This window comes from Shewanella sp. 10N.261.52.F9, assembly GCF_041471165.1.
Lineage (GTDB): Bacteria > Pseudomonadota > Gammaproteobacteria > Enterobacterales > Shewanellaceae > Shewanella > Shewanella marinintestina.
Genome location: NZ_JBFRNX010000007.1, coordinates 84,245 through 132,008 on the forward strand (window position 1 = coordinate 84,245; position 47,764 = coordinate 132,008).

Below are 47,764 nucleotides of genomic sequence, written 5' to 3' on the forward strand. Positions count from 1 at the left end.
ATAGCCATTAAGTAACCTAGCTCTGTAGCCCAAGCTTTGGCTTGGTTCAGATCACCTTTCGCTGCCGGTAAAATATCGCCCATTGCTGGCAATACGGTAAAACCGTCGCGAAAACGCTGCACTCTGCCGCCTTCATGATCAACAGCAATTATAATATCGGGGCGAATCGCCCGTATCGATTTTATCAGCTCAACTAATTGTGTACGGTCAGCATAATTGCGACTAAATAATATTAATCCGCCTATCATAGGGTGAGTTAACTGCGACGATTCAGCAACATTTAGCGTCGTGGACTCAATATCTAACATCAAATAACTCATATAACCCTCTAAATTTTTAATCAATATGTAGATAATATCTACATCCGCTATAGCAAGACTCACACCTTGCTATAAGCAAAAATACTCTATAAATACATGTTAAATCGTCACTAATATAAAACTCGTCTAGTAAAAAAACATAATAACAGCGACTGGTTTACAATTAGTTTATCTAATGCCTGAAAATTGGATACAAAAAAACTAATGCTAGAGAAAAAGCTAAAGTATGGGATACTTTTTTACACCAATTAATTCAAGCGACTAAGATTAACAGCAGGCGTTGTTTTAACACGCTGGATAGACGAAATATACCAAGAATAGCGTCATTCCTCCATCCAGTAATTTCTTAGTGATTGGTTATAACTATAACGACTAGAGCAATAAAGGTTTAGCATGATTAGTGTATTCGACATGTTCAAAATCGGCATCGGGCCGTCAAGTTCGCACACTGTTGGCCCAATGAAAGCCGGCAATATCTTCATCAATCAATTACAAACGCTAGGCCATCTAGATAGCATTGATGAATTACGTTCTGAATTGTTTGGCTCTTTAGGCCAAACAGGCAAAGGTCACGGGACAGGTAAAGCGGTCATTTTAGGCCTGATGGGCGAAGCGCCTGATACGGTTGATACTGACACCATTGATGATATTTTACAGCAAGTGAGTGATTCAGAGCGTCTCAAACTTACCGATGGTCGTGAGGTACTCTTTAGCCGCGCTAACGGTATTACTTACCATAGACGAAAAAGCTTACCTGCTCATGCCAATGCCATGACGCTATATGCATACAGTGAGGGGAAATGCATATATGAGCGCACCTATTACTCCGTAGGTGGTGGCTTCATTCTTGATGAAGATGAAATTCAAGCGCAGGATGCATCGCCAGCAACCCCCATTAAAGCTGCTCCTTACGATTTTAACTCGGCGCAACAACTACTCGAACTTTGCACGACTAACGGCTTTAGCATTTCATCATTAATGATGGCTAATGAGCTAAGTATCGCAAATGCGGATGAGATCAACGAGCAGCTATGGCAGATCTGGCAAACCATGAAAAACTGTGTTGAACGTGGTTATCAGAAAGAAGGCATTTTACCAGGCGGCTTAAAACTAAGACGCCGCGCACCTTCACTGTATCGCCGCCTAAAAGCCGAAGGCAAAAACTGTGTTGACCCATTAACCGCCATGGACTGGGTCGACTTATTCGCTCTTTCCGTTAATGAGCAAAATGCCGCTGGCGATCGTGTTGTAACAGCCCCGACCAACGGCGCTGCGGGTATTATCCCTGCCGTATTGTGCTATTACGATATGTTCGTACAAGAAGTCGATATGGACGTTTGTTGTCGCTACTTATTGACCGCGGCAGCTATCGGTATTCTTTATAAAAAGAACGCGTCTATTTCAGGTGCTGAAGTCGGATGCCAAGGTGAAGTGGGTGTAGCTTGTTCTATGGCTGCAGCTGCACTCACCGAAATTATGGGTGGTACTGTCGAGCACGTAGAAAATGCAGCAGAGATTGGTATGGAGCATAATCTAGGATTAACCTGTGACCCTGTCGGCGGCCTTGTACAGGTACCTTGTATCGAACGTAATGCCATGGGTGCTGTAAAAGCGATTAATGCCTCACGCATGGCAATGCGCGGCGATGGTAACCACAAGGTTTCACTCGATAAAGTGATCAAGACAATGATGGATACAGGTAAAGATATGCGCAGCAAATATAAAGAAACCGCTAAAGGTGGCTTAGCTGTAAATATTGTCGAGTGTTAAACCAAAGTCTCATCTGTCATTAAAATGATTTAGTACACCATAAAAAAACCTCGCAATGGCGAGGTTTTTTATGGTTTAAAGTGCAAGGCTATCTAACTGGCAATTCAACATCTTTAAACATAGCTTCAATCTGTTGCGCATCTCTTAGAGCCACAGCCTGCTCAACCACAGTTCGTGTCAAATGTGGGGCGAAATGTTCGATAAAATCGTACATATAAGTACGTAAGAAGTTACCTTTTCTAAAACCAATTTTGGTGGTGCTATGGGCAAATAAGTGACTTGCATCAATTGCGACTAAATCCTTATCCATATGCTCATCAATCGCCATTGAAGCAATAACCCCGACTCCTAGGCCTAATCTCACATAGGTTTTAAGTACATCAGCACTCGTTGCGCTAAATACGACTCTTGGTTCTAATCCTGCACGATTAAAGGATTTTTCAATTTCTGATGCGCGGTCAAAACCAAAGACATATGTCACCAATGGGAAACGGGCTAAATCTTCAATGCTAATATTGCTTCTTGCAGCTAACGGATGGTCCCGAGTAACGACTATTGAACGATTCCAGTGATAACAAGGCAACATGATCAAATCGCTGTAAAGGTGCATAGCTTCAGTAGCAATAGCAAAATCGGCATCACCTCTAGCCGCAAGCTCGCTGATCTGTGATGGCGTACCTTGATGCATATGTAAATTAACTTTAGGGTAGCGATCGATAAAGCCTTGAATGATATGCGGCAACGCATAACGTGCCTGAGTGTCAGTAGTGGCAATATTTAGCTCACCTTGATCAGGCTTGGTGTACTCTTCAGCGACTTTTTTAATACTCTCAACTTTCCCAAGAATATCATTCGCTATGCTAATCACTTGTTGACCCGCTGGGGTCACATGAGTTAAATGCTTACCACTGCGACCAAAAATCTGGATCCCAAGTTCGTCTTCTAGCATACGCACTTGTTTACTTATACCAGGTTGAGATGTATACAGGTTTTCCGCAGTGGCGGAAACATTGAGGTTGTGATTGACGACCTCTGCTATGTATCTAAGTTGCTGCAACTTCATCTTTTATCCTTCCTATGGGCAGGCTTGTTACCTGTCTAATAAATAAGTAATGACGCATTTAAGTATAATTATTGGTTATAGTACATCTCAATATTTATATCAAATGGAATATAGCATAATAGTCATTCTCAACGAAACACTTATCGAGAAAGCATAGTGAAGATTACTACCCTAGAATGTTGATTTATAGTAGCATTAGCCGAATTGTGAAATTATTGGTTCTGCTATGATATTTGCTTCAGTCTTAGTTTTAATCGGCGTGCTCTTACTTCTAGTAATTGGCATTAGCATCATTCAGCAACAAAAAGCCCGTGCTGAAGCTGAAAGGCGGACAGAGCTTGCCCGTCACCGCGCTATTATCGATGAAACTGAAGAAGTGTTATCAAACACAGGACTTATTCCCTGCTCTTCGAATATCATTTTAGTGCTTTACAAGCGAGTAGAAGAAGCTCTTACTGGTGCACTGCCACTTGCAGGTAATCAAAGTAACGACTACCAACGTCGTTTAGGTGATCTTAGCGCCCAAATACAAGCCCTGCAATCAGGTACTAAGTCTGCACCAGCGATTGAGTCATTTCGTTTACCAGATAATGACCGACAAGTGCTAAATCTAGTCAAAACTCTTAAAAAAATGAAAGCCATTCTTCGTGCAGAGCACAATAAAGGCAAAGTAGAGCCCACTATATTTAGTGAAGAAGAGCTGCGTATTGATAGCTTACAGCTACGTATTAACGTCGATTCGATGCTAGCAAGAGGACGAGCAGCCTGTTTTATGAAGCAATACGGGTCTGCAAAGCAGATGGTCACTAAAGCGCTGGCAACCTTACACACGATAAAATCGCAAACACCAAACGACCCTTTCATTACTCGTAAGGTAGATGAAGCGAAAACAATGCTAGAAGAGATCACTGGGGCACAAAAAAATGCCCAGCCTTCCGTTACTAAAACCAAGACGGAAGACGACGATATCGATGTGCTATTTCAGCCTAAGAAGAAGTGGTAGTAAGTTATCAATAGTCTTACTTTGAACTTTTAGTACGTACAGCCATATTGTTTTACTCATTTAAGCTTCTATCGTTTATACCGACCACAAAAAAGCCCCGTTAATACGGGGCTTTTTAATGCGTAATAAAGCTAATTACTCAGCTTTTTTCGCTTTAGCTTTAGGCTTTGCCTTGGCTTTAGGCTTAGCTTTTGCCTTCGCCTCTGTCACCCATTTACCGTCGATAAACTTAGATGACCAACCAGTAGCTTTACCATCAACATCAGTAGCAACATACTGCTCTTTTGTCTTACGACTAAAACGCACTGACGCCAAGTTACCATCATCATCTGCAACGGGTGCATCTGCTAGGTACTGGTACTTTGGCCATAATTGCTCACGGTACTTAATTAGCTCCTCCACTAACGGACCACGCGTCTCACGTGATTTAGGGAAAGTGCTAGCCGCAAGGAAAATACCTGCAGCGCCATCACGCAATACAAAGTATGCATCAGATTTAGTACACTTAAGTTCAGGAAGATGAATTGGATCTTCTTTTGGTGGCGCTGCTTCACCGCTCTTAAGCAGTTTACGGGTATTCTTACACTCAGAATTAGTACAACCAAAGTACTTACCGAAGCGACCATTTTTAAGTTCCATATCGTTACCACAACGATCGCACTCAATAATTGGGCCTTCGTAGCCTTTGATCTTAAACTGACCCGCTTCGACTTCATAACCATTACAGGTAGGGTTATTACCACAAACATGTAATTTACGCTTTTCGTCGATTAAATAGCTGTCCATCGCGGTACCACAAACCCCACAGCGATGCTTAGCACGTAATGCTTCAGTTTCTGCGTCTTCACCACTTTCACTTATCGCTTCTTCACCTGGCGTTAAGTTTAGTGTGGTTTTACAGCGCTCTTTTGGTGGTAATGCATAGCCTGAACACCCTAAGAATACCCCTGTCGTCCCAGTACGGATCCCCATAGGACGACCACAAGTCGGGCACTTAATGTCATCGGTTATCACCATTTCGTTAGGGCGCATACCGCCTTCTTCTGGCGGTAACTCGGCAACTTCTAACTGCTTAGTGAAGTCTTTATAGAATCCATCGAGGACTTTTTTCCAGTCAAGCTTACCATGAGCAACATCATCTAATGTTTGTTCCATGCTTGCTGTAAAATCGTAGCTCATTAAATCTTCGAAACTACCAACTAAACTATCACTAACAATTTCGCCCATCTTTTCAGCAAAGAAACGACGGTTTTCAACTTTTACATAACCACGGTCTTGAATTGTTGAAATGATCGTTGCGTAAGTCGACGGGCGACCAATGCCACGCTTCTCTAGTTCTTTAACTAAAGAGGCTTCGCTATAACGCGGCGCTGGCTTAGTGAAGTGTTGCTTAGGTAGCAGCTCTTTTAGGGTAACTGAGTCACCTTGCGCTACGTATGGCAGAGTATTATCTTCTTCGTTTTTCTTTTTGATGGCAGTTTGAACGCGAGTCCAACCATCGAAACGAAGAGTACGACCCGTCGCTTTTAATTCATAATCACCCGCGTTTACAGTCAAACGCGTGGCATCATATTTAGCAGGTGTCATCTGACAAGACACAAACTGGCGCCAAATAAGCTCATACAAGCGCTGAGCGTCGCGCTCCATGTCTGAAAGCGAAGCCGCACTAACTTTTACATTAGAAGGACGAATCGCTTCGTGAGCCTCCTGAGCGCCTTCTTTGCTACCGTAGCGAATTGGCGATTCTGGCAGATATTTATCACCATACTCATTGCCAATCATTTCACGCACGCTATCAAGAGCTTCTTGACTCAAATTAGTCGAGTCAGTACGCATATAGGTAATATGACCCGCTTCGTATAAACGCTGCGCCATCATCATGGTTTTCTTCACACCGAAACCTAAGCGAGTACTTGCCGCTTGTTGCAGTGTTGAAGTGATATAAGGCGCAGATGGCTTACTTGAGGTTGCTCTGTCTTCACGAGCAGCAACAACAAAGCTAGACTGAGAGAGTTGGCTAACCGCAGTTTGCGCTTCAGTTTCGTTTACTGGGCTAAATGCTTTACCTTGAAACTTCACTACCTGCATTTTTAGCAAGTCGTCTGTTAAAGTATTTAGCTCAGCGTGCACGTCCCAAAACTCTTCAGGCACAAACGCTTTAATTTCGCTTTCACGTTCAACAACTAGACGCACAGCAACCGATTGCACACGGCCAGCAGATAACCCACGAGCGACTTTTTTCCACAATAGTGGTGATGCCATAAAGCCAACAACGCGGTCGAGAAAACGACGGGCTTGCTGAGCATTAACCATATTGGTATCAAGTACCGAAGGCTGACTAAAGGCATCTTGAATCGCAGTTTTAGTGATCTCGTTAAACACCACGCGCTGATAACGAGATTCATCACCACCAATTACTTGCTGTAAATGCCAAGCAATCGCCTCTCCCTCTCTATCCAAATCGGTTGCGAGATAGATATGGTCAGCATTTGCTGCCAGAGTTTGAAGTTCTTTAACGACTTTTTCTTTGCCCGGTAAAGTTTGATATTTAGCTTTCCAGCCTTTTTCTGGGTCAACCCCCATGCGCGCAACTAATGCTTGCTTCGCTTTTAAGCTCTTATATTCAGCCTTCTCCTCTGGAGACATCTTCTTCACTTCAGCAGCTGTTTTACTGACAACTTTAGCTTCTGAAGTCGACGATGTAGGCAAGTCACGGATGTGACCTACGCTCGACTTAACGATGAAATCTTTGCCTAGATATTTATTAATAGTCTTGGCTTTGGCCGGTGATTCGACGATTACTAGCGATTTACCCATAGATTAATTTGCGCCAACGAGTCTCAAAAATCGGAAATTTGGCTCCATATATAGAGGGTTGTGTACAGAGTTTCAAGCTAATCCCTCTTTTATTTGTACTGGAGTACCAATTTTTAACCGTTTTTTAAATAAATGTGAAAAAAAATAGTGCGTATTTAAAAACTAATATTTCATTATTAGTCAGCAAGCAAGTAATAGTTGTGCATTTCGATGCAAATTTAGTGTTTTTACCGATTTTAGTTCGCTTGTACAGCACTCACGCTTAAGTATACTGACCACAATAATTACAACTCAGAAAAGATATAACAACCTGAGATACCCTTAAGGATAAAGAAGAATGAAGCATTTTGAAGCGAACTTCGACGGACTCGTTGGGCCAACGCATAATTACGCTGGTTTATCATTTGGTAACGTCGCCTCATTAAATAACGCTGCCGCAACCTCAAGCCCTAAAGATGCTGCGAAACAAGGACTCAAAAAAGCCAAAGCGCTCGCTGATCTTGGTTTAGTGCAAGGTGTACTCGCACCACAAGAACGCCCAGACTTACATTCTCTACGCAGAATCGGTTTTAGTGGCACAGACGCTGAAGTTCTTAATAAAGCCGCCAAAGAAGCTCCAGCCCTATTACGCGCCTGCTGCAGTGCGTCAAGTATGTGGACAGCAAACGCCGCAACTGTGTCTCCTAGTGCTGATACCCACGATGGAAAACTACACTTTACCCCAGCAAACCTTGTCGACAAACTACATCGCAGTATTGAACCAATCACAACTAGCAATATACTCCAAGCTACATTTAACGATAGCCGCTATTTCAAACATCACCAACATTTACCTGAACATAGCAGTTTTGGTGACGAAGGGGCAGCAAACCATACTCGTCTTTGCAGTGAATATGGACACGCTGGTGTTGAACTATTCGTTTATGGGCAAGAAGCTACCAATCCAAGTGCACCACGCCCACAGAAATTTCCAGCACGCCAAACATTAGAAGCATCACAAGCCGTTGCTCGCTTGCATCAGCTTGACGATGACGGCACTGTTTATATACAGCAAAACCCCGATGTGATTGATCAAGGCGTTTTTCACAATGACGTGATTGCAGTAGGTAACCAAAACGTACTCTTCTACCACGAGCAAGCATTTTTAAATACCCAAGCAAAACTGACAGAGATCAAACGTAAATTTGGCGAATCAGCACTACATTTTGTTGAAGTCCCAACGTCAAAAGTCGCTATTCAAGATGCAGTTAAGAGTTACCTATTTAATACTCAAGTAGTGACCTTACCTTCTGGCGAAATGGCAATTATTGCGCCAACTAACTGTCAAGAGAATCCAGCCGTTTATGCTTACCTTAACGAGCTAGTCACGTTAGACACACCGATTAAGCAAGTACTTTACTTTGACGTGAAACAAAGCATGCAAAATGGTGGAGGGCCTGCTTGTCTTCGCTTACGTGTGGCAATGAATCAAGATGAAGTTGCAGCAGTAAACCAACACACTTTAATGAATGATGCATTATTTACTCGCTTAAACCTGTGGGTGGACAAGCACTACCGAGATCGTTTATTGGTGGAAGATTTAGCCGACCCTCAGTTAATAATTGAATCGCGTACAGCTCTTGATGAACTGACCCAGATCATGCATTTAGGTAGCGTGTATCAGTTCCAGAGATAACAGATAAAGTATTACAAATAGAGCTGCACTGTTATTCAATATAAAAAAGCCCCGCTATTGCGGGGCTTTTTCTTTTCATTAATTATTTAATGGATATTGGTAAAGAAAGTACCTGAGTTTTTACGCCACTTGGCGTTTCGACCGTAACAAGGAAGGTACCAGAGTTTGGTTCGTCCTCTCCTTTTAACGTTACACTAAACTCACGACCACCATTATAGTTGGTGCTAGGCCATACATATTCTGAACCACTTACTACAGAGCCGGCACTTGCAGTAAAGCTGACCTTTGAACCTGCTGGCATTTGCTGGTTATGAAGATCTGAAATAGTAAAATAGACCGTTCCAGTTGCCTTACCAATTATATCAATACTTTGGTCATACGAGCCATCAGTACCACTATAGCTATCAACTATTAACACACGCGAACGTTCGGTAGCTAAAGCTGTACTGCCTGACATAACGATCACTAAGCTTCCACGAACATATAATGACTTAGAGTCGGTAATGCCGTCAGCACATGCGTCATGAACAGGATCAGAACATAGCACGCCATTATATTTACCATCTTTAAGATCAAATACACCGTTAGAATTAAAATCAACTAATTCCTCTAACTCACCACCTAGTTGACCATTGGCTTGTTGCGGGTTAAAGCGACCATCTTCATTGTAGTCATTAAACACATCGTCTAAGTCAAATGACATACCACTTACATCGGTTTGCGTTTTAAATGCTTCAACTTCGCTCGCATCAAATCGACCATTGCCATTTAAGTCAGGAAATGACTCTTCTCCAATAGCCGTTGCAGTAATCGTTGCTCGTCCACCATACTTTTGACCGTAATGGTTGCCATAGATACTCAATGCAGAGTCAAAAGATAACTCAGCACTAGGATCATCAACCATTAAACCAGCACCATTTATTAATTGATAGCCCTCAGGTCTTGCTTGCTGACTTGTCCAAACGACGCTACACGCACCTTTACTTGTTTGACATGCGTCTTCAATTGCACCACCTTCGGTTGTAAATGATATTGTTGTACCGTCTGGAACAGGGTTGTTAAATGCATCGGCTAAACGCGCCGTAACTGTCACTTCAGTTCCATCCACATCCCAGCCTTCGGCATTTAATACCGTTGCAGACAAGGAAAAACTATCCTGATCTGGAATACCTGTTGATATAACTAACTCACTCGACTGACTTGAGATTACAGGGCTAGAGCCATCAACAGTAGCTGTTACACGCACAGATGTAGCCACCGTACCCGTTCTAACTACTGTTTGAGCAACACCTTGATTGTTCGTTGTTGCGGTAGCAGGATCCAAACTAATTCCGCCAACTTCAGTATTTAAAGCAAAAGATACCGACTGATTGCTTACAGGATTACTATTTGTGTCTAGAACTTTAAACTGAACCACTGAAGACTCAACACCACCGGTGCCAAGAATACTAATATTTTGAGGTGTAGCAGACAAGAATACGATACTACCAACATCTGCTGGTAATACATTAATTGTTGCTGTTGCAGCTAAGTTCAAACCACCAGCATTAGCTGTAACATTAATTGCATCGTCCCCTTTACAACCTTTAGCTAAATAGGTCGTTGTCGCAACGCCATTAACCGATGGCACCGGAGAACTGATCTCAGCTTCTGGACTTGTCTTAGTCGAGCAAGTTGAAGAAAAATTAACATCTACGGGCTGAGTAAAAGGATTTCCACTATCATCTTGAATTGCAACCGAGATAGTTGCAGTGCCTCCTGCAGTTAACTCATCGACACTGACACTCGCAACGCCCTCTTCAAAAGGTGTACCACTTCCCATTAGAACGTTTGTAGCACCAATCACAACAACGACTTTACCTTCTTCACCACTCGATAAAGATGCCGTCACTTCCCCTGCACCTAAAGAACTACCCGCATAAATATCGACAGTGGCTGTACCATTAGCATCGGTAACCGCCGATTTAATAGGAAGATCTCCTATCGTAGTATCAAATGTCACAATAGAAGGCTTATTAATACCACTAACGGTCGCAGTGACCTTACCTGGTTTAGTTGTTGTAATTGCATCGATGGATTCACCATTAGTGCCTGTTAACGCTACAACAATTGATGCTCCATTACTAACTTCGCCACCATCGCCTTCCATGACAAAAACTAGCGGCTCTACAGTAATATCACTGTACCCAGCAACATCTACTGTAAGAGATCCTGCACCAGGGATATTAGAAGTTGCGAGCAGAACTTTGGCAGTACCATTTCCATCGGTCTTATCAGTACCGATTCCCGGAACAAATGTACCTATAGCGCTATTATCCAGCTTAAAAGTCACAAGTTTTCCAGCTAAAGCACCATGAAGAGAGCTTGTTACCACAGCTGTCACTTCAGCAGGGGCTTCAGCTTTAATAGATTCTGTATTAGAAATAGAAAGAGCAACGGTAACGACTTCTGTCGGCTCTGGTGTACCGCCACCATCAGGATCGGTTGAAATACTCCCCCCACCACCACAACCAATGAGAAAAAACGACCATATAAAAGCAATAAAAATGCTATAAGCTGACTTCATTGTCAGACTCCCTGTTACTGAGTTTATTATTTTTGGCAATTACTTGATTACCTAGGGTATAACATTACACAATTTCAGCATAACCTTTCCACAACAAAAGGCTTTATTTTCCAACAAATCACGGAAACTTTAACTTTTAAAGCATTTCCTCAGTCTGACTTTCTTGCTAGGCTTTAATGCGCAAATTGAAAAGCATAAAAATTATACAGGAAGCACTATGTCTGCTACGAAAACCAAAAAACTCGGCCTCACGAGTAAGATTATAATCGGTATGTTTACCGGTATTATTCTAGGACTACTATTACGCAATCTGTTTCCAGAGAGTGATTTTGTCAAAGAGTACATCACTGAAGGTGTACTCAACGTTATCGGTACCATCTTTATTTCCAGCTTAAAAATGCTAGTTGTTCCACTGGTATTTGTTTCACTTGTTTGTGGCACCTGTTCGCTAAGCGAACCATCGAAGGTTGGTCGTTTAGGCGGTAAAACCATTGCGTTCTATCTATTTACCACGGCAATTGCACTTTCAATGGCGATTCTTGTCGCGGTTGCGGTTCACCCAGGTAACGCCAGCATGGTGGTCGAAGGCATGCAGTTTGATGCCAAACAAGCACCTAGCCTTTCAGATGTGTTAATCAACTTAGTACCGACTAACCCTCTGCATGCAATGAGTGAAGGTAACATGCTGCAAATCATCATTTTCGCGGTGATTTTTGGTTTTGCTATCTCACACATCGGCGAACGTGGTGCACGCGTAGCAGCGCTGTTTAATGACCTAAACGAAGTCATTATGCGTGTTGTAACGCTTATCATGCAGCTTGCACCTTATGGTGTATTTGCCTTGATGGCGAAACTTGCGCTAACTCTGGGCATGGAAACATTTGGTAGCGTGGTTAAGTACTTCTTCGTTGTACTCGGCGTATTACTTATTCATGCTTTTGTTGTTTACCCTACTTTACTTAAACTGTTCTCTGGGCTAAACCCATTCACCTTTATCCGTAAAATCCGCGATGTTCAATTGTTTGCTTTTAGCACTGCTAGTTCGAATGCAACGCTACCAGTAACCATTGAGACAGCTGAACACCGCATGGGCGTAGACAACAAGATTGCCTCATTTACCTTACCGCTTGGCGCCACCATTAACATGGACGGCACCGCGATTATGCAAGGTGTGGCAACGGTGTTTATTGCGCAAGTGTTTGGTATTGAACTAACAATTACTGATTATGCGATGGTGGTTATCACTGCAACTTTAGCGTCAATCGGAACAGCAGGTGTACCAGGCGTTGGTCTTATCATGCTTGCTATGGTACTTAACCAAGTGGGTCTGCCAGTTGAAGGTATCGCGCTGATTATTGGTGTCGATAGACTACTTGATATGGTGCGTACAGCAGTTAACGTAACCGGTGATACCGTTGCTACTGTTGTCATTGCAAAATCTGAAGGCGAGTTTGATGAAGCTCTCTTCAACGATACTCAAGCAGGTAAAGTCGCTCCAGGCTTTAATGCACAGGTGCATGCTGAAGAGCATAAGTTAAATCGATAAAAACAACGCGATTTAACTAAAAAGGCATCCAAGTGGATGCCTTTTTTATCGCTGATACTTACAGAAAGCTTTTTAATATTGCAGCATAATTTAAGAAACTATTAATTAGCTGAACTCAGCTGCTTTAATACTCTAGCAGGCACGCCGCCCACCATAGTATCGGGTGCAACATCTTTATTGACTACGGCACCAGCAGCAATAACCGAACGCGCACCAATAGTCACACCTTGATTAATCACCACGTTACCACCAATCCAAACATCATCTTCAATGGTGATCGGTAAGCAAAATGTTTCCCAGCGGCGTCGACTCATGTGATCAACGCTGTGAGAGGCGGTATAAAACTGGCAATTAGGACCTATCATCACATGGTTACCAATAGTAATCTGGGCACCATCGAGCATCACTGCGCCCATATTTATAAAACTGCCACTTCCTATGGTAATTTGTTTACCAAACTCGCAATTAAATGGCTCACGCACAATCGAACCTTCACCGATATTAAGTAACTGCTTCATCAAGCACTGAGTTTCACTAAAGCCTAAGCTATTATTAATTTGCTTTTGCAATAAATAGGCATTGTCTCGTACAGCTGAAATCTCAGCATCAGCGCCAGCAAACACTTCACCATTGAGCATTTTTTGGTATTCGGTCATCGCTTTATTTTTCTTATGTTATTTAGAGTAGATTCAAAAAAGGCATAACTCAGAATGCTAAGTTATGCCTTTCAAAATTATGTCACTGCAAGCCTTCAGCGGCTTCTCAGCTTATCTTTCCCAGTATGACTCTTCCAAGCTATCTTCACGCTCTGGTAAGCCACGTGAAAGTCTTGGGCTATGCTGTGCAAGTACTTCATAAGCAACGCGGTTAGCGTACTTACAAATTTGCGAGAATGATGAATAGCATAAACCATCGCGCTTATGCTTACTTGAACCAGGCACGTTAGTCTTGTGGAAGGTATTCGAGGCCAAATCATGTAATAGCGCAGCTAACGCACCGTCGCCCGCACCGTTTGTATTACGGATGATTTCAGGACCGCCCATATAAGGAGAAATATGCGCGTACACTTTAAGTGGCGACTCACAATCAATCTTTAATTTAGGACGAGAGAACTCATAACGGTTAAATTCAGGAATTGAGCCAGGCAATAAAGTATGGCTCGTTTCACGCTTTTCAGAGTCTTCAGTGTAACCTGCAGTATATAGCCCTAGAGGACCAGCTGTGGTCAACACCATGTCACACCACTCAAGTGCTGCTTCACTCGCTAGCAATGGATCGCTAAAGCCAGTTAATGCTTCACCTTCATCTTCATTCATCGCAAGAATGGTCACATGCTCTTTAATGAATTCTTGCCACCATTTTGGATCTTCTTCGATTAAAAAGCGTGTACCAAGTGTTAATACCACTGGCACTTCAGCTTCTTTAGCGTAGTTAATCGCTGTCATTGCCGCATCAGTGATCTGATCGCCACCGCTAGCACGCATCAAGTAAGCTGTTAAAATCAGCGCTGAGCCGCCCTGAACCACGTCTTTGTCAATATAGGTAGGCGTTAGTTGATCCATTGAGCCTTTACTGATCGCAAAAGTACGCTCGCCGCACTCAGAGATCAAGGTAAAACAACGACCAATAGGGCCTGCCACCGGTTGCAGGTAATTAAGATCCACTTTAGATGACGTGTTACATAAATAGCGGTAAGCATAGCTACCCACTTCAATATTTTTGCTCATTACGCCAAATAATACTGAGCGATCATCCGCTAAAATAGAGTAATTGTGCACTGTATTACCAATTGTGCCACCAGCAAATTCATCGCTGATCAGCTCATTAGTTTTTAGCTCAGTATAAAGTGCATGGGCCTTGTCATCGTCAATCAAGGTTGAGTTACCTTTTGGTAGCTCGTATCGAGTCAATAACTCATCTTCCACTTTCGCTTCAATATCCACTAAAGTCTGGTCAATACCAGAAATATAAGTAGAGATTGGTAAAGGCTGCTGGATCAATTGCGCTAGCAATGGATCGCGATTTTTAACAGGAAAATAATGTTTAGACTTACGCTGACCTGGAAACTTCATATAGAGCTCTCTTTCATTCGGCATCCATGCAAAATATCAATTTAAACGGGTAAGTAATCTCTCATTGCTTATCCAAAGGCGAATAAACAAAACGACACTTTAAGCGGTTAACTATAGTAAAGGTTAGCTATAGTAAAAATTATGCCGCCACTATTTATTTAGCTTAGTCACAACTTAAGCAAAATAGTGAGCTTAGCGGGCTATATACGCAAAAAGGTGGGGGATTTTACCACACCCCACCTCTTTCGCTAGCTGAAATCACTACAGAAGGGATAAAAATTAATGCCAGCCTTGGGTTTGCTGCTCAACAATCTTAGCTAACAAGTCAATATGGCCTGCAGAGTCATTTAAACACTCGATAAACTCATAACGCTCACCGCCAGCCGACAAGAAGTCTTCTTTACCTTCTTGTGAGATCTCTTCAAGTGTTTCTAAACAATCACAAGAGAATGCTGGGCACATGATATCAACCGATTTAACTCCCTCTTTAGGAAGAGAATCAAGTAGTGCATCTGTTGCCGGCCCAATCCACTGCTCTTTACCAAATTGCGATTGAAAACAAATACGCCATTGCTGCTGAGTTAAACCAAGCTCGGCAGCTAACAATTCAGCTGTTGCTTGGCACTGAGCTTGGTAAGGATCGCCTTCGGTAATGTAACGTAGCGGTACACCATGAAACGACATTAATAAAACCTGTGCCTGCCCCTTAGCTTGCCAATGGTTTTTAACAGACTCAGCTAATGCCTTAATATAATCTGGGTGATCAAAATACTGTTTATTGAAACGCAGCTCTGGGATGTTGCGCTCAGCTTTTAAAAGCTCGGCTATCGCGTCGTATACCGGGGCAACTGTAGAGCAAGAATATTGCGCATAAAGTGGCAGTACAAAAATCTTTTCAGCGCCTTGCGCCTTTAAACTATCAAGACCCGACTGCAATGACGGGTTGCCATAGCTCATACCCAGTTCAATTGGAATACATTGCCCTAAGGTTTGTTGCAATTGGATTTTAAGCTTATCGCGCTGTTTTTGGCTTATCACCATCAGTGGTGAACCTTCATCCCACCAGATAGACTGATACAGCTTGGCCACTTTTGCTGGACGAGTATTAAGAATGATGCCGTTTAAAATCGGCTTCCAGATCCATGGCGAAAGGTCAACAACACGAAGGTCGCTTAAAAACTGTTTTAGGAATTTTTTTACATCAGGAGCAGTCGGTGAGTCAGGCGTACCTAGGTTAACGAGTAAGACACCGAATGGAGGGGCAGATTTGCTCACATGAATTCTCTTTTTAGCAAGATATTCAGTTCAGGCTATCACCGCAAAAAGCATAAAAAAAGCCCATTTGCATGGGCTTTTTAAAATATGAGAACTAGCTCATAAACACATATTCACTCGGGTATTTTTTATACTCGGTGACTATGAAATTAGTTATGCATATTAGCTAAGAACAGTCACGATTTCTTCGCTAACAGTTGCAACTGATTTAGTGCCGTCAAACTTGTTGTAAGTTACGCCACCTTTAGCTGCAACTGCGCCGTAGTATTCTACTAGTGGCTTAGTTTGCTCATGGTAAATATCAAGACGCTTGCGTACAGTTGACTCTTCGTCATCTGGACGGATTGCTAGGTCTTCACCAGTTACGTCATCTTTACCTTCAACCTTTGGTTGGTTGAATACGATGTGGTAAACACGGCCAGAACCTGGGTGAACACGACGACCGCTCATACGCTTAACGATTTCTTCGTCTGGCACGTCGATTTCAATCACGTGATCAAGAGCAATACCACTTGAAGCCATAGCGTCTGCTTGTGGAATAGTGCGTGGGAAACCATCTAATAGGAAACCTGCAGCGCAATCATCTTGAGCAACACGCTCTTTAACTAGACCGATGATTAGCTCATCAGATACCAATTGACCAGCATCCATCACTTTCTTAGCTTCTAAGCCAAGTGGTGTACCCGCTTTAACGGCTGCACGTAACATGTCGCCTGTAGAAATTTGAGGAATACCGTACTTTTCCATGATGAATTGGGCTTGAGTACCTTTACCGGCACCTGGGGCACCTAATAGCATAATGCGCATCTGAATCTTCCTCTTAATTTCGCACTGTGATACCCACATCGTCTATAAACGAGCAAAAAGCCGTCAGCGTGATGGGTATTGTATGTTTAGGGCGGCGATCTTCGCATAAATGGCCGCCATTTTGAAGCAATTTGTCGTTCGACTTTAGCATCACAACTAACAAATATCCTTGATGCGAATCAGTAAAGTAAAGTGTAAAGCTTACGTCGGTATTGATTAGCCAAAGCGTTGCCTTGACCTAGCGCCGTTAAGATCTCTAAGAATGACTGTTTCACTTTGCCATCTTGTGCAGAGATATCTTTTTGCAGCGGCGCAAAAAGCAATTCTAGTGCTTCATCATTGCGCCCTGCTTGATGCAATGCTTTGGCAAGTTCAATCACTAACTCTAAGTTAGATGGATCGTTTTCAACATCTTGCTGTAGCTTTCTAATTTCTGGGGTGTCTGCTGCATCAAGCGCTAAAGCAAGCTTGGCTTTTAAGCTTTGGTAATAACTATCTTGATCGGCAAGACCTACTGAATCTAGCAAGGTCTGAGCATCTTCCAGCACATTTAGCGATAAATACACATCGGCTAAGGCTAAGGCGATTTCAGCGATTTGCTTTTCGTTGTATGCATCTTTTAGCAGTGGCAATGCGGCAATAGCATTATTTTCAGCTAAAAACACCCGCGCTTGATTAAGCTTTAACTGCCACTCTGCTGGTAAATGCTTATCAAGCATCTCAGTAATTTGCGGAGCCTCTTGCACACCTGCAAAACCGTCTACCGGTTTACCTTCGTGTAAAACCAAGGTTGTAGGCAAACTCTGGATCTGGAAGTAATTGGCGATTTCCATTTCCGTTTCACAATTAACCTTAGCTAATACAAAGCGGCCATTTTGCTGCTGGGCGATACTTTCAAGGGTTTGCATTAAGCTTAAGCTTTCAGGGCTTTGACTTGCCCAAAATGCCATCACTACGACCTTCTCCATCGAAGCGTCGACCACTTGCTGTATATTTTCTTTTGTCAGCTCTAGAATCGATTGCATAACATTTCCTTCGCTTTTAGCGAGTGACCATAAAAAAGAGGCAGTATAACTGCCTCTTTAATCATAGCTGTTGATTACTTAACGCTAGCTAGTAGCATTTGGTTCATTAGCTTAATGAAGGCTGATGGATCAGCAAGGCTACCTTTTTCAGACAACAATGCTTGTTGCAGTAAAAGCTCTGACCACTGCGCAAATTGCTGTTCATCTTGCTCGTCATTTAAACGGGCAACTAACGGATGCTCTGGGTTTAGCTCAAATGTCGGCTTAGACTCAGGTACGTCTTGTCCAGCAGCTTGCATCAACTTGATCATCTGCGTTGACATTTCGCCTTCACCGGCAACCACACATGCAGGCGTATCAGTTAGACGCGTTGTCACCTTAACCTCAGAAACCTTATCACCTAAGCTGTCTTTAACACGCTTAACTAGGCCTTCTGATTCAGTTTGTAGTTTCTCTTGTGCTTCTTTTTCGCCTGCATCTTCAAGCTCACCTAGCTCAAGATCGCCACGGGTCACAGAGTGCAGTTTCTTGCCATCAAACTCAGTTAAGTGGTTAATTAGCCACTCATCGATACGCTCAGACATTAATAACACTTCAATGCCTTTCTTACGTAACACTTCAAGATGTGGGCTGTTAGCTGCCGCTTCATGGCTATCGGCAACAATGTAGTAGATCTTAGACTGACCTTCTTTCATGCGCTCAATGTAATCTGCTAGTGATACGTTAGCTTTAGCTTCACCTGTGTGAGTCGACGCGAAACGCAGTAGACCAGCTACACGCTCTTTGTTAGCAAAATCTTCAGCAGGGCCTTCTTTTAGCACTTGGCCAAATTCTGTCCAGAAAGACTGGTACTTTTCAGCATCATTCTTAGCCAGTTTCTCAAGCATGCCCAATACACGCTTAGTCACAGCAGTGCGCAGCGCTGTGGTAACCTTGTTATCTTGCAAAATTTCGCGAGATACGTTTAGCGGTAAATCGTTTGAGTCAATCAAACCTTGCACAAAACGCAAGTAGCTAGGCATAAATTGCTCTGCGTCATCCATTACGAATACGCGTTGTACAAACAGTTTTAGGCCGTGCTTACGGTCACGGTTCCACATATCCCAAGGCGCTTTAGCAGGGATATACAGTAAGCTAGTGTACTCTTGCTTACCTTCAACGCGGTTGTGGCTCCACAAAAGTGGGTCAGCAAAGTCATGAGAAATATGCTTATAAAATTCTTGGTACTCTTCATCAGACACATCACTCTTGTTACGTGTCCAAAGTGCTGTAGCCTTATTAATTGGCTTCCAGCTACCTTCTGTAGCAGCTACAGCTTCTGTATCGTCGGTCGCTTCAACCGCTGGCGTGCCTGCTTCAAACATCTCTACAGGAACTGAGATATGGTCAGAGTATTTAGTAATAATTGAGCGCAGACGATAGTCATCAGCAAACTCTTTCTCGTCATCACGTAAGTGAAGCGTAATTTCAGTACCACGAGTTTGCTTAGAGATAGTCTCAACTGTGAAGTCACCTTCACCAGCTGACTCCCACAGCACAGCTTCATCAGCGCTATGGCCAGCAGCGCGAGTGCGCACAGTTACACGGTCTGCCACAATAAAGGCTGAGTAAAAACCAACACCGAACTGACCAATTAGCTGTGAATCTTTTGACTCATCGCCTGATAGGTTTTTAAAGAAGTCAGCGGTACCTGATTTAGCAATCGTACCTAGGTGTTCAATTACACCGTCACGAGTCATACCGATACCGTTATCTTCAATAGTAACAGTACCCTTCTCTTTATCCGCGCTAATGCGAACACGCAGTTCACCATCGCCTTCATAAAGATCGTTATTAGTTAGGGCTTCATAGCGTAACTTATCTGCAGCATCGGCAGCGTTAGATACCAATTCACGTAAAAAGATCTCTTTGTTTGAGTACAAAGAATGGATCATCAAATGTAATAGTTGTTTGACTTCAGTTTGAAAGCCATGCGTCTCTTGTTGTGACATGAAATGTTCCCTTTAAAAATCAGTTTAAATAAAGCTTACAAATAAGATGGGGCTATAAAATCGCTTTTCAAGGGAAAGAGTGCGCATTGATTTCAATTGCACAAAAAAAATCCAGTTTGTGATAATCACAAACTGGATTTTGATAGCATTTCACTTGTAAACAGCTATTTATAGTCGCTTAAAGTAAATTACTGCTGAGATTAAATCGGTAAACGACCATTAAAAGACAGCGCCAATGTGGTGCTATCAACATATTCAAGCTCACCACCAACCGGCACGCCATGAGCGATGCGGCTAACAGTTAACTGATGGCGCTTTGCCATATCGGCAATATAGTGCGCAGTGGCATCACCTTCAACTGTTGGATTGGTCGCTAAAATAAGCTCACTGACATCGCCCGACGCTAAATGCAGCTCAAGTAAATCAAGCCCTAGTTCATCAGGCCCAACACCATCAAGCGGTGATAGGTGACCTAACAATACAAAATAGCGACCAGTAAAATGCCCACCCGCTTCAATCGCAAGCACGTCCGCAGGAGTTTCTACTACACAAATTACTTCAGAGTGACCACGCTTAGTGCTGACACAAATCGGGCAATAAGTTTCTTCAGTAAAAGTACGACATGACTGACAATGACCCACATCAGACATAGCTTTGCCTAGCGACTCTGCCAATTTAGCGCCCGCTTTACGGTCACGCTCTAAAAGCTGAAATGCCATTCTTTGAGCAGATTTAGGGCCAACGCCCGGTAAACAACGAAGTGACTGGATGAGCTCATCAACGAGTGGACTAAATTTCATTTAAGGTTCCGCTTAGAAAGGTGCTGCACACCTCTAAATTAAATTTAATAGACAAAGCGACGGGCTTTGCTAGGTGGATTAACAGGAATATTAACATAGAAAACCTGAATCCAATCGCGATTTCATGTTAAATAAAACAAGATCCAATCTCTAAACCCCTCTTCACTCAAGGCTTCTGTGCCGTTATAAAATGTAGTCAAAACTTCAATTTAAAAGTAACCTTCAATTTCGTTTCAAGAAATTGATATCTCGCAAGGTTCCAAAGCATGATCCAATAAGGTCAGTAAGCTTTTTATATATGAAACTCTTTGCTGAACATCAGATCGATTTGGCTGCAAAGAAATTTTTCCGCCAATAAAACTTAAGCTTTGTGGCTGACACACTTGAATTGAATTTTCGATCTCTTTAAAAGTCAATAATGAACCTTCTGCATAACTTGGAATATAGAGAGCTTTGGCAGGAGGCATGTGGGTATCCTTCCACTTGCCATAGGGCCCTTCAATATCACTGGCACCCGAAAATATAATGCCTTTCAGTAATCCGCTTTGCTTAGCCAGTTCAATGTGCTGCAGCGGTCCGTTAGTACTGCGCGTCTCAATTGCCGAGCGTCCCCAGTTGATACTGATGCCGATATCACTATTCAGTTTGTTATTTACATATTGCGCAGCCGAAATTTCATCTTCTAAGCGCATAAAGCCTTTCTCTGCATCTTGCCCTTCTATGTAGGCATCACAATGCTCTATGACCAGTTTGGCTCCGTGCCAATCCCACGACAACATTGTCTCTAATGAAGATTGTAAGGCTGTAACAGATGATGTTGAATTTTTTGATATTTTGGGAGCTGTATGAATCTTAAGAAAACTGACCGCCTCCCGTCCAAGATGATTATTTAATGTCATAATCGCTTGTTGCGCCTGCAGATAAAAAACTAATGCGGCTTGTCTACCGGCTTCATTTGTTGACGCTATACCAAAGTGGGGATTATTCGCTAACTGGCCCATCACCCCAGGAATTGAGGTAAAAACAAACTGCCAGTCCTTACTGACATTACTTAAAAACCATTCATCATCATAAGGATGTAACTTACCGACAAAAGGATGCTCAATACCAATAATGTTATCTTCGGACTTTAAATGCTGATAATACAGAGACTCTGGCTCTGGATCCCAACCTTCAGCCGAAGGTGCAGTGGCATATGCGCCTACAATATATTCCATTAATCGTTTTCCTTATCATAATACAAACCTAACAGGTATACCTATTACACCACTATGTAAGTACAGATGCAATTTTGTTTGTGAATATGCGTTTGCAGTGCTAGAACTTCGCCACAATAGCATCACCGTTTTGCGCATCAATATCTCGTTTAACTAATCAGCCTGCGGGTTTGCCCCTTACAGAGAAAGCATCAATCCAAAATAGACTCGTGCGCAATTCACTCCCCTAACAAGCATAATCCACATCAGTACGAAACTTTTCTTTGACAAAAAACAAACAACTGGTACATTGGTATAACAGGTTAACGAGATACCTATCACAACAGATTAACCTTGCACTCACTCAGCGCCGGATCATAGAACCGCATCAAGTGGGATTGTCTTCAGCAATAGAGCCTAATAAATAATGATTACGACAGTGATAGCCGAGCAAATATTTAATGGTAGAGAGATCTTGAAAGATCAACCAATCACTTTCCAAGATGGCAAAGTGATTGCTTTTGATAGCGTAAATAATGCAAAAGAATTCAAAATTTCGGGATTATTAACCCCAGGTTTTATTGACGTTCAAGTTAATGGTGGAGGTGGCTATTTGTTTAATCAGCAAACTCACTTAACGACTCTCGAAGCTATGGTGCACGCCCATAGTCGTTATGGCACCACAGGGCTACTTCCAACGCTAATTACCAGTGATTTCACCACATTAAACAATGCAGCAAATACTATCGCAGAAGCCATTAACAAACAGCTGCCAGGCATTCTAGGTGTTCACTTTGAAGGACCGCACATCAGCGAGCCCAAAAAAGGGATCCACAATAGCCAGCACATTAGGGCTCTAAGTGAGCAAGAAATGGCAGTGTATTGCCGTAACGATCTAGGTATAAAAGTGGTCACCATCGCCCCAGAGTGTGTGACAACAGAGCAAGTAAAATCTCTAATAGCACACAATGTTAAAGTATGTTTGGGCCACTCAAATGCGAGCTTTGAACTCACTCAAGCCGCTTTAGTTGCCGGGGCTGTTGGGTTTACTCATCTATTCAATGCCATGTCACCGTTAACATCCCGCGAGCCCAATATGGTCGGAGCAGCACTGCTTGATGAAGCAAGCTGGTGTGGCCTTATCTTAGATGGCCATCACGTTCACCCTGCAACGGCCAAGCTTGCAACTAAAATAAAAGCCAAAGGTAAAATGATGTTGGTAACAGATGCGATGTCAACCATTGGTAGTAGCCAACAAGCATTAGCGTTTGACGATCATAAAATACAACTCAGCAGTAATAAGTTAACCAGCCAAACAGGCCAGTTAGCAGGCTCAGCCTTAGATATGATCACCGCGGTAAACAACGCGCAAACCATGCTAGATATTTCACTCGAAGAATCTCTAAGAATGGCAAGTTTATATCCCTCAAGCTTTCTTGGAATGCATAAAAATACGCCATTACTTAGCCTAGGTGCCAAGGCTGATTTCACCGTACTAGAAAAGAGTAACCAAACAAGTTTACACGTAAGCCAGACATGGATTGATGGCAAACAAATTTTTTAATTTCAATAAAGGATTACCATGCAAAAACTAACTGGGTTAATCGCTGCTCCACATACTCCATTTGATATTAATGGAGATGTTAATCTGCCTGTTATCGACCAAATTGCCGCTTTGCTGATCAAACAAGGAGTCAAAGGCGTTTATATTTGCGGTACTACTGGTGAAGGCCTTAATTGCTCCGTCAGTGAGCGAAAAGCGATTGCAGAGCGATGGGTGTCGGCCGCACAAAATAAGCTAAGCATTACAATCCATACTGGCGCTTTATCAATTGTTGATACACTAGAACTAACGAGGCATGCTGACACACTTGATGTCTTTGCCACATCGGTAATCGCCCCCTGCTTTTTTAAACCCAGTTCAGTCGATTGTCTTGTCAAATACTGCGCGACCGTCGCAGCCGCTGCGCCAAGTAAAGCTTTTTATTACTACCACTCTGGCATGTCGAATGTGATGTTTGATATGGAGCAGTTTCTTATAAAAGCAGACAAAGTCATCAACAATCTTGCTGGAATAAAATTTAACCATGTCGATTTATATGAATTTCAGCGCTGCAAACGAGTCGCTAATGGTAAATTTGACATACCATTTGGCGTCGATGAGTCACTACCTGGCGGACTAGCTGTAGGCGCTATCGGCGCGGTTGGTAGCACATATAACTACGCAGCTCCACTTTATTTGGACATCATTGCAGCGTTTAACCGAGGAGAGCAACAAACCGTCACTCATTTAATGGATAAAGTGATTGGCCTTATTCGACCTCTTGTGGAATATGGCGGAGTTGCGGCGGGAAAAGCGGCGATGCAGTTGCATGGTATTGATGTTGGCGATCCTCGTTTACCTATTCGCGCCCTTTCAGCACAAGAAAAAGAAGATGTTATCGTAAAAATGCAAGCTGCAAGCTTTATGGAGCATACACCTATTTAACGCCATAGCACTGATGTTATTGACTATTTATAAATTTTTAAAGGCCAAATCGCTCACCACAGCATTTGGCCAATCCAAGACGTCATCAAAAACTGTACTTATTAAAACTAAGATTTCCTTAGACTTTCGATATATAGCAAAACACCAATATTCTGCCGTTATTTTAAGTGTTTTATAGTGAGGTCGCATTTAATGCACTATATATCCAACCATCATCATTTTGATGATGGTTTTTCTTTTTAACTGCCTAGGTTACAGCTTATAAAGCTAACCCTCTTAAATTTTATTATTTTGTGCTAATAAAAAAACCATATTAAATAATATGGCTTTGTAAAAAGTGCTCAAACTTAGGGTTCGGCTTAAAAGCTAGCACACGGTTAATAGTCCATGATCATCTGTTACCTTTCGCTGCTCTTTATCGGCCCACAAAAAGTAGTCTTGCTCTGTTAGCTCACTCGCTGCTGCCTTATCGATAATAATCACCGCATGCTGATGTAACTGCAACGCAGACGCCGGACACATTGCATTTAATGGCCCTGTGATCATTTGCTTCACTGCTGATGCTTTGTTTTCGCCTGTAGCCATCAACAACACATGATTCGCTTCTAAAATAGTGGCGATGCCCATCGTCATCGCCATTGTAGGTTGCACCTCATCTTGAGTAAATAAGCGGCTATTATCAGCCAGTGTTTGCTTGGTTAAGGTTTTTATTCTAGTGCGTGATGCAAGACTGGATGTCGGCTCATTAAAGCCGATGTGACCATTTGCCCCGATCCCCAATATTTGTAAATCTATTCCTCCTTTAGCTTTTATCAGTTGTTCATACTCTTCGCCTTGCAGGCGAGGATTCTGCTCTGCACTACAAGTGGGTAAAAACGTGCGACTTACTGCTATATCAACATGTTCAAATAAATGCTTTTGCATGAAAGTACGGTAACTTTGGAGATTTTCAGCCGCTATATTGTGGTACTCATCAAGGTTAAATGTCGTGACATTAGCAAAACTTAAAACACCTTGCCGATATTGCTCCACCAGCAACTGATATAAACTAATGGGTGTGCTTCCAGTTGCTAAACCTAAAACTGCCGCTGGTTTTTGCTCAATCAGTTCCGTCACCCATTGCGCCGACTTTTCAGCAACTTGCTCTGGGGTATCTAAGATAATAACTTGCATATCAATTCCTATTTTGCGGTAAAGCACCGGCAGCTATTTTGTTAACCACAACCGATCACCGAATCGGCATAAAGAGCCGCACCAATAAGATCGGCATGCTCGCCAGAAACAGGAGCGACAAGTTCAACCTGATAGATTGTGGGAAGTGCCTTTAATTTCTTTTTTATTCGCTCTTGAAATAAGTGTGTAGAGCCGACACTGCCGCCTAGTACCACAATGCCTGTTCCGGTTAATGCCTTAATATTCGCGATAAGTTCGACAATGGCATCGGTTGCTTGCTCTAGTAACTGGACAATTTCGGGGTGGCAGCCATACTCGTTGAAAACGGTTTTACAACTAACGGCTTTGTTGACAATGCTTGACGCTTGATTGGCAATAGCGGTACCTGATGCCAACGCCTCAGCACAGTTAAACCTGCCACAATGACACTCTATGGCAGGCAACTCAGGTCGACTCACTGACATATGGCCTATGTGTGCACAAAAACCATCAGCCGCCATGACTAATTGACCATTTTGAACAATGCCCCCTCCAACCCCCGTTGATACCGTAATGTAAACCAAGGTACTGTCTAATGGATTAGGTCTTAGGCTATATTCAGCCCAAGCTGCAGCAGCTGCATCGTTTAGCATCACAACAGGTAAACCAAAACCGGTTTCAAGTTGCAGCTTTAGCGGTAGCGAATCGTTTGCAGATAGAAAATTAACTCGCTCTGTGCCCACAAGACCAGAGCAAGCAACCGCAACTGAATAAGCCTGCTCAGTCCAGCCTTCACATAAGTTAATAAGGTAACTGGCAAGATAAGCTAAGTCTTGATGCACAATAGATTCAACTTTCCTAATCTCAATGATTTTAGAATCTTTAACTAACGCCGCCGATATTTTGGTGCCGCCGACATCGATTGCAATAATCATGTGACTAAAGCTCCTATATCAGCATGTGCAGGCTCACTTTCTGTAGAGCGGCAATTTTCGCCCTCAGCAACGCCAGCAACAAACCACTGAGTAATGTGCTCGACCCGCGTAATGGCAGAGCCAACGGTTACTGAAAATGCACCAAGCGCTATGGCTGATGCCGCTCGCTCTGGTGAGTTATACCGTCCCTCAGCAATCACATTTAGCCCTTGAGCTGCCCATCGGTTCACCAAGTCATAATCGGGCTCTAATGGAGGTACTGAGTGACCAGTATAACCCGACAATGTACTGCCAATAAAAGTACAGCCATGTTGCGCGAGCATTAAGCCAACCTCATAGTCAGCACAGTCAGCCATTGCAACACAACCTGCCGAATGGATAGCGTCTAATAAATCGAGCATTGGAGCTGGACGAGCTCTATCGGTACCATCAAAGGCAATAATACTCGCTCCCGCCTTTGCTAGCGCATTAACATCATCAACATATGGCGTGATCCGCACTGCACTATCATCTAAGTCTCTTTTTATAATACCAACAATTGGCACAGCGCTGACCTTGGCCACCGCCCTTACATTTTCAACACCTTCGATTCTTAACCCTTTAGCGCCACCGCTCTCGGCAGCTAACGCCATCGCCACAACATGTTCCACCTTGTCCATTGGGCCACCATCAACAGGCTGGCAAGAAACAATCAAAGCGTGCTTCAACGATGATAACAATCGCTTTTCTAACTCTTTATTTACCACTGACATATCCCCTTGCTAAAGCCTAATATTTAAGATGATTTCATCGCCACTGAGCGCATGGTGTAAAGCGTGAGTCCGGTTAAGTCTTTACTCGCAGCTTTAGTACTTTGTGTTAGCAAACTGGCAAGATAGCCAAACACTAAACAAGACACTATGCCTATCGTTGCGTACAAATAACCATTCGCCCACCCCAGCTGCCAGGCTGAAATCATGGTTGCTACGCCAGCTAAAATCCCTACTAGTGCACCAACTGAATTCGCCTTTTTCGTTAATGCGCCAAGCACAAATAACCCGCCTAACGCGCCCATAAACATTCCGATGACTTTAAAATAAGCTTCCATTAATGAACGGATTTCAGGATCGATGAAGATAAGGCCCGCTAAGGTTCCCAAGACCCCCATAATAAAAGTCAGCCAACGTGCGGCGCGCATATAGCCTTGTTCAGTTTTGACCAAGTTAAAGGGGCGTATAAAATCAGTAACCAGGGTTGTAGCAATGGAGTTCATACTGGTTGAAACAGTAGATTGTGCCGCGGCAAATATTCCAGCAACAATCAAACCGGCAAGCCCCACAGGCAGCTCTGTCGCAATAAAAGTGGGAAAGATTTGATCGATTTGAATAGTTGGATCTAACTTCTCAGGATGAGTTTGGTAAAACACATAGAGGCCTGTACCAATACAGAAAAACAATAGCGCAGCGGGAGCGGCAATAATGGCGTTTGCCCAAATAGAACGACTGGCTTCTTTGGGGTTTTTAGTCACCATGTAACGCTGCACGACGGCTTGATCAGCGGTATAACTTGAAAGGTTCTGACCAATACCACCAATAACAACAACCCAAATAGACAAGGTCGTTATGCTATCTAGGCTAAAATCAACATCCACCATGGTAAATTTATTATCGGTCAGACCAATACTGATAAATTCAGCCATTCCTCCGTCTAACCCAGCAATAATGATGATAAAGCACAGCACCGCTCCGATAAGTAACACGATAGTTTGCAAGGTATCAGTCCAAATCACCGCTTCAATCCCGCCCATAGTGCAATATATGAGACAAAGCACACCCATTATCAACACACTTTCACTAGGAGATAGTGGCGTAACGGCAGACAAAGCTAGCGCGGTAAGCGCCATGACAATCCCCATACGGCCGACATGAAATAAGGTAAATAAGCCACTAGCAAATAACCTGACACTCATATTGAAGCGTTTTGAAAGATATTCGTAGGCACTTGTTGCGTCAATTTGACGAAAAAAAGGCATAGCCACATAAATCGCAATTGGGGCTACAGCAATAATCATCCAGATCCCTAATAACAATAACCAGTTGCTCTGAAAGACCACGGCAGGTAACGCAACGTACGTTAACGAACTCAACATAGTGGCATAAATTGAACAGGCCGCAGCCCACCACGGAATGGATTGACCGCCACGGAAATAATCATTCGTGGTTCTGTTTTTGAATACGAAGAACAGGCCTACCAGAACGACAAATATTAAATATGCCACTAATACTGACATGTTAATCCAGCCAAAATCTCTAACGGGTTGTTTTAATGATGCTTGCCAGAGTATTGATGACGAGCCACTGCCAAGACTTGGGCTGAGCGCATAAACATCGCCATTGTTTGTCATGGTACTGTCTGTTATTCCGCCATTAACAATGGCTGGAGTGTTTTGCTCACCATTTGCCGTCGAGTATTGTGTCCAAGCGTTCGTTATCGCGTTAAATGATAATGTATCGCCTTTTTCGGTAAAGGCGAGTATGTGTGAATGCCCAAATGTCGACAGGCTATTTACTTGCTGATTAAATTCACTATTAGCATCAGAAATATTGCCAACTTTTTGCCATTGCTCGCTGGACTTTTCAGTTGCGGGATCAAACTTCCAAACAGCCGTTAATGGCAATGGGTTATGCTGCACACTCCTGTCTTGGCTTAGTAGACGATAGCCTCCGATAGCAAATATTTTGTCGCCACTGCCATCATTTTGAGTCGCTAACTGAACACCGTTTTGATAAATGCTATTTGCTATAGGTAATGCCGCTAAAGCGCGCCAAGCCGTTTTGGCTGCGAAGCGCTCATAATCAAACTGATGGTTTCTAAGTAACTTTCCATTTGCAATCAAGGCACTTAAATCTAAAGCAAAAAACTGGTTATTCGTCCCCGAACCCGTTAATACATATAGTGTATCTTCTACTATCACTGCTGACGGCGATTTGGCGGCAATTGGTAATGATGGTAAAAAGAAGCTTTCTAATAGCAAATTAGCCTCTTGCCAGATAAGTAAATTAACTTGATTCGATGCTTGCTGTGCATTGATACCACCAACAACAAGCGTGCTACCTTTAAAAGCCGCTGTCGCCGCGTAAGCTCTATTACCTTCATTCTCAGCTAACAAAGTCGATATGACATTACCTTGCGAGACAATATAAACCTGTTGTGATTGCTCAGCGCTTAACGGCATATTTTCAACAATGGTTGACTGCATTTGGCGGGGTGGAACGGTCTCTAAAGCTGAAGATATCAGGACATGCTCACCTTGCTGGGTAATAAATGCCCCCGCTCCTAAGCGTATTGATTTAGAAAGCTCAGCATCAAGCTTTTGCCAGCTTACAAACGTTTCTGCGCCGGCAAATTGCGGCATTATTAACATCAAAGACAATGCTAACTTTATTAGATTGTTGATCATATGTTTTAAATACTGGTGGTTAGCTGTATACCTGTTATACCACCACCAAGGCGTGCGCGCCACAAAAATGCACAATTATATTAACAAAAAATCAACTGACCACTTCAATTTTCAACAGCAAGTAATCGACTGGCAATAAAAAAGGGCTATCAAAAGATAGCCCTTATTGTCCGTAATACATACTTCAACTAACCTAAAACACCCTAGGCAGAGTAACGATTAATCGTAATATTTATCGAATACATATTGTATGTGTTGAGTTAACTTCTTGTCAGCGCCTTCCACATCACGGTTTTTAATACACTCTAAGATATCAACATGGTCTTGATGGCTTTTAGCATTCAACTCTTTAACGTTGGTTTTAGCAGGTCTAGCATCAATAACCCAATCCACTAACGCTTGGTGGATTGCGAGAAAAATAGGATTACCCGGTATTGATGCTATGACATGGTGAAAATAAATATCAGTTTTCTTAAATTGGCTTTCGTTATCGATCGCTTTAGCATTTAACGCTACCGCTTTTTCTAACTCTTCAATTTGTTCACTGGTGGCAAATTCTGCGGCATGACGAACAAGACTCGATTCAAAAAAACTTCTAAGCTGATCGAAGTATTGCAGCCCGTTAGGCTGAGATAGAAAGTCTTTTGACATTCCTGATAGCTCAGAAATAATAGTTTCAGGAGAGGGACGACTCACACGAGTTCGTTCACCACTGCTAATTTTCACTAACCCCTTGCGGGCAAGTGCTGATAAGGCATCGCGAATTGACGGTCTACCGACCCCAAATGCCGCCATCAGCTCTCTTTCAGACGGAAGCGCTTCACCTTCGGCAATTTCACCTTGGCGTATCATTTGTTCCAATTCTTCTTCAACGGTTTCTGAGAGTTTTTTTCGTTCAACAGGGCGTTTAATAGTAATTGGCATTCGAAGTTCCTTTAGCACCTAACAAGTTTTATACCTATCTAGCTATTATACCAGTGGTTGTATAAATGTATACAAGATTATCCAAAATAGCAGCATCAACGATAGCAAAAGTAAACTTTGGTTTTACTTTTATTAAACATTGACCCTTTGGTATAGCTATTATACCGTTGAGCAATTATCAACCAAAGCGTGATTAAACGATGAATAACCATCAGCTGAAAAAAGTGCATTATGGTAATGATAGCCAACAGTTTGCGCATCTTTATATACCGAGTAATAAAAACAAACTAACACCTGTAGTTATCGTGATTCATGGTGGTTACTGGAAGGATAATCATACTCTTGATACTTATGCCACTCGCGCTATTGTTGATTATTTACAGGGCTTTAATGTCGCGATATGGAACTTAGAGTACCGCAGAATGGACAGTGTGGGCGATAATATCAAAGCGCCATGGCCAGCTACATTTATCGATATTGCAGCAGGTATAGATTGGCTGCAACATATTGGCCTTGAAGAGGGGCTAGACTTAAACCAACTTCTATTAATCGGCCACTCTGCAGGTGGACATTTAGCAACCTGGGCCGCGTCGAGGTCAATGATCCCCCCAAGCAGTCCTCTGTTCAGCCCGCAAGCGCTTGCGATTAAAAACGTGATATCTATTAGCGCTATACTAGATTTAGCTGCATCAAATGATCTTGACCAGCCTCTGCAAGTACAGAGATTAATGGGCGGAACCCCAGAAGATGTTCCTGAGCGTTTTCAAGCATGTAATCCAAGCTGCTTATCTACAGATCAACTTAACCTAACACTGGTACATGGTGAGCGTGATACCTGTGTTAATGTCGCTCAGCTTAAACGCTATCAAAACCAAACCAGCCAGGATATCAAGCAGGTGTGCCTACCAACTGCGGACCATTTCTCGATGCTACCCCATGAGGGCAACTGGCAAGAGTCACACTGGGGCGTTATAAAACAGCTCATAGCAGATGAAGTTGCAGCCTTAACTTAATGGTATAAAACGTCGACTGCTAGCCAGGTTTATGGCTAACAGTCATCTCACTTCTATTTAATCACTTTCTATTTATTCACTTTAAATAGCACAGTAAAGGCCGTCTGCTTACTGCTGTTCAAGACTCGTTAATTCAAAATTTAAAAACTTCAATAGTGTGCTTCCTGTTGCCTCATAAATCACACCGATAGAGCCATCATTTAACGTTACAACATCAGAATAGGCACTCATGCCATAAACTAATTGATGAGGAGTCCCAAAATTCGCCCCTTCATCGGTACTGAGCCAAATCCCCAAGTTATTGCGATTTGGCCCTGATGCGGTACCTATTGGCGCGGTTGCTATGATTATGTCCTCCGGCGCTCCTGTTCTTGTCGCTGAGTATCGAGTCAAGCCAATATCCACCTTGGAAACAACCAAGTCATGGCTTGTTTGAGTCCATGTGATCCCACCATCATGACTCAAAAAGTGATAGCGAGTCCCCGCCGCACCGCCGTCATTACGCGCAGACATCAATAATGACCCATCATTAAGTTCAACCATATCAGCTTCAGTCGGCCCTGAAACCGGAGTCAATTCACCTTTATTCCAAGTTAGGCCATTGTCGTCACTAAATACTGTCGCAACATAAAACAAGCTATTACCGGCACGCACAATCGCCGGGAAAATCATTCTGCCATTATGCTCACCTTGAGCTAAAGTCTGCCATTGTAATTGGATCCCTTGCCCTGGACCTGGGTTTATCGAACGCCAAGTAGGATCTTTTACTTGTGATGTAATATCCACTGCTGCTGTCCAAGTCTGTCCGTTATCAGTACTTTTTCGATAGTACAAATAGTTAGCATCACCAGGAGCGACGCAATTACCATTTTGGGCACATAAATCTGGCCATTGAACATAAAACACATAAACCGTATTGGTCGATTTATCAAGGAATGGACGAGGATCTGAATAATCGTATGCTGGGTCTTGATGAATAATCTGTACTGGTAACCAGCTACGCCCGTTATCAAGAGAACGCTTTAACGAGATGTTAATCTGACCTGCTTGCCCAGGATCGGCACTACTAGGGCGGCCTTCAATAAACGCAAGTATTGAGCCATCTGCAGATTGAACCATTGAAGGAATTCGATAGTTGCTCATGCCATTGTCGCCTTCTTGGCCGCCTTGGAAAACAATGCTTTCGAAAATAGCCGGACCACTGCCGAAGGTCTCAAAGTTAATATAGCGGTAGTTAGCAACACCATTTGTGCCAGAAGAACCATTGCCCCAAACAATCACATTTTGACTGGTAGCCGAGCCCGACCAAGTTTCAATTTCAATACCGTCAAAATAAAACGTCGCTAAGCTTGTTGCTGCATTATAGACCACTTCATAAGTATGGTATTCGTCCGCTCCAGTGGTTGACACTAATGTATGGCTGCTACCTCCCTCCAACGTCGCCACTAAGTCGCCATTACCGTTGATACTTAACAAAGCTAAAAAACGTTTATTACCGTTGGCATAGTAATCAGAAATTGCATTTCCCGATACAATGCGACTGGTGGTCGTCATTTTCCAACCTAAGGTTGTCGCATCTCGATTAACTTGTACGCTCGGCTGAACTTCCCACTCTGCTCGACCATTAATACCACTCGCTTGCCAAGCTGACTGACCTTGCTCATTAATTAATGAACCACTACCTGAGTCCGCACTATCATTTGTCCAGCCTGCCAAGATTGGATCTGCACTAAAGTTAGCATCAAAAGTGGCTACCACAGTCGATAAACGAGTCATGTTCTCAGCTTGCTCAGCCGTAAGTACATCGTCATATATACGGGTTTCATAAATAGTACCGCTGAAATACCACTGGCCCCCATTACTATCATTATTACGGCCTATGCTCATGCTATCTAGAGCTGCAATCGAATTGAAAAAGCTTGTTGCGCTCCCGCTAAAGACTAAACTGCCATCAACATAAATTTGAGTGCCTGTGTCATCAACCATAATTAAGGCTTGGTGTTCTTGATTATTGTTGTAGGTGGTTACCGTTTTTGAGTCATTAACAAAACTGCCATTCTCACGAGCATGCACCCGTAATGTGCCATCGCTATTAATCAATACTGCAAACTCACTTGAACCTTCTGCTGAGTTAGAAACGCTAAACAGCGTGGCAGTTGTTCCTGTAGCTTTAAACTTGGTAAATATGCTGCCTCTGGATAATTGCTGCACAGCGGTAAGCTCACCATCAAGGGATAAGAATTGGCTTCCACCATCAAAGGTGATCTCTGAAGAGTCCCACTGTGCCACGACTTTTGCGGGCTCTGGAGTTGTCGGGTTGAGCGTTTCAAATTTGACGTTTCTATAATACGCCACCCCATTAATGTTTGATGAGCCATTCCCCCATGCAACCATATTTTGACTGCTGGCCTCTCCGACCCAAGCAGGATCTATAATCAATCCATCAAAGCTGAAGCTAGCAAGTTGAGTCAGTGGATCATACTCAACAACGTATTGATGATAACTATCAGAGCCCGTACTAGCGACTAATATATGTTCACCGCCACCAACAAGATCAACCACTAAATCCCCAGATTCATTAATACTCAAAATAGGTAAAAAACGTAACGAACCATTTGAGTAATAGTCAGTGATATAGCCACCAGACTCTATACGACTAGTCCAACTCATTCGCCAGCCATTTACACTAGCCTCATTATTTAACTCAGTCGTTGGCACCCTATTCCACTGCGCTCGGCCACTGTTACCTGTAGATTTCCAACTTGCTGTATTTAAATCTTGTACGACTGTGCCCGTTGCTTTCCCCGATAGAAAATTATTCCAACCTTGACTCTGCGGGCTTGTTTCATTCGCTGCATCAAAATTTGCGACTAACGTGTTTGCTTGCGCGTATCCATGACTGAAGGCCAGCAGGAAAAAAGTCATATAGAGCAGCGGTAATGTAATTATTCTCAGCATAATGTCACCTTTATAAATTAAGTGTTATCTATGACAAAGCCAGCAGTTAGCGGCTGATAATTTAAAGGTGCCTTTACTCACGTTATACATCCTGAACCGCCTAATCTTAACGCTACAAACAGCTTAAGTACCCATGTTCTTATCTTGTTGAGGTATTACGCGAACTCAGTAAGTCCTGAAGTAGCGACTCAAATATCTGATCCACGGTTTCACATATCAACCTGTCACACCACTAATACAAACACGCATACAAAAATTGGACAAGAACATTATGGTATAACAGTATAACTAGATAATTAGTGGTGATAGCCGTAGGAGTTAATATTGCCGGGCACAGGAAAGCGACATACTAGTTACACCTTCAGATAAGATGCAAATAGGTAAACCATTGTAGAAAGCTATTAACTAATTTAAGTGATTATTGATTTAGCAAATTGAGGATATAAGCGAGTCTCAGATCCAGACTCTGCTTATAAATATCAATGTACTAAACGAGATAGTGAAATAGGCGACTGTTTTATTGAACAGGTTCGACTGTGGCTTGATAGACATTAGGGGTACGGATAACCGGCCTTGTCTCGCCAGAAATCCAATATATTTGGTTATCTTTTTGCGATATAGCAAGGGGGCCAGCTCCCCCCGTAAAAGGCACTTCCTTACTTAAAGTTGACCAATTATCTTTATTGAAATCATAAATAAGCTGTTGGCGGCTAAAGTTAACTTCTTGCTCATTCAAACTAAAATAATATTGTTTAAACTTCGATAGCCTATCCTTTTCACTCGTGGTCAATTGAAAAATAGCATCGTTAAACACTTGCCTGTTTACACCACCGAGCAGAATGAATTGTTCACCATTAATAACCGCAACCCCTCCACCAGCAACAGAATAGGGTTGGTCTTTAACCGTAATCGGTGTAAGTGTTCTCCAATTTAATGCTTCAAAGTCAAACGCATAAGCGTCGGTTAGAACATAACGTCCTTTTCCTGCCTGCACATTGGCACCACCAAATACATAAAATTGTTTCTGATGCTTTATAGAAGGAAAATCGGCTCTCGCAAGGCCCGGAATTGGCGATATCTTATCTTTATTGATGCATTTTTGCTGTTTCAAAGAAAACTGACACACAGCATTACTGACTACGCCATTGCGCTTGCCTGCAAATACAAATAGCGAGTCATCTTGCCATGCTGCCGCGCCAGAATCCCACGCAAAAGGCAGTTGGTTAACGGCTTTAATCACTGGCTGTAAATTATCATCTAGTGTCAGCTTTAGGATCGAGCCGAAGGCTTTGTCGTTATTTTTACCTCCAACAAAATAAAGACTGTTGCCAGCAACCACTGCTGCGCCATGCCCTCTTGCGGAGGGTAAATGTCCTTGAGCAACAAGGTCAAATTGCTCATTTTCGGTATCAAAAACGAAAACATCTGAATAGTACTGCTTAACACCTTTGTCGAAAAAGGGGTGACCATTAGGAAAGTTAGTCCCACCAGCAACCACTAGGTAATTACCGATAAACCCACTGTAGGCACCTGCTATTCCAATCGATTTGTTAAAGCCTTTAGGAGCGGGGAGCTGCCCAGCTTTTCTCCAGCTTACCTTGGGCTCAACAGGTAGTTTTACTTTACTTTCCACTGCCAACACTTGCCCGCTGACAAGAATGATTAATAGCTTTAGAAGAAAAATTAAGTTAGCAGGTTTCAAGCGGAACTCCTTAACTTTTAAGAAAATAAAACCTAATCAATATTGATTAGGTTTTAGGACATTAACTGACAACAAGGCATTTATTGTTTTAAAAATGGCATGCCTTAAACAGTGATTAGAATGTCAATTTAACACCTGCAAAGATTTGGCGGCCAATTACATCGTATGCCTGAGGCGTGGTATTGGTACCTACTGCCGCACTTGTAGCCTGAATATCTGGCTGCTCATCAAATAAGTTATTTGAACCAACATATACATTAACTGCATCATTTATTTGATAGCTAGCTCTAAGGTCAACATAGTAAACCGCATCCATGGTGTTTAGATCATCCGACAGCGTCGTTTCACCCAGTACCCCCTTAGTTTCAGAGCGATAAGTCAACTGAGCATATAGATTAAACGCTTCTGTGATGTCATAAGAGGCATTCATCGTATAACGATACTCAGGGAAAAGCGTTTTACCTAAATTATCAATTTTGCCGCCAGGCGTATCAATTTCGTATTCACCAAGGTAGTTAGCTATTAAATTCAAATGTAAATCTTCAAGCGAGTAACCAATCTCTAGATCTAAACCGCTTGTTGAAATGGTATCCGCATTAATTGATGTAGAGTAAATATTTAGAATTGGACCGTCTTTTACATCACGCACCACTTTACCACCACAGGTTGCATCAAATTGTGATGGGTCAGCATCGTAACAACGCTCCACCATAATGTCGGGAGTGATAGTGGTGATACCATCTTCAATTTCGATATCATAATAATCGAGAGAGACGTATAAATTATCAATCGGCGTTACAACAAACCCTAAAGTTAATGAATCTGCCGTCTCCTCTTTAAGATCTGGAGAACCACTTTGCAATACTAAAGTATTGTTAGTTTCCGAACCTACCAATACATATTCACCATTTGGATCTGTCGCCATTCGGTTTGAAATAGCAGCAACCGAGCTACAGTTTACATCTCGATTTGATGTGCCAGAATTCGTCGCACCATTACAAACATCAATCGTTGGGTTAGCAACACTAGTTGTTCCTGTAGAAAAGATATCGTTAATGTTTGGCGCACGCACAGAACTAGATTGGCTCGCACGAAGACGAATAACATCATTAACGGGTGCATCTAGGCCGAGTCGGTAAGTCGATGTCGTACCAATTGTAGAGTAATCCCCCACACGCCCCGCTAAGCTTACATTTAGCCAATCAGCAACTGGAATATATAGCTCACCAAAAACTTCGGCGACATCAAAACTACCGTCAATCGGTTGCACTGCACCTTCTCGTGTAATGCCTAACTGACGGAAACTATCTGGGTTTTCAACAGCTGACTCTTTACGGTACTCAAGACCTGCTGCAAAGCCCATGTTGTCGTGACCAACAGACAAATCTAGCTCACCAGAAACAACACTTGTGGCAACGAACTGCTCAACTTTACCCGTTTGGCCTGTAGCAACGGCAAGGTACTTTCTGGCTTCATCAGAAAAACCAACAATACCTGCTTGTCCGGCTAAACTGTCTGTCGTACCAAATGGGTTAACCGGTAAACACCCGTAAATACGTGCGATTTCATCTGCACACTGGTAGCCTCCATTACCATCTTCTTCAATAGTAACCGCCTGCTGCATATGCGGAATACTGAAGTCACCACTGTTATTTTGCTGCTGTGAAGTAATGCCGTATGTCGCGCTTGTTTTCCAATCTAAGTCATTGTCAAAGTAGTAGCTATAACTCCCCGCTATGCGGAATGTCTCACGGTGATTTTCAGTCAGACGATTACCGAATTCAAAGGTACGACGATTAGTCGAGACGCCATCAAGTGAGGTATCCGATCCCATAACGGCTAGCAGTTGCTGACCCGCACTGCTTCCCACAAAGAAAGGGCTAGTTGCAATATCAATACCAGTGGTTCCGCCATCGCCTTTTCTGAAAATATTGTTGACCACATCAATAGGTGCTTCTTCTAAATCAACGCGAGCTTTTGTTTGCGCGTAATTTATTTCGACCTCAAAAGCCGAGTTTTCAGAAACGTCAAAACTAATACCTGAAGCAACATTAAAACGTTCGAATGGTGTCACTAACGTACGGTTGGCATGCTGGTTATCCCAGTCTGACTCGCCCATTGGTTGATAGTTACCATCGAGTAAAGGCTGATTAGTATTGAAAGGATCGCCATTACCAAAAATTTTCAAGTCACCATAGCCAAGTGATGCACCGTCAACATGCCCAGGACCATCTCGTCTAGCGATAGAGTCTCTAATGCCGTCACCATTAGTATCTAGAAAGCGCATTTCATACTTAGAAAAGTCACGGTCTGAAGAATTTAATACATCTTGATTAGAATACCCCACTGATACCCATGCATTGCCCGAATCAAAATTCTGACCATAAGTAAAATCAACATTCTGTCGACCAGCACCGCCTTCGGTTGAGTCCGCTGCAAACGCGTTAAACTCTAGGCCATCATAGTCCTGTTTAGTAATAATATTAATAACACCAGCAATTGCATCTGAACCGTAAATAGCAGATTGCCCGCCAGTCAAAACATCGACACGCTCAATAATTGCGGTTGGAATTGAATTTAAGTCAACACCGTAACCCGTATTAGCTGAAACACCTGAAACATAACGACGACCATTGACCAGCACTAGAGTACGTGCAGAACCTAAATTACGCAGTGAAGTGGTTGATACACCAACGTTGCTACCCGCACCACCTAGTGAAACGTTATCACTTGAGCCGTTTATCGATGCAGTAACAGAAGGGATTTTATTGAGTACGTCACCAATAGATATAGCTGCCACGCCCTCGATAGCGTCTTTACCAATTTCAGTAATCGGCGCAGAAGATGAAGCGTTAGCACTGCCTTTAAAAATATTAGAACCCGTAACAACGATTCTTTCAACATTGTCACTTTCTTGCTCTGCATCATTTGCTATGGCTGCAGAACTAAATAATCCAGCAATGCATAACGACAGTGCGCTGCGGCAAAACATCCTTTGATTGGTTTTCATAACTTCCCTCTCTGAGTTTTATAGTTTTAATTCAATGTGCAACTGTTTCTGATGTAACTAACGTTTAAATTGATAAATTTTAAAACAACTAATATCCAGCTATCTCGACATCATGCAGTCAACCTATCATACCAGTATACATGTAGCAACATTAGTAAGCGCAAAACCAACCCATCAATTACAATCTCGCAACAATTTTAAGTAATGCTACGCTAAAATCGGAAGTTAAACAAAAAACCAAACATACTTACAAGCCAAACATTTTCAATGAGTTATTTTGTTTTTAGCATATAAAATAGATGTTTGAACCACAGAGGAAATGCAGAGAGAGTATTTTCATAAACTAGATTGATTAAAGGCAGATTTTAAATAAAAGTAGCGCTTGTAACCAATAAGTTAAACAGTGTGGGGTAGCTAATATCGCTAGTAAGCACTTATCCACCAGGTAAACTATCAAGACTTGAGCAACCAGCTTGATACGCCGATGAATCAGTTTTGAAGGGCAATAATGATTGAGGGAATAGTAGATAGTGGGAAGTACAAAGTGCAGACTAAATAAGGACCTTAAGTTTCTTAAGTGCGACTATTTAAGCTCGATGGCCTTCACATTAAAAGCGACAGCAGATGACTCTCCCTGTGCAACGGCGCGCATACCGGGGCGAATAACCTTCCAATAGGCTCTATCCTCCAAACAAACAGCGCCAAAAAAGTGCTCAATATTAACGCCGCCCTTGCAGTTTTTACCCCAATAATCTCGATGTTTATCGCTAAAAGTAACATCCATTTCTAGCGACTTTGCAGTAACCTTGTGTAGTAAATGACAACCACCTAAAATGACCGCACAACTAAAAATAACGTTACCAACCAGTATCGCTAAGATTTGTCTACTCGTGCTTTGCCCCAGCAGCGCAGCCCGCTCTTTTCCTTCTTGAGACAAAGCCTTAAATAACAATACCGGTAAAGTCATGATGTAAGTAATGCCTGCAGCGATAAATGCGCTTTGAAAAAAATCATCGCGCCAAATCAAATCAGCAAAAAATACTAATGAAAGAAGCCCAAAACAAGCTGCACAAATATAAGCAATGCCAGCATATTTAAGCGCTTGGCTAACTCGAGTTTGCTTAGGAAAATAGTATTCAACAAACTTACTCTCACTCTCGCTCAAGAGTCTCTGCAAATGTTGTTCTAGTTCGGCAAAACTCACAAAGCCAAATTCCTTTTGTCGCTCTTTAACTTTTTTAGTATTGGTGTAATACAACGCTAACAACCCGTCCTCTTTACTGAGTAGGTCGTAAGTAAAGGTAATTTCAACCTGTTTGATCTTTGCCTGCACAATCAACATAGGCATAGTAAGGGCGCCACTAGCATCTTCTTCAAGCTCTTCAAAGACCACACTATCAAGGATCTCTTTAAGTCGAACCTTTAGCCCGGTCAGGCTAGTTACTCCACCAAACTGCTGAGTTTGGCCAGATGCTAACTCCAATGAAAGCGTGCTTATCTTCATAATTAAAATACCTGGTCTAACAATGAGCTGATCTGTTCATCATCCCAGCGATGTTTGGCTTTAGTGTTTCTGTAAGTTTGGTCAGCATTGGCTTTTTCAGCTAGCGACAAGTGTTCGCCAGCTTGTTTCACTAGACTTCGTGACTGTGAGAAATCATTAGATCTTGCATACATAGCCCAAAGATAGGCCTCTCGATAATCGCTTAGGTTAAAATAGTAAACAGCCAAATTATGCTGAGCGGCAGGGAAAGACTGCGCTGCTGATTTTTCAAGCCAAAATAGCGACTTTAATGGGCTTTGTGGGACGTAATGACCAAAGTGATATAACAAGCTTAAATAGTATTGCGCAAAAGCATTATCGCTATTTTGGCTAAACCAACGATACGCTTGTTGATAATTGTCTTGAGTCGTCAAATCATAGAAATAGAGTGTAGCCAGTGCTAGTTGACTTCCCACATCACCTTGCTGAGCTGAAGGTTCAAAAAATACTCTTGCTTGGGGATACTGTTTATTATTAAAAAGGATATAGCCTAACTCTCTAGCCTCTTTAACTGATACTTTATTACTGTATTTCTCTATACCACTGAGGGCTATAGGTGGCGCACCAAATAGTGAATCAAAGATCACTATAACGATGAATATGACGAAGGTTAATCCCAGTCCTTTGAGTTTCTGTTTCACTATTTTATCCAAACCGATAGCAATATGCGTTACTGGCACGCAACTTTATGTAGAAGATGGAAAACCGACCGAAGTCTGACAGAACCTTGTCACAGCTGCAACCGAATAACTAAGCTAAAATCAAATATTAAATGTCTCCAAAACAACTTATCTGGATACAAAAAAGCCCAAGCAAATGCTTGAGCTTTGAAGCGTTTAATAACTTGGAACGGGCTCTATTTGGCCCTCCAGTTTAAACTAGAACGGCATCTTCATGCCATCAGCACTTAGACCTATGATAAGTGATAATAAGTGATGAAATGGGAGTTTCAGCGGTTACATGAGCATTTTGATAACTCATTATAAGTCTTTATAACTAAAAATTTGGCCCCTATTTGGCCCCCTAAATTTTCCGCTATAGGGTAAGCCTCCAACAGTCCAGAAGCATTAAAAACACCACTTATAGGTAATCTGCTCACCTTTCATCCTAATGATTCTCATCCTTAAATCAAGCTTGATTCGTCATTTTCCCTTGGTAATTAGCAAACCAACAAAGTCCCTTGGAGATTACAAGAATTAGAGCTAACACTCTAAAGCATTTCTGGACAGAATGTATGGTACGCCCCGTTATTGCAAATAATAAAGCAAGATAACAGGAGTTGGTTTGCGCTAATGTATTCAGAGTCTATTGAGACCTTCATTAGTCCCAGCTCTACGATGAGATCCGCGCCAGATTGTCCTCAAAAATGAGAAAGCATATTAATTGCTATTCTGTCCATCAGGTCTTCAATCTGGTGGTCTAACCGTTTTGTCATCTATTTTTATCATCTGCAAACTCAGTAGTAACTCGATTTAAATTCTTAACTCAAACGCTTTCTGGCTTGTCATTACTGACCAAGCTATACGCGCTAATTTATTCGCTAATGCGACAACCGCAACATTGAACGGTTTCCTCATTCTTAGCTCTGTTAACCAAAGACCAAAATACCGCTCAGATGTCTCAGGTCTTGACACAATGACTCGTGCGGCATCAACAAATAATTCTCGCAGTTCTTTATTACCCCGTTTAGAAATGCCAAGCATCCTTGTCTTACCCCCTGTGGAGTATTGAAACGGAACCAGTCCAAGCCAAGCTGCAAAATTTCGGCCATTCTTAAAATCTGATGCGTTCCCTACATTTGATAAGCAACAAGCAGCAGTCATTGGCCCTACACCAGGTATTGACTGTAGTAACTGCATTAATGGGTTTTCATTAAGTAACAACTGCAATTTCTTATCTTGTTTTTTTATTAATTCGTTCAGATGTTTGTAGTATTCATGTAACTCCTGCAACTCGACCATTAATGTTAAAGGGATCGGTTCTCCTTTATCTGCTAGCCATTGGAACAGCTTTTTCATATGAGCATGGCCTCTAGGAAAGCTCATACCAAACTCAAGTAAAATAGAGCCAATTCTATTCATGCAGGCAGTTCTTTCTTTGATGTAGCCCGAACGTATACGACGAATAACAGTGGCGACTTGTGCGGTTTCACTTTTTGGTGAGGTGAATCTCATGCTGGGCCTCATTGCCGCTTCAGCAATGGCATCCGCATCAATGAAGTCATTTTTGTGAGTTTTAACGTAAGGTTTTACATATTGAGCGGGTATCAATTTAACTTGGTGACCATATGACTCACATTTTCTAGCAAGCCAATGGCAGCCACCACAAGCTTCCATTGCAATGATGGTTGGCTCTTGAATGGATAAGAATTGAATTAGCCTCGGTCTGGTTAATTTCTTACGAAGCACTTCCCTCCCAGCATAGTCATGAGCAATGAGATGAAATGTGCTTTTACCTAAATCAATCCCTATAACGCGAAAGTTAGACATGATGATCACCTCTTCTTTGTTAACCAGACAAACTGGAGTTTAACACTAGGTTGGGGCGTACCATCTTATTAATTGGTTAGAGCTTAAGCTTTGAAAGCAACGACTGCCATTAGGGAAAGTATGGCAATTAGGTATGCGGTAACGCCCAAATAAGGGGCTGATTAATAGTTTGCTAAAATGTGAAGCGAAGCGAAACCGAGCAAACTGTTAGCAGTCCCGCTTTATTTTCTTGTTAGGTGTTTTCTTCGTAAATATCTATTACATGGCTAGATTGAAAAGTGACAAGTTGTCCGCAAATCACACAATCACTGCCACCAGGATCATTATCTAATTTTCCTTCATAGTAATTAGGATACTCTGCTGTGATTTCTACCCACATACGTTCAACCGAAATTTCATCTGAACCTATAGTTTCTTCCATACTGAAGATTAACTTTACCAAATTGCCTACTTTAAGAGATTCCCTAACTTCTTTTTCAGGAATCCAGAATGAGTCTGGGTATTCCTTATTTAATTCTTCTCCATTATCCAATTGATAATGATCTTTTTCATAGGTTGGCAGAATCATCTAAACCCTCGAAACACCTAGACATAATGACTCCCCACTAAAGATGCTGATCTCCAATCAATCGTGGGTTAGCTGAAAGCCAGAGCCATAATAGTTTTGTTAAAGAAACTAAATCGGAGATCAGCATGAATAAACATAACATACTTTTTATTGGCCTTGATACACATAAAGAATTTGTAGAAGTTGCTTATATTGAAGATCAAAGAGGAGCGCAAGCGGTTCATTTTGGACGAGTTTCAAGTGCGAAAGCCTCTATCACTAAACTGGCTAGGCAGTTTCAATCTAAGTATCCAGAAGCAACCTTACACTTTGTGTATGAGGCAGGTCCCTGCGGTTACTAGATCTACCGATTGCTTACCAGCCTAGGTCACTGTTGCTATGTTATAGCCCCTTCACTTATTCCCAAAAAGCCTGGTGAGAAAATTAAAACCGATAAACGTGATGCGCTTAAATTAGCAAAGCTGCTTAAGTCGGAAGATCTTACCGCGATTTATGTTCCAGAGCCTGAAGATGAAGCTATCCGCGATTTATCTCGTGCTCGTGAGACCGCGATGAAAGATTTAAAAGATGCCAAATACCAGCTTAAAGCGCTTCAGCTAAGAAACAACATTAACTACAGAGGCACTGCTAATTGGTCGCTAAAGCACTTACGCTGGCTGACTGAACTGATATTGCCGCACCCGAGTCAACAGATTGTCTTGCAAGAATACTTACAAACCATTTCAGAGCGGATCGCGAGGCTAAAACGCCTAGACAATGAACTTGAGCATCACGTTAAAAAGTGGCGTTACTATCCTGTCGTCAAAGCCATACAAGCTCTACGTGGCGTCAGGTTACTGGTAGCAGCAGGTGTTATTGCAGAGTTGGGAGACTTAACTCGCTTTGATCATCCAAGGAAACTAATGAGCTATGTAGGCCTAGTTCCATCGGAACACTCGAGTGGTGGAAAGCGGCATGTGGGTGCGATAACGAAATGCGGTAATGGTCGAGCAAGACGGCTATTAGTCGAAGGGGCTCACTCCTATCGCTACCCCGCTAAGATCTCAACCGAGATGCAAATAAGACAAGAAGGTTTACCAAAAGAAATCATTGATATTGCATGGCAAGCGCAGATTAGGCTTTGTAGTCGATACCAAAAACTCATGTACAAAGGTAAACATAACAACGTAGTCGTGACAGCCATAGCCAGAGAAATGATTGCTTATATTTGGGCTATTTCACGAGAAGTAGTACTAACAAAAGTTAACCCTAAACTACGGTTGTCGAGAGTACCTGCATGATAAACGATTTTGAGCTAATACAGTGGGTCAAGCATCGGATGTGACACGATCACCGAGGGCGTTAGGATGGCAATACGGTTAACTCTGTATTGAACCACGAACATAGACTGAAGACAGGTGTCACGACGGATTATGTAAGGTAGGCGCTGCTTATTGAAAGATAAGTAATCCACGGATATCAGCATGACAACCGACGAAATTACTTGCTTCATCGACTGTGTTAGCTCAATCCAATTTGGATGAGAATAAAAGATAAAGGCTTAAGTATTTAGGCCGGTATCGTCATGTTCTGCTTGACGTGGGGAGTCATACCAACGCCCTGTTAATGGGCAAAATTAGTTGGCTAAAATGTTGAGGGACGAAAACAGCCAACTGTATTTTGTCCTTATTTAACAGCTTGTTATGTGTTTCAGTAAATAGAGTACCCTACAGAAAACACATCGTATTTTCTATCTTTAACTTTCACGTCAACCACCAGACGGCTTTTATATATGATTTTTATAAGGTTTTCACCACTAGAATCAAAAGGCTCAAGTTTAATTATTGAGTCACCTTCAGACGTCAAAGCTAAACTATTTAATAATTTATTGGGTAAATTACCATCCAGTTTTGCAAAATCGATTGCTTTGATACGTATTTCATTTTGGCTATCAAAAATAAATCCACTAGTTTTACTATCGATGATTTCGCGAGACAACACAGAGGAAGTCACAATAAGAGAAATAATACAAAATATAAAACTAAGTTTGTTCGATTTAATAACAGCAACCTCTAAACACATAACGCCCAATTAACAGGCAAAAAATTGTTGGCTAAAATAGGTGAACGTAGTGAACAAAAAGCCAACTGTTTTTTGTCCTTGTTTAATTTCTTGTTAGGTTTTGCTTTTATACTGAATGTAATTAACAAGCACCTTATTATTCTTTAAACCCCAAGCCGATTTATACACTGGTGTACGCATGAGTTCTTTTTTAATTGCCTTTGAGTGTACCCGCTTAGGTATGTTAGATATAACCTTATAATTAACAATATAACCTTGATTATCTATATCAAACTCAACTTCAACCTGCGAGTTAACAACTTGACAGATTGGAGGCATAGAAGCAGCAATTTTTATTGTACCTTTAGGGAATAACTCAGGCGTATTATCTAAATACACAATTTCAGTTTTAAACTCTTCTAATAGCTCAATACTGGTATCTGAACATCCTTTCACTTCACCAAATTGAATAATACTTGCTAGAACAATACTGCCAAACATGTGCGAAACCTAACGCCAGCAACAGCGGGCGTGTTTTAAGTTGATTGAGTGAAACGAAAGCAGCTTAAAACCGCTCCGACTGCTTGCTTTTGTTAGGCACTAGGTGGGAAATCCTCTAGATTCATTGGTAAGTATGCAAAAACTCGCACAACATCACCAGATACTTGATATTCAAAACCTGCGCTTTTAATGAGAGGGATAATCCACTCACTATGATCAGTGATCCTTGGCTTAGCCAGACGGCCAATATTTGTTTCTTGATGCATTCCAATATCTAGCCACTCGATATAAATAAGTGGAAACGGCAAGTGATAAAACCACTCAGTATCCCAACCAGATATACCCCCATCGATGACTTTACAGCGATACGATGGTCTCCATTCTTCCCTATTACGAATGGCAGATAGAAATTTATCCCACTTAGTATTATTCGCGGCACTAGCAAGACCACGTTCTGTGCAGACTCTAAGAACCTTGCGGCGAATCTCGTCGGTCATTCCAGTTTTCGCCGATGGAAGATGGTTCATGTGATTGCCTAACGCCCACATTAATGGGCAAATATCAGTTGGTTAAAATAAGCGACGCAGGAGCAAAAACCAACTGTTATTTGTCCTGATTTAATTGCTTGTTATATTTCTAGAATACTCTTTAAAAACAAAGCTAATACTGCTTTATCTTTTTTGTTCGTTGCTGTCTCAAACATTCTGATTAAATGAGGCTTAATCTGTGCTTTTTCTTTCTCGGAAATCATAAAGGTATCATCAAACCAAATTTTATTATGCGAATCTAAAACTAAAGTAAATTTACCTGTCGAGTCATCAAGGATAATGCCTGATGAATCTGCTTCTAAAAAGTAGCCATCAAATTTAACATTAGCTGATATGGACATTATTCTAGGGTTAATCGTTTCAGTTGCGAATAATGCACCAGATAAAATCAAAGATATAAGCACTAAAACTTTAATCATTACTCCCAACCTCTAGAGAAATATAACGCTTAAAACAAAGGTTATTTATAACACCTCGCGAAGCGAAGATAAATAATCCTTTGATTTTACTAGTTATCTGGCAGTCAGA

35 protein-coding genes and 1 pseudogene (1 of these 36 only partly in view) are annotated in these 47,764 nt (G+C 42.2%); 8 read left to right on the top strand and 28 right to left on the bottom strand.

All coding sequences use genetic code 11. The features are described from left to right. On the bottom strand, window positions 1-320 hold the 5' portion of the coding sequence (gene nagZ, locus AB4298_RS05625; RefSeq protein WP_371985977.1) for a beta-N-acetylhexosaminidase. Its footprint begins 688 nt before the window's first position; only the first 320 of its 1,008 coding nucleotides appear in the window; the start codon lies at window positions 318-320; the stop codon falls past the left edge of the window. A 393-nt stretch (window positions 321-713) separates the two neighbouring features. On the opposite strand from nagZ, the gene AB4298_RS05630 reads away from it, so the two are divergent. Further along, on the top strand, window positions 714-2,090 hold the full coding sequence (locus tag AB4298_RS05630) for an L-serine ammonia-lyase (protein ID WP_248999240.1): 1,377 nt from the start codon (window positions 714-716) through the stop codon (window positions 2,088-2,090). 88 nt (window positions 2,091-2,178) lie between these two features. Here AB4298_RS05630 and cysB read toward each other — a convergent pair whose 3' ends face one another. Continuing rightward, on the bottom strand, window positions 2,179-3,153 hold the full coding sequence (cysB, locus tag AB4298_RS05635) for an HTH-type transcriptional regulator CysB (RefSeq protein WP_248999241.1): 975 nt from the start codon (window positions 3,151-3,153) through the stop codon (window positions 2,179-2,181). 226 nt (window positions 3,154-3,379) lie between these two features. Here cysB and AB4298_RS05640 point away from each other — a divergent pair, with 226 nt between their 5' ends. Beyond that, window positions 3,380-4,156, top strand: a complete 777-nt coding sequence (locus AB4298_RS05640; protein ID WP_248999242.1) for a hypothetical protein — start codon at window positions 3,380-3,382, stop codon at window positions 4,154-4,156. A 135-nt stretch (window positions 4,157-4,291) separates the two neighbouring features. Here the strand turns inward: AB4298_RS05640 and topA are convergent, their stop codons facing one another. Further along, window positions 4,292-6,973: a type I DNA topoisomerase gene (topA, locus tag AB4298_RS05645; protein ID WP_248999243.1), complete on the bottom strand. Its 2,682-nt coding sequence runs from the start codon at window positions 6,971-6,973 to the stop codon at window positions 4,292-4,294. A 337-nt stretch (window positions 6,974-7,310) separates the two neighbouring features. On the opposite strand from topA, the gene astB reads away from it, so the two are divergent. Next, entirely contained in the window at window positions 7,311-8,648 is a 1,338-nt protein-coding gene (gene astB / locus AB4298_RS05650; RefSeq protein ID WP_248999244.1) for an N-succinylarginine dihydrolase, read from the top strand. Between the two features lie 82 nt (window positions 8,649-8,730). On the opposite strand, the gene AB4298_RS05655 is transcribed toward astB, so the two are convergent. Beyond that, window positions 8,731-11,214 (bottom strand): Ig-like domain-containing protein, encoded by a 2,484-nt coding sequence (locus AB4298_RS05655; RefSeq protein WP_371985978.1) that lies wholly within the window; start codon window positions 11,212-11,214, stop codon window positions 8,731-8,733. Window positions 11,215-11,431: 217 nt separating this feature from the next. Here AB4298_RS05655 and AB4298_RS05660 point away from each other — a divergent pair, with 217 nt between their 5' ends. After that, window positions 11,432-12,760: a dicarboxylate/amino acid:cation symporter gene (locus tag AB4298_RS05660; RefSeq protein WP_371985979.1), complete on the top strand. Its 1,329-nt coding sequence runs from the start codon at window positions 11,432-11,434 to the stop codon at window positions 12,758-12,760. A gap of 101 nt (window positions 12,761-12,861) precedes the next feature. On the opposite strand, the gene AB4298_RS05665 is transcribed toward AB4298_RS05660, so the two are convergent. From AB4298_RS05665 to AB4298_RS05700, 8 genes are all read right to left on the bottom strand, one after another. Next, the gene (locus tag AB4298_RS05665) at window positions 12,862-13,416 is read right to left on the bottom strand and encodes a sugar O-acetyltransferase (protein WP_371985980.1); all 555 of its coding nucleotides are present in this window, start codon (window positions 13,414-13,416) and stop codon (window positions 12,862-12,864) included. Window positions 13,417-13,527: 111 nt separating this feature from the next. Beyond that, complete coding sequence (locus AB4298_RS05670) at window positions 13,528-14,832, bottom strand: inosine/guanosine kinase (RefSeq protein WP_371985981.1); 1,305 nt, start codon at window positions 14,830-14,832, stop codon at window positions 13,528-13,530. 279 nt (window positions 14,833-15,111) lie between these two features. Next, window positions 15,112-16,107 (bottom strand): ferrochelatase, encoded by a 996-nt coding sequence (hemH, locus tag AB4298_RS05675; protein WP_371985982.1) that lies wholly within the window; start codon window positions 16,105-16,107, stop codon window positions 15,112-15,114. Window positions 16,108-16,269: 162 nt separating this feature from the next. Next, on the bottom strand, window positions 16,270-16,914 hold the full coding sequence (gene adk, locus AB4298_RS05680; RefSeq protein WP_371985983.1) for an adenylate kinase: 645 nt from the start codon (window positions 16,912-16,914) through the stop codon (window positions 16,270-16,272). A gap of 179 nt (window positions 16,915-17,093) precedes the next feature. Beyond that, window positions 17,094-17,939, bottom strand: coding sequence for a tetratricopeptide repeat protein (locus AB4298_RS05685; protein WP_371985984.1), 846 nt, complete (start codon window positions 17,937-17,939; stop codon window positions 17,094-17,096). Between the two features lie 74 nt (window positions 17,940-18,013). Then, complete coding sequence (gene htpG, locus AB4298_RS05690; protein ID WP_371985985.1) at window positions 18,014-19,930, bottom strand: molecular chaperone HtpG; 1,917 nt, start codon at window positions 19,928-19,930, stop codon at window positions 18,014-18,016. A gap of 200 nt (window positions 19,931-20,130) precedes the next feature. Further along, window positions 20,131-20,730: a recombination mediator RecR gene (gene recR / locus AB4298_RS05695; RefSeq protein WP_371985986.1), complete on the bottom strand. Its 600-nt coding sequence runs from the start codon at window positions 20,728-20,730 to the stop codon at window positions 20,131-20,133. A gap of 233 nt (window positions 20,731-20,963) precedes the next feature. Further along, window positions 20,964-21,947, bottom strand: coding sequence for a DUF4862 family protein (locus AB4298_RS05700; protein WP_371985987.1), 984 nt, complete (start codon window positions 21,945-21,947; stop codon window positions 20,964-20,966). A 406-nt stretch (window positions 21,948-22,353) separates the two neighbouring features. Between AB4298_RS05700 and nagA the strand changes: the two genes are divergently transcribed. Together nagA and AB4298_RS05710 are read left to right on the top strand one after the other, a co-directional pair. Further along, window positions 22,354-23,490 carry an N-acetylglucosamine-6-phosphate deacetylase gene (nagA, locus tag AB4298_RS05705; RefSeq protein WP_371985988.1) on the top strand — a complete coding sequence of 379 codons (1,137 nt, stop codon included), beginning with the start codon at window positions 22,354-22,356 and terminating at the stop codon, window positions 23,488-23,490. Between the two features lie 18 nt (window positions 23,491-23,508). Further along, window positions 23,509-24,414 carry a dihydrodipicolinate synthase family protein gene (locus tag AB4298_RS05710; RefSeq protein ID WP_371985989.1) on the top strand — a complete coding sequence of 302 codons (906 nt, stop codon included), beginning with the start codon at window positions 23,509-23,511 and terminating at the stop codon, window positions 24,412-24,414. Between the two features lie 366 nt (window positions 24,415-24,780). Here the strand turns inward: AB4298_RS05710 and nagB are convergent, their stop codons facing one another. The 5 genes from nagB to AB4298_RS05735 all read right to left on the bottom strand — a co-directional run bounded on the left by nagB (window position 24,781) and on the right by AB4298_RS05735 (window position 30,864). Beyond that, window positions 24,781-25,587 carry a glucosamine-6-phosphate deaminase gene (gene nagB / locus AB4298_RS05715; protein ID WP_371985990.1) on the bottom strand — a complete coding sequence of 269 codons (807 nt, stop codon included), beginning with the start codon at window positions 25,585-25,587 and terminating at the stop codon, window positions 24,781-24,783. Between the two features lie 41 nt (window positions 25,588-25,628). Further along, on the bottom strand, window positions 25,629-26,501 hold the full coding sequence (locus AB4298_RS05720; protein WP_371985991.1) for an ROK family protein: 873 nt from the start codon (window positions 26,499-26,501) through the stop codon (window positions 25,629-25,631). After that, window positions 26,498-27,253: an N-acetylmannosamine-6-phosphate 2-epimerase gene (locus tag AB4298_RS05725; RefSeq protein ID WP_371985992.1), complete on the bottom strand. Its 756-nt coding sequence runs from the start codon at window positions 27,251-27,253 to the stop codon at window positions 26,498-26,500. The genes AB4298_RS05720 and AB4298_RS05725 overlap by 4 nt, the downstream gene beginning before the upstream one ends. A gap of 23 nt (window positions 27,254-27,276) precedes the next feature. After that, complete coding sequence (locus AB4298_RS05730; RefSeq protein WP_371985994.1) at window positions 27,277-29,895, bottom strand: sodium:solute symporter; 2,619 nt, start codon at window positions 29,893-29,895, stop codon at window positions 27,277-27,279. Between the two features lie 264 nt (window positions 29,896-30,159). Further along, complete coding sequence (locus tag AB4298_RS05735; protein ID WP_371985995.1) at window positions 30,160-30,864, bottom strand: transcriptional regulator NanR; 705 nt, start codon at window positions 30,862-30,864, stop codon at window positions 30,160-30,162. Window positions 30,865-31,064: 200 nt separating this feature from the next. On the opposite strand from AB4298_RS05735, the gene AB4298_RS05740 reads away from it, so the two are divergent. Beyond that, the gene (locus AB4298_RS05740; RefSeq protein WP_371985996.1) at window positions 31,065-31,877 is read left to right on the top strand and encodes an alpha/beta hydrolase; all 813 of its coding nucleotides are present in this window, start codon (window positions 31,065-31,067) and stop codon (window positions 31,875-31,877) included. A 108-nt stretch (window positions 31,878-31,985) separates the two neighbouring features. Here the strand turns inward: AB4298_RS05740 and AB4298_RS05745 are convergent, their stop codons facing one another. From AB4298_RS05745 to AB4298_RS05775, 7 genes are all read right to left on the bottom strand, one after another. After that, on the bottom strand, window positions 31,986-34,835 hold the full coding sequence (locus AB4298_RS05745) for an exo-alpha-sialidase (protein ID WP_371985997.1): 2,850 nt from the start codon (window positions 34,833-34,835) through the stop codon (window positions 31,986-31,988). A 517-nt stretch (window positions 34,836-35,352) separates the two neighbouring features. Continuing rightward, on the bottom strand, window positions 35,353-36,537 hold the full coding sequence (locus AB4298_RS05750) for a cyclically-permuted mutarotase family protein (protein ID WP_371985998.1): 1,185 nt from the start codon (window positions 36,535-36,537) through the stop codon (window positions 35,353-35,355). 115 nt (window positions 36,538-36,652) lie between these two features. Then, entirely contained in the window at window positions 36,653-39,547 is a 2,895-nt protein-coding gene (locus tag AB4298_RS05755; protein WP_371985999.1) for a TonB-dependent receptor domain-containing protein, read from the bottom strand. A gap of 583 nt (window positions 39,548-40,130) precedes the next feature. Continuing rightward, window positions 40,131-41,051, bottom strand: a complete 921-nt coding sequence (locus tag AB4298_RS05760; RefSeq protein WP_371986000.1) for a hypothetical protein — start codon at window positions 41,049-41,051, stop codon at window positions 40,131-40,133. Between the two features lie 2 nt (window positions 41,052-41,053). Beyond that, a complete protein-coding gene (locus AB4298_RS05765) occupies window positions 41,054-41,731 on the bottom strand; it encodes a tetratricopeptide repeat protein (RefSeq protein WP_371986001.1) in 678 nt (225 codons plus the stop codon). Between the two features lie 831 nt (window positions 41,732-42,562). Beyond that, the gene (locus AB4298_RS05770) at window positions 42,563-43,579 is read right to left on the bottom strand and encodes an IS110 family RNA-guided transposase (RefSeq protein WP_371986002.1); all 1,017 of its coding nucleotides are present in this window, start codon (window positions 43,577-43,579) and stop codon (window positions 42,563-42,565) included. 232 nt (window positions 43,580-43,811) lie between these two features. Next, the gene (locus tag AB4298_RS05775; protein ID WP_371986003.1) at window positions 43,812-44,147 is read right to left on the bottom strand and encodes a DUF2314 domain-containing protein; all 336 of its coding nucleotides are present in this window, start codon (window positions 44,145-44,147) and stop codon (window positions 43,812-43,814) included. A 125-nt stretch (window positions 44,148-44,272) separates the two neighbouring features. Here AB4298_RS05775 and AB4298_RS05780 point away from each other — a divergent pair. After that, a pseudogene (locus AB4298_RS05780) lies at window positions 44,273-45,427 on the top strand (IS110 family RNA-guided transposase). 409 nt (window positions 45,428-45,836) lie between these two features. Here the strand turns inward: AB4298_RS05780 and AB4298_RS05785 are convergent. The 4 genes from AB4298_RS05785 to AB4298_RS05800 all read right to left on the bottom strand — a co-directional run bounded on the left by AB4298_RS05785 (window position 45,837) and on the right by AB4298_RS05800 (window position 47,655). After that, entirely contained in the window at window positions 45,837-46,208 is a 372-nt protein-coding gene (locus AB4298_RS05785; protein ID WP_371986004.1) for a hypothetical protein, read from the bottom strand. A 93-nt stretch (window positions 46,209-46,301) separates the two neighbouring features. Beyond that, on the bottom strand, window positions 46,302-46,688 hold the full coding sequence (locus AB4298_RS05790) for a hypothetical protein (RefSeq protein WP_371986005.1): 387 nt from the start codon (window positions 46,686-46,688) through the stop codon (window positions 46,302-46,304). A gap of 92 nt (window positions 46,689-46,780) precedes the next feature. Further along, entirely contained in the window at window positions 46,781-47,185 is a 405-nt protein-coding gene (locus AB4298_RS05795; RefSeq protein WP_371986006.1) for a DUF6678 family protein, read from the bottom strand. Between the two features lie 131 nt (window positions 47,186-47,316). Then, a complete protein-coding gene (locus AB4298_RS05800) occupies window positions 47,317-47,655 on the bottom strand; it encodes a hypothetical protein (RefSeq protein ID WP_371986007.1) in 339 nt (112 codons plus the stop codon). Between the last annotated feature and the right edge of the window lie 109 nt (window positions 47,656-47,764).

Coding starts and splice junctions, on each gene's coding strand:
- AB4298_RS05630 (WP_248999240.1), top strand. CDS start 714: ATGATTAGTGTATTCGACATGTTCAAAATCGGCATCGGGCCGTCAAGT.
- cysB (WP_248999241.1), bottom strand. CDS start 3,153: ATGAAGTTGCAGCAACTTAGATACATAGCAGAGGTCGTCAATCACAAC.
- AB4298_RS05640 (WP_248999242.1), top strand. CDS start 3,380: ATGATATTTGCTTCAGTCTTAGTTTTAATCGGCGTGCTCTTACTTCTA.
- topA (WP_248999243.1), bottom strand. CDS start 6,973: ATGGGTAAATCGCTAGTAATCGTCGAATCACCGGCCAAAGCCAAGACT.
- astB (WP_248999244.1), top strand. CDS start 7,311: ATGAAGCATTTTGAAGCGAACTTCGACGGACTCGTTGGGCCAACGCAT.
- AB4298_RS05655 (WP_371985978.1), bottom strand. CDS start 11,214: ATGAAGTCAGCTTATAGCATTTTTATTGCTTTTATATGGTCGTTTTTT.
- AB4298_RS05660 (WP_371985979.1), top strand. CDS start 11,432: ATGTCTGCTACGAAAACCAAAAAACTCGGCCTCACGAGTAAGATTATA.
- AB4298_RS05665 (WP_371985980.1), bottom strand. CDS start 13,416: ATGACCGAATACCAAAAAATGCTCAATGGTGAAGTGTTTGCTGGCGCT.
- AB4298_RS05670 (WP_371985981.1), bottom strand. CDS start 14,832: ATGAAGTTTCCAGGTCAGCGTAAGTCTAAACATTATTTTCCTGTTAAA.
- adk (WP_371985983.1), bottom strand. CDS start 16,914: ATGCGCATTATGCTATTAGGTGCCCCAGGTGCCGGTAAAGGTACTCAA.
- AB4298_RS05685 (WP_371985984.1), bottom strand. CDS start 17,939: ATGCAATCGATTCTAGAGCTGACAAAAGAAAATATACAGCAAGTGGTC.
- htpG (WP_371985985.1), bottom strand. CDS start 19,930: ATGTCACAACAAGAGACGCATGGCTTTCAAACTGAAGTCAAACAACTA.
- recR (WP_371985986.1), bottom strand. CDS start 20,730: ATGAAATTTAGTCCACTCGTTGATGAGCTCATCCAGTCACTTCGTTGT.
- AB4298_RS05700 (WP_371985987.1), bottom strand. CDS start 21,947: ATGGAATATATTGTAGGCGCATATGCCACTGCACCTTCGGCTGAAGGT.
- nagA (WP_371985988.1), top strand. CDS start 22,354: ATGATTACGACAGTGATAGCCGAGCAAATATTTAATGGTAGAGAGATC.
- AB4298_RS05710 (WP_371985989.1), top strand. CDS start 23,509: ATGCAAAAACTAACTGGGTTAATCGCTGCTCCACATACTCCATTTGAT.
- nagB (WP_371985990.1), bottom strand. CDS start 25,587: ATGCAAGTTATTATCTTAGATACCCCAGAGCAAGTTGCTGAAAAGTCG.
- AB4298_RS05720 (WP_371985991.1), bottom strand. CDS start 26,501: ATGATTATTGCAATCGATGTCGGCGGCACCAAAATATCGGCGGCGTTA.
- AB4298_RS05725 (WP_371985992.1), bottom strand. CDS start 27,253: ATGTCAGTGGTAAATAAAGAGTTAGAAAAGCGATTGTTATCATCGTTG.
- AB4298_RS05730 (WP_371985994.1), bottom strand. CDS start 29,895: ATGCCGCAATTTGCCGGCGCAGAAACGTTTGTAAGCTGGCAAAAGCTT.
- AB4298_RS05735 (WP_371985995.1), bottom strand. CDS start 30,864: ATGCCAATTACTATTAAACGCCCTGTTGAACGAAAAAAACTCTCAGAA.
- AB4298_RS05740 (WP_371985996.1), top strand. CDS start 31,065: ATGAATAACCATCAGCTGAAAAAAGTGCATTATGGTAATGATAGCCAA.
- AB4298_RS05745 (WP_371985997.1), bottom strand. CDS start 34,835: ATGCTGAGAATAATTACATTACCGCTGCTCTATATGACTTTTTTCCTG.
- AB4298_RS05755 (WP_371985999.1), bottom strand. CDS start 39,547: ATGAAAACCAATCAAAGGATGTTTTGCCGCAGCGCACTGTCGTTATGC.
- AB4298_RS05760 (WP_371986000.1), bottom strand. CDS start 41,051: ATGAAGATAAGCACGCTTTCATTGGAGTTAGCATCTGGCCAAACTCAG.
- AB4298_RS05770 (WP_371986002.1), bottom strand. CDS start 43,579: ATGTCTAACTTTCGCGTTATAGGGATTGATTTAGGTAAAAGCACATTT.
- AB4298_RS05775 (WP_371986003.1), bottom strand. CDS start 44,147: ATGATTCTGCCAACCTATGAAAAAGATCATTATCAATTGGATAATGGA.
- AB4298_RS05785 (WP_371986004.1), bottom strand. CDS start 46,208: ATGTGTTTAGAGGTTGCTGTTATTAAATCGAACAAACTTAGTTTTATA.
- AB4298_RS05790 (WP_371986005.1), bottom strand. CDS start 46,688: ATGTTTGGCAGTATTGTTCTAGCAAGTATTATTCAATTTGGTGAAGTG.
- AB4298_RS05795 (WP_371986006.1), bottom strand. CDS start 47,185: ATGACCGACGAGATTCGCCGCAAGGTTCTTAGAGTCTGCACAGAACGT.
- AB4298_RS05800 (WP_371986007.1), bottom strand. CDS start 47,655: ATGATTAAAGTTTTAGTGCTTATATCTTTGATTTTATCTGGTGCATTA.